This is a genomic window from Cribrihabitans neustonicus (genome assembly GCF_048820895.1).
In the GTDB taxonomy this organism is placed as follows: domain Bacteria; phylum Pseudomonadota; class Alphaproteobacteria; order Rhodobacterales; family Rhodobacteraceae; genus Cribrihabitans_A; species Cribrihabitans_A neustonicus.
Genome location: NZ_JBMERQ010000002.1, coordinates 1 through 56054, shown reverse-complemented (window position 1 = coordinate 56054; position 56054 = coordinate 1). Strand labels below are relative to the sequence as shown.

Annotated in this window: 48 protein-coding genes and 1 tRNA gene (1 of these 49 running past the window's edge); 27 read left to right on the top strand and 22 right to left on the bottom strand. The window is 66.2% G+C overall.

The genetic code is table 11. The features are described 5' to 3' along the window. From ACOHWE_RS05405 to ACOHWE_RS05380, 6 genes are all read left to right on the top strand, one after another. On the top strand, positions 1-402 hold the 3' portion of the coding sequence (locus tag ACOHWE_RS05405) for a DUF3035 domain-containing protein (RefSeq protein WP_420664758.1). 120 nt of this gene lie to the left of the window's left edge; the window shows 402 of its 522 coding nt (coding positions 121-522); its start codon lies beyond the left edge, outside the window; it ends in the stop codon at positions 400-402. A gap of 146 nt (positions 403-548) precedes the next feature. Next, the gene (locus ACOHWE_RS05400) at positions 549-1937 is read left to right on the top strand and encodes a M16 family metallopeptidase (RefSeq protein ID WP_420664757.1); all 1389 of its coding nucleotides are present in this window, start codon (positions 549-551) and stop codon (positions 1935-1937) included. Further along, positions 1934-3262 (top strand): M16 family metallopeptidase, encoded by a 1329-nt coding sequence (locus ACOHWE_RS05395; protein ID WP_420664756.1) that lies wholly within the window; start codon positions 1934-1936, stop codon positions 3260-3262. The genes ACOHWE_RS05400 and ACOHWE_RS05395 overlap by 4 nt, the downstream gene beginning before the upstream one ends. Before the next feature lie 236 nt (positions 3263-3498). Then, positions 3499-5640: a polyribonucleotide nucleotidyltransferase gene (gene pnp / locus ACOHWE_RS05390; RefSeq protein ID WP_420664755.1), complete on the top strand. Its 2142-nt coding sequence runs from the start codon at positions 3499-3501 to the stop codon at positions 5638-5640. A gap of 93 nt (positions 5641-5733) precedes the next feature. Next, positions 5734-6600, top strand: coding sequence for a glycosyltransferase family 2 protein (locus ACOHWE_RS05385; RefSeq protein WP_420664754.1), 867 nt, complete (start codon positions 5734-5736; stop codon positions 6598-6600). Positions 6601-6652: 52 nt separating this feature from the next. Further along, on the top strand, positions 6653-7810 hold the full coding sequence (locus tag ACOHWE_RS05380; RefSeq protein WP_420664753.1) for a rhamnan synthesis F family protein: 1158 nt from the start codon (positions 6653-6655) through the stop codon (positions 7808-7810). A 96-nt stretch (positions 7811-7906) separates the two neighbouring features. On the opposite strand, the gene ACOHWE_RS05375 is transcribed toward ACOHWE_RS05380, so the two are convergent. After that, positions 7907-8557, bottom strand: coding sequence for a peroxiredoxin (locus ACOHWE_RS05375; protein ID WP_420664752.1), 651 nt, complete (start codon positions 8555-8557; stop codon positions 7907-7909). A gap of 256 nt (positions 8558-8813) precedes the next feature. Between ACOHWE_RS05375 and ACOHWE_RS05370 the strand changes: the two genes are divergently transcribed. Further along, entirely contained in the window at positions 8814-10253 is a 1440-nt protein-coding gene (locus ACOHWE_RS05370) for an aldehyde dehydrogenase family protein (protein WP_420664751.1), read from the top strand. Between the two features lie 149 nt (positions 10254-10402). Here ACOHWE_RS05370 and ACOHWE_RS05365 read toward each other — a convergent pair whose 3' ends face one another. Then, positions 10403-11056 (bottom strand): RluA family pseudouridine synthase, encoded by a 654-nt coding sequence (locus ACOHWE_RS05365; RefSeq protein ID WP_420664750.1) that lies wholly within the window; start codon positions 11054-11056, stop codon positions 10403-10405. A gap of 146 nt (positions 11057-11202) precedes the next feature. Between ACOHWE_RS05365 and truB the strand changes: the two genes are divergently transcribed. The 3 genes from truB to rpsO all read left to right on the top strand — a co-directional run bounded on the left by truB (position 11203) and on the right by rpsO (position 13874). Next, positions 11203-12114, top strand: coding sequence for a tRNA pseudouridine(55) synthase TruB (gene truB, locus ACOHWE_RS05360; protein WP_420664749.1), 912 nt, complete (start codon positions 11203-11205; stop codon positions 12112-12114). Positions 12115-12350: 236 nt separating this feature from the next. After that, positions 12351-13346: a calcium-binding protein gene (locus ACOHWE_RS05355; protein WP_420664748.1), complete on the top strand. Its 996-nt coding sequence runs from the start codon at positions 12351-12353 to the stop codon at positions 13344-13346. 258 nt (positions 13347-13604) lie between these two features. Beyond that, positions 13605-13874 carry a 30S ribosomal protein S15 gene (rpsO, locus tag ACOHWE_RS05350; RefSeq protein WP_114510826.1) on the top strand — a complete coding sequence of 90 codons (270 nt, stop codon included), beginning with the start codon at positions 13605-13607 and terminating at the stop codon, positions 13872-13874. 179 nt (positions 13875-14053) lie between these two features. Here the strand turns inward: rpsO and ACOHWE_RS05345 are convergent, their stop codons facing one another. From ACOHWE_RS05345 to deoC, 3 genes are all read right to left on the bottom strand, one after another. Then, positions 14054-14539: a flavodoxin family protein gene (locus tag ACOHWE_RS05345; RefSeq protein ID WP_420664746.1), complete on the bottom strand. Its 486-nt coding sequence runs from the start codon at positions 14537-14539 to the stop codon at positions 14054-14056. Between the two features lie 309 nt (positions 14540-14848). Continuing rightward, the gene (locus tag ACOHWE_RS05340) at positions 14849-17188 is read right to left on the bottom strand and encodes an aldehyde dehydrogenase family protein (RefSeq protein WP_420664745.1); all 2340 of its coding nucleotides are present in this window, start codon (positions 17186-17188) and stop codon (positions 14849-14851) included. An 85-nt stretch (positions 17189-17273) separates the two neighbouring features. Continuing rightward, complete coding sequence (gene deoC, locus ACOHWE_RS05335) at positions 17274-18263, bottom strand: deoxyribose-phosphate aldolase (protein WP_420664744.1); 990 nt, start codon at positions 18261-18263, stop codon at positions 17274-17276. Positions 18264-18512: 249 nt separating this feature from the next. On the opposite strand from deoC, the gene mutL reads away from it, so the two are divergent. Genes mutL through ACOHWE_RS05315 form a run of 4 tightly spaced genes read left to right on the top strand, consistent with a single transcriptional unit; the run spans position 18513 to position 23620 of the window. Continuing rightward, entirely contained in the window at positions 18513-20483 is a 1971-nt protein-coding gene (gene mutL / locus ACOHWE_RS05330) for a DNA mismatch repair endonuclease MutL (protein WP_420664742.1), read from the top strand. Beyond that, positions 20483-21895, top strand: a complete 1413-nt coding sequence (locus tag ACOHWE_RS05325) for a DNA recombination protein RmuC (RefSeq protein ID WP_420664740.1) — start codon at positions 20483-20485, stop codon at positions 21893-21895. The genes mutL and ACOHWE_RS05325 overlap by 1 nt, the downstream gene beginning before the upstream one ends. Positions 21896-21898: 3 nt before the next feature. After that, on the top strand, positions 21899-23263 hold the full coding sequence (locus tag ACOHWE_RS05320; protein ID WP_420664738.1) for an adenylate/guanylate cyclase domain-containing protein: 1365 nt from the start codon (positions 21899-21901) through the stop codon (positions 23261-23263). 33 nt (positions 23264-23296) lie between these two features. Then, positions 23297-23620 carry a DUF3775 domain-containing protein gene (locus ACOHWE_RS05315; RefSeq protein ID WP_420664736.1) on the top strand — a complete coding sequence of 108 codons (324 nt, stop codon included), beginning with the start codon at positions 23297-23299 and terminating at the stop codon, positions 23618-23620. A gap of 653 nt (positions 23621-24273) precedes the next feature. Here the strand turns inward: ACOHWE_RS05315 and ACOHWE_RS05310 are convergent. The 5 genes from ACOHWE_RS05310 to ACOHWE_RS05290 are packed head-to-tail and all read right to left on the bottom strand — an operon-like array spanning position 24274 to position 28036. After that, entirely contained in the window at positions 24274-25416 is a 1143-nt protein-coding gene (locus ACOHWE_RS05310; RefSeq protein ID WP_420664734.1) for a saccharopine dehydrogenase family protein, read from the bottom strand. A 12-nt stretch (positions 25417-25428) separates the two neighbouring features. Continuing rightward, entirely contained in the window at positions 25429-25677 is a 249-nt protein-coding gene (locus ACOHWE_RS05305) for a SemiSWEET family sugar transporter (RefSeq protein WP_420664732.1), read from the bottom strand. Continuing rightward, positions 25677-26729: a saccharopine dehydrogenase gene (locus ACOHWE_RS05300; RefSeq protein WP_420664730.1), complete on the bottom strand. Its 1053-nt coding sequence runs from the start codon at positions 26727-26729 to the stop codon at positions 25677-25679. The genes ACOHWE_RS05305 and ACOHWE_RS05300 overlap by 1 nt, the downstream gene beginning before the upstream one ends. Before the next feature lie 15 nt (positions 26730-26744). Next, a complete protein-coding gene (locus ACOHWE_RS05295) occupies positions 26745-27359 on the bottom strand; it encodes a glutathione S-transferase family protein (RefSeq protein WP_420664728.1) in 615 nt (204 codons plus the stop codon). Between the two features lie 26 nt (positions 27360-27385). Next, on the bottom strand, positions 27386-28036 hold the full coding sequence (locus ACOHWE_RS05290; RefSeq protein ID WP_420664726.1) for a histidine phosphatase family protein: 651 nt from the start codon (positions 28034-28036) through the stop codon (positions 27386-27388). A 169-nt stretch (positions 28037-28205) separates the two neighbouring features. Between ACOHWE_RS05290 and ACOHWE_RS05285 the strand changes: the two genes are divergently transcribed. After that, positions 28206-29417 carry a Zn-dependent hydrolase gene (locus ACOHWE_RS05285; RefSeq protein ID WP_420664724.1) on the top strand — a complete coding sequence of 404 codons (1212 nt, stop codon included), beginning with the start codon at positions 28206-28208 and terminating at the stop codon, positions 29415-29417. A gap of 105 nt (positions 29418-29522) precedes the next feature. On the opposite strand, the gene ACOHWE_RS05280 is transcribed toward ACOHWE_RS05285, so the two are convergent. The 3 genes from ACOHWE_RS05280 to ACOHWE_RS05270 form a co-directional block, all read right to left on the bottom strand. Continuing rightward, positions 29523-29750, bottom strand: coding sequence for a WGR domain-containing protein (locus ACOHWE_RS05280; protein ID WP_420664722.1), 228 nt, complete (start codon positions 29748-29750; stop codon positions 29523-29525). A gap of 70 nt (positions 29751-29820) precedes the next feature. Beyond that, positions 29821-30525 carry a response regulator transcription factor gene (locus tag ACOHWE_RS05275; protein ID WP_420664720.1) on the bottom strand — a complete coding sequence of 235 codons (705 nt, stop codon included), beginning with the start codon at positions 30523-30525 and terminating at the stop codon, positions 29821-29823. Further along, entirely contained in the window at positions 30522-32423 is a 1902-nt protein-coding gene (locus ACOHWE_RS05270; RefSeq protein WP_420664718.1) for a hybrid sensor histidine kinase/response regulator, read from the bottom strand. The genes ACOHWE_RS05275 and ACOHWE_RS05270 overlap by 4 nt, the downstream gene beginning before the upstream one ends. A 257-nt stretch (positions 32424-32680) precedes the next feature. On the opposite strand from ACOHWE_RS05270, the gene ACOHWE_RS05265 reads away from it, so the two are divergent. Next, complete coding sequence (locus ACOHWE_RS05265) at positions 32681-34645, top strand: AMP-binding protein (RefSeq protein ID WP_420665899.1); 1965 nt, start codon at positions 32681-32683, stop codon at positions 34643-34645. A gap of 44 nt (positions 34646-34689) precedes the next feature. Here the strand turns inward: ACOHWE_RS05265 and ACOHWE_RS05260 are convergent, their stop codons facing one another. Then, the gene (locus ACOHWE_RS05260; protein ID WP_420664716.1) at positions 34690-34875 is read right to left on the bottom strand and encodes a hypothetical protein; all 186 of its coding nucleotides are present in this window, start codon (positions 34873-34875) and stop codon (positions 34690-34692) included. A gap of 88 nt (positions 34876-34963) precedes the next feature. On the opposite strand from ACOHWE_RS05260, the gene ACOHWE_RS05255 reads away from it, so the two are divergent. Next, positions 34964-35782 carry an ABC transporter ATP-binding protein gene (locus tag ACOHWE_RS05255; RefSeq protein ID WP_420664714.1) on the top strand — a complete coding sequence of 273 codons (819 nt, stop codon included), beginning with the start codon at positions 34964-34966 and terminating at the stop codon, positions 35780-35782. 86 nt (positions 35783-35868) lie between these two features. Beyond that, on the top strand, positions 35869-36855 hold the full coding sequence (locus tag ACOHWE_RS05250; protein WP_420664712.1) for a branched-chain amino acid ABC transporter permease: 987 nt from the start codon (positions 35869-35871) through the stop codon (positions 36853-36855). A 75-nt stretch (positions 36856-36930) separates the two neighbouring features. Here the strand turns inward: ACOHWE_RS05250 and ACOHWE_RS05245 are convergent, their stop codons facing one another. Next, on the bottom strand, positions 36931-37260 hold the full coding sequence (locus ACOHWE_RS05245; protein WP_420664710.1) for an SHOCT domain-containing protein: 330 nt from the start codon (positions 37258-37260) through the stop codon (positions 36931-36933). A 133-nt stretch (positions 37261-37393) separates the two neighbouring features. On the opposite strand from ACOHWE_RS05245, the gene ACOHWE_RS05240 reads away from it, so the two are divergent. The 5 genes from ACOHWE_RS05240 to ACOHWE_RS05220 all read left to right on the top strand — a co-directional run bounded on the left by ACOHWE_RS05240 (position 37394) and on the right by ACOHWE_RS05220 (position 43885). Next, complete coding sequence (locus tag ACOHWE_RS05240) at positions 37394-38470, top strand: branched-chain amino acid ABC transporter permease (RefSeq protein WP_420664708.1); 1077 nt, start codon at positions 37394-37396, stop codon at positions 38468-38470. Positions 38471-38563: 93 nt separating this feature from the next. Then, complete coding sequence (locus ACOHWE_RS05235) at positions 38564-39859, top strand: ABC transporter substrate-binding protein (RefSeq protein WP_420664706.1); 1296 nt, start codon at positions 38564-38566, stop codon at positions 39857-39859. 117 nt (positions 39860-39976) lie between these two features. Then, positions 39977-40813: an ABC transporter ATP-binding protein gene (locus ACOHWE_RS05230; protein WP_420664704.1), complete on the top strand. Its 837-nt coding sequence runs from the start codon at positions 39977-39979 to the stop codon at positions 40811-40813. A 17-nt stretch (positions 40814-40830) separates the two neighbouring features. Beyond that, complete coding sequence (locus tag ACOHWE_RS05225) at positions 40831-42048, top strand: phenylacetate--CoA ligase family protein (protein ID WP_420664702.1); 1218 nt, start codon at positions 40831-40833, stop codon at positions 42046-42048. A gap of 157 nt (positions 42049-42205) precedes the next feature. Then, entirely contained in the window at positions 42206-43885 is a 1680-nt protein-coding gene (locus tag ACOHWE_RS05220; protein ID WP_420664700.1) for an ABC transporter permease, read from the top strand. 48 nt (positions 43886-43933) lie between these two features. Here the strand turns inward: ACOHWE_RS05220 and ACOHWE_RS05215 are convergent, their stop codons facing one another. The 4 genes from ACOHWE_RS05215 to ACOHWE_RS05200 all read right to left on the bottom strand — a co-directional run bounded on the left by ACOHWE_RS05215 (position 43934) and on the right by ACOHWE_RS05200 (position 46626). Beyond that, entirely contained in the window at positions 43934-44803 is an 870-nt protein-coding gene (locus ACOHWE_RS05215; protein ID WP_420664699.1) for a CobW family GTP-binding protein, read from the bottom strand. A gap of 197 nt (positions 44804-45000) precedes the next feature. Beyond that, positions 45001-46017, bottom strand: a complete 1017-nt coding sequence (locus ACOHWE_RS05210; protein ID WP_420664698.1) for a Fe(3+) ABC transporter substrate-binding protein — start codon at positions 46015-46017, stop codon at positions 45001-45003. A 329-nt stretch (positions 46018-46346) separates the two neighbouring features. After that, complete coding sequence (gene ykgO, locus ACOHWE_RS05205) at positions 46347-46472, bottom strand: type B 50S ribosomal protein L36 (RefSeq protein ID WP_005648635.1); 126 nt, start codon at positions 46470-46472, stop codon at positions 46347-46349. Positions 46473-46551: 79 nt separating this feature from the next. Continuing rightward, positions 46552-46626, bottom strand: a tRNA-Val gene (locus tag ACOHWE_RS05200). 160 nt (positions 46627-46786) lie between these two features. On the opposite strand from ACOHWE_RS05200, the gene ACOHWE_RS05195 reads away from it, so the two are divergent. Continuing rightward, the gene (locus ACOHWE_RS05195) at positions 46787-47647 is read left to right on the top strand and encodes an N-formylglutamate amidohydrolase (protein WP_420664697.1); all 861 of its coding nucleotides are present in this window, start codon (positions 46787-46789) and stop codon (positions 47645-47647) included. A gap of 16 nt (positions 47648-47663) precedes the next feature. Here the strand turns inward: ACOHWE_RS05195 and ACOHWE_RS05190 are convergent, their stop codons facing one another. Together ACOHWE_RS05190 and pyrF are read right to left on the bottom strand one after the other, a co-directional pair. Beyond that, a complete protein-coding gene (locus ACOHWE_RS05190) occupies positions 47664-48917 on the bottom strand; it encodes a DNA polymerase IV (protein WP_420664696.1) in 1254 nt (417 codons plus the stop codon). A gap of 430 nt (positions 48918-49347) precedes the next feature. Then, a complete protein-coding gene (pyrF, locus tag ACOHWE_RS05185) occupies positions 49348-50058 on the bottom strand; it encodes an orotidine-5'-phosphate decarboxylase (protein ID WP_420664694.1) in 711 nt (236 codons plus the stop codon). A 394-nt stretch (positions 50059-50452) separates the two neighbouring features. Between pyrF and clpB the strand changes: the two genes are divergently transcribed. Continuing rightward, entirely contained in the window at positions 50453-53071 is a 2619-nt protein-coding gene (clpB, locus tag ACOHWE_RS05180) for an ATP-dependent chaperone ClpB (protein ID WP_420664693.1), read from the top strand. A gap of 216 nt (positions 53072-53287) precedes the next feature. On the opposite strand, the gene ACOHWE_RS05175 is transcribed toward clpB, so the two are convergent. Further along, complete coding sequence (locus tag ACOHWE_RS05175) at positions 53288-53860, bottom strand: hypothetical protein (protein WP_420664692.1); 573 nt, start codon at positions 53858-53860, stop codon at positions 53288-53290. A 302-nt stretch (positions 53861-54162) separates the two neighbouring features. Here ACOHWE_RS05175 and msrP point away from each other — a divergent pair, with 302 nt between their 5' ends. Both msrP and msrQ read left to right on the top strand, forming a co-directional pair. Further along, positions 54163-55077, top strand: a complete 915-nt coding sequence (gene msrP / locus ACOHWE_RS05170) for a protein-methionine-sulfoxide reductase catalytic subunit MsrP (RefSeq protein WP_420664691.1) — start codon at positions 54163-54165, stop codon at positions 55075-55077. Positions 55078-55092: 15 nt separating this feature from the next. Continuing rightward, a complete protein-coding gene (gene msrQ / locus ACOHWE_RS05165; RefSeq protein WP_420665898.1) occupies positions 55093-55716 on the top strand; it encodes a protein-methionine-sulfoxide reductase heme-binding subunit MsrQ in 624 nt (207 codons plus the stop codon). Positions 55717-56054: the final 338 nt, after the last annotated feature.

Below are 56054 nucleotides of genomic sequence, written 5' to 3'. Positions count from 1 at the left end.
CCCGCGAAGCCCTTGGATGCCCCCGCAAGCTACAGTACCCTGCCGCCGCCGACGCCGGGCGGCAGCAACATCACCGACCGCAACCCGCAGGCCGATGCGGTGGCCGCGCTGGGCGGCAACCCGGCTGCGATGGTGCCTGCGGGCAGCGCGCCCGCCCGCGACAGCGCCCTGGTCACGGCCGCCAGCCGCTACGGGGTGCAGCCCGCCGTGCGCGAGACGCTGGCCACCGAGGACGCCGCATTCCGCAAGCGCAACCGCGTGCTCACTCAGCTGAAACTGTTCCCGGTCGACCGCTACGAGCAGCTCTACCGCCGCCAGTCGCTGGACGCCCAGACCGAGACCGAGCGCTTCCGGCGCGCCGGGATCGAGACTCCGGCGGCCCCCCCGCCCGGCAGCGACTGAGCTTCACATCTGCGCCAGCCCGGCTTGTGCCGCGAGGCCGGCAGGCTAGGCTGACGCCGAACCGTTTCCGCTCTCCGGCCCGCCGGATGGCGGGTTTCTTTTTCCGCCCCGGCCAGTCCGCGGGCAAAGAAACTGGAGGATGCCGCATGATCCGCAGGATCACCCTGGCCGCCGCGACCCTGGCTGCCGTCCTCGCTGCTCCCGTGGCCGTCTTCCCGGCCGCCCCGGCTTTGGCCGCGGAAGGAGGGGAGGCTTCAGCCGGACCGGAGGTTACGGACTTCACCCTCGGCAATGGCATGCAGGTGGTGGTGATCGAAGATCACCGCGTGCCGGTGGTGCAGCACATGGTCTGGTACCGCGCCGGCGCCGCGGATGAGCCGCCGGGCGAGTCCGGCGTTGCCCATTACCTGGAGCACCTGCTGTTCAAGGGGACCGGGAAACTCGCCCCGGGGGAACTGTCGGCCACCGTGCGGGCCAATGGCGGCCAGGACAACGCCTTCACCAGCTACGACTACACCGCCTATTTCCAGCGCGTCGCCGCCGACCGTCTGGAGCTGATGATGCAGATGGAAAGCGACCGCATGGTGAACCTGCAGCTCAGTGAGGAGGATATTGCCACCGAGCGGGAAGTGATCCTAGAGGAGCGCAACCAGCGCACCGACAACGACCCCGCCTCGCTGTTCCGCGAGCAGCTTCGGGCCGTGCAGTACCACAACCACCGTTACGGCCAGCCGATTATCGGCTGGCGCCACGAGATGGAAGAGCTGGACATGGAGGATGCGCTGTCCTTCTACGGCACCTATTATGCGCCCAACAATGCGATCCTGGTGGTGGCTGGCGACGTGGTGCCGGAAGAGGTGCGCGCTCTGGCGGAAAAGTACTACGGCAGCATTCCCGCCAACCCGGACCTGCCGGAGCGCTTCCGCAGCCAGGAGCCGCCGCAGACCGCGGCACGGCGGATGACCTTCAGGGACCCGCGCGTGGCGCAGCCTTACGTGCAGCGCTCTTACCTCGCCCCCGAACGCGACAGCGGCGCGCAGGAGAAGGCCGCCGCGCTTTACCTGCTGGCAGAGCTCCTGGGGGGCGGCAATACCTCCTACCTCGCCAATGCGCTGCAGTTTGACCAGCAGATCGCGGTCTACACCGGCGCGTTCTATTCCGGCGTCTCGCTCGACGACACCACCTTCACCTTTCTGGTGGTGCCCGCCGAGGGGGTGGAAATGCCCGAGGCAGAGGCGGCGCTGGATGACGCCCTTGCACGCTTTTTGAAGGAGGGCGTGGATCTGGCTGAGCTCGACCGCATCAAACTGCAGCTGCGCGCTGCCGAAATCTACGACCGCGACAACGTGAACGGCATCGCCAACCGCTACGGCCAAGCCCTGACTTCTGGCCTGACGGTGGAGGACGTGCAGGCCTGGCCGCAGGTTCTGCAATCGGTGACCGCGGACGAGATCATTGCCGCCGCCCGCGAAGTGCTGCGCCCCGAGGTTTCGGTCACGGGCTGGATGATGCGCGGCGAGGAGGTGACCCAATGACTCTGCTGACCCCGCTGAAATTCATCGCTGCGGCAATTGCCGCCTGTTTTCTCGCGCTGCCCGCTTGGGCCGAGATCGAGATCGAGGAGGTAACCTCACCCGGCGGCGTCACCGCCTGGCTGGTGGAGGATCACTCGATTCCCTTCACCGCGATGGAAATCCGCTTCCGCGGCGGCACCTCGCTCGACGCGCCGGGCAAACAGGGCGCGGTCTACCTGATGGCGGCGCTGCTGGAGGAAGGCGCAGGCAGCCTGCGCGCGCAGGACTATGCCCGCGCGGTAGAATCGCTGGCAGCGGGCTTCGTGTTTGATGCCGACAAGGACATGGTTTCTGTCTCCGCCCGCTTCCTGAGCGAAAACCGCGACGAGGCTGTGCAGCTCCTGCGTCAGACCCTGTTCGAGCCCCGCTTTGACCAGGACGCGCTGGACCGGGTGCGGGCGCAGATTCTTGCGGGGCTGCGCTCGGACGCAAAAGATCCCAACCACATCGCGGGCCAAGCCTTCAACCGGCTTGCCTATGGCGACCACCCCTATGCCCGCGACGGCAAGGGCACGATCGAAAGCGTCTCCAAGCTCGACCGGCAGGACATCTTTGCGGCCCATGACGCGGTCTTTGCCCGCGACCGGCTCTATGTGAGCGCGGTGGGCGACATCACCGCCGAGGAACTCGGCGCCCTGCTCGACGACCTGCTGACCGGCCTGCCCGAGGAAGGCGCGCCGATCCCGGAGCCTGCCGAGGTCAGCATACCCGGCGGCGTCACGGTGGTGGATTTCGACACCCCGCAATCGGTTGCGGTCTTCGGCCAGCAGGGGATCGAGCGCGACCACCCGGATTTCTTCACCGCATACGTGATGAACCAGATCCTCGGCGGCGGCTCCTTCGAGAGCCGCCTGATGAGCGAGGTGCGCGAGAAGCGCGGGCTCACCTACGGTGTGTATACCTACCTGCTGCCGCGGGATCTGGCGGCGGTCTACATGGGCTCGGTCGCCTCTGACAACACCAAGATGGCCGAAGCGGTGGAGGTGATCCGCAACGAATGGCGCCGCATGGCCGGGGAGGGCGTCACCGAAAAGGAGCTGCAGGATGCCAAGACCTACCTGACCGGCGCCTATCCCCTGCGCTTTGACGGCAACGGGCGCATCGCCTCGATCCTGGCTGGAATGCAGATGGACGACCTTCCGATCGACTATGTGAAGACCCGCAATAGCAAGGTGGAGGCGGTGACGCTCGAGGATGTGAACAGCTTTGCCGCGCGCTTCCTCCAGCCCGAGGGCCTGCATTTCGTGGTGACGGGCCGCCCGGAGGGGCTGGCGGCCGCCAACTGACCGGGCCGCCTGCTGTCGCCTGGGCGGCCTGGCCGGGTGCCGCCGCCAGCGGCTGCCGGCCTGTGCTTTCCCTTTCAATCTGATGCGAAGTGATGTATGGGCGGGCCTGTCTGAGACGATGTGCCCGGGGCCCTGGCACGCGAAAGAAAGATAGATGGGGCCGGCGGCAATGGGGCCGCCATATGCAACGGGAGACCCGGGATCCGCCTGGGAGCGCTCCCATTTAGGATGCTGAAATGTTTAACGTTACGAAGAAATCGATGCAGTGGGGCGAAGAGACGCTCACGCTGGAGACCGGCAAGGTCGCCCGTCAGGCGGACGGCTCCGTCATCGCCACTCTTGGCGAAACCTCGGTGATGGCCAACGTCACTTTCGCCAAGGAACAAAAGCCCGGTCAGGACTTCTTCCCCCTGACCGTGCACTACCAGGAAAAATACTACGCTGCGGGCAAGGTGCCCGGCGGCTTCTTCAAGCGCGAAGCGCGCCCGACCGAGAAAGAAACCCTGACCGCGCGCCTGATCGACCGTCCGATCCGCCCGCTGTTCGTCCCCGGTTTCAAGAACGAAGTTCTGGTGATGTGCACCGTGCTGAGCCATGACCTGGTCAACGACCCGGACATCGTGGCGATGATCGCGGCCTCCGCAGCCCTGACCATCTCCGGCGCGCCCTTCATGGGGCCGATCGCCGGTGCCCGTGTCGGCTACACCGACGGCGAATATGTGCTGAACCCGACCGTCGACGACATGCAGGACCTGCGCCTCAATCCCGAGCAGCGCCTGGACCTGGTCGTGGCCGGCACCAAGAACGCCGTGATGATGGTGGAATCGGAAGCTTACGAGCTGTCCGAAGCAGAAATGCTTGGCGCGGTGAACTTCGCGCATGAGCAGATTCAGCCGGTGATCGACCTGATCATCTCGCTGGCCGAAGAATGCGCGAAAGAGCCCTTCGACTTCACCCCGCCGGATTACTCCGAGCTGTATGAGGCCGTGAAGGCCGCCGGTGAGACTGACATGCGCGCCGCCTTCGCGATCACCGACAAGCAGGAGCGCACCGCGGCCGTGGCCTTCGCCCGCGAGACCATCAAGAACGCGCTCACCGAAGAGCAGCTGGAGGACCCGAACCTCGGCTCCGCCCTGAAGAAGCTCGAAGCCAGCATCCTGCGCGGCGACGTGGTGAAGGGCGGCAAGCGGATCGACGGCCGCGACACCGCGACCGTGCGCCCGATCGTGGCCGAAACCGGCCTGCTGCCGCGCACCCACGGCTCGGCGCTATTCACCCGCGGCGAGACCCAGGGTCTGGTCGTGACCACGCTTGGCACCGGCGATGACGAGCAGTTCATCGACGCGCTGCACGGCAACTTCAAATCCAACTTCCTGCTGCATTACAACTTCCCGCCGTACTCGGTTGGCGAAGTGGGCCGCGTCGGCTCCCCGGGCCGCCGCGAGATCGGCCACGGCAAGCTGGCCTGGCGCGCGCTGCAGGCGGTGCTGCCGGCACCGACCGACTTCCCCTACACCATCCGCCTGGTTTCCGAGATCACCGAATCGAACGGCTCCTCCTCGATGGCCTCCGTCTGCGGCGGTTCGCTGTCGATGATGGACGCGGGCGTGCCGCTGAAGGCGCCGGTGGCCGGCGTCGCGATGGGTCTGATCCTGGAAGACGACGGCTCCTACGCGGTGCTGACCGACATCCTGGGTGACGAAGACCACCTCGGCGACATGGACTTCAAAGTGGCGGGTACCGAAAACGGCATCACCTCGCTGCAGATGGACATCAAGGTCGCGGGCATCACCCCGGAGATCATGGAGAAAGCCCTGGCCCAGGCCAAGGACGGCCGTCTGCACATCCTGAACGAGATGGGCAAGGCGCTGTCGAAGACCAACGAGTTCTCGGTCCACGCCCCGCGCATCGAGACCATGCAGATCCCGACCGACAAGATCCGCGAAGTGATCGGCTCGGGCGGCAAGGTGATCCGCGAGATCGTGGAAACCTCCGGCGCCAAGGTCGACATCAACGACGACGGCGTGATCAAGATCGCCTCCTCCGACGGCGAAGCCATCAAGCGCGCCTACGAGATGATCCACTCGATCGTCGCGGAGCCGGAAGAGGGCCAGATCTACACCGGCAAGGTCGTGAAGATCGTCGACTTCGGCGCCTTCGTGAACTTCTTCGGCAAGCGCGACGGCCTGGTGCATGTCTCCCAGATCGAGAACCGCCGCCTGAACCATCCTTCCGACGTGCTGAAGGAAGGCCAGGAAGTGAAGGTCAAGCTGCTCGGCTTCGACGACCGCGGCAAGGTGCGCCTGTCGATGAAGGTCGTGGACCAGGAGACCGGCGAGGAGATCTCCGCCGAGAAGAAGGAGCAGGCCGAGGGCTGAGCCTCGCCTGACCGGACACAGACAGCCCGGGGCGCGTGCATTCCGCGCGCCCCGGGTTCTTCAATTTCTGCCGGACCGCCGCTGGAGCCTTTGATGACGCACCGTGTCACAATCATTACGGTGACCTATAATTCCGCCGCCGTGGTGCAGGGCCTGTTGCGCTCGATCCCCTCCGGCGTGCCCTGCATCCTTGTCGATAACGCTTCGGCAGATGTGGAGGCGGTTCGGGTGCTGGCGCGCGAACATGGTGCCGGCTTCATCGCAAATGCGGAAAACGCCGGGTTCGGGCGGGCCTGCAACCAAGGCGCCGCACAGGCGGACACCGAGTTTTTGTTCTTCGTGAACCCAGATGCGGAGCTGTTCGAAGATACCCTCGATGAGCTGCTCTCCGCTGCCGGCGCACATCCGGAAGCATCGGCCTTCAACACCCGGGTTCTCAAGGGTGACGGCTCGCTGTTTTTCAAGCGCCGCAGCAAGCTAATTCCCAGAAGCCTGTGGCTCGCCCGCGATGCCGCGCAGCGGGATGGCGAAGTGCCGGTGCTGTCGGGCGGCGCTCTGATGGTGCGGCGGGACGCCTTCGAGCGGGTTGGCGGTTTCGACCCCAACATTTTCCTGTTTCACGAGGACGACGATCTCAGCCTGCGCCTGAAGCGGGACTGCGGCCCGCTGCGCTATGTGCACGGCGCGCGGGTGCGCCACCTGCTCGGGCATGCGACCGAGCGGTCGGCCCGGACCGCCGCGCTCAAGGCCTGGTACATGGGCCAGTCGCGGGTCTACGCCGCCCGCAAGCATGGCCAGCGGCTGGGCTACCTCCGCGCGCTGGCCGAAGCCGTGGTGCAACTGATCTCGCCGCTTAGCCTTCTGTCCGCGCGCAAGCGGGCAAAGGCCTGGTACTACCTGCGTGCAGTGTTCAGCAGCCCAGGGCGGCAGACCGCTGACCGCCCGCCGCCCTGGCAGTGATACCTGCCTGCGGTTTTGGGCTGGCTTCGCATTCTGTAGACAAGGTTTACCCATGAAAATGCTTCCTCTCTGGAAAATTGCCCGGGAACTCAGACGCGTGCTGGAGCAACTTCCCCGGTTGCCGGGTCAGATCAGCTCGTACTTTCTTGGAGCAAGATACTATGACAGGTTTCACGCGCCCCAGGTGAAGGTCATCGAGGGAAATCTGCCCGGTGGCTCCCGGGTCGCGATTTACCTGGTCTTTCCGCGGGACGGGCTGTTGCCAAGCCACAAACACGCCCTCGAATACCTCAGGGAAAATGGGTATGCGCCGCTGGTGGTGTCAAATCTTCCTGTGTCGGGCGCGGATGCCGAATATCTCAAGGAGAATGCTTGGCGTGTCATCGAACGGCCCAATGTCGGGTATGATTTTGGAGGGTACCGGGATGGTGTCCTCTCATTGGCTGAGAAGTTGAGCGGGCTGGAGCGTCTGGTCCTGCTGAACGACTCCAGCTGGTTTCCTTTGCCGGGATCCAGGAACTGGTTGAAGGAAGCAGAAGGTCTGGGAGTAGACTATGCCGCGGCGGCCACCAGTTTGGGTATCGTGCGGGTTAAACCTTCGCAGTACCAGTCAATTCAATGGACTTTTGATCCCACTCAGAGAAACTTTCACTACGGCTCCTATGCCGTCTCCCTAGGGCCCGCCCTGCTGCGCGACAAACGCTTCCAGCGCTACTGGACCAATTACCCCCTGACGAAAGAAAAGAATAAGGTCGTCCGCCGCGGGGAAATCGGACTCACCCGCTTTGTCGTGAAAAACGGGTTCTCGCATGCCGCGACCTACGACATCCTGAGGCTGCCTGACGACTTGCGCAGCTTATCGGATGAAGAGGTGAACTGGCACGCACGGAACTTGACCCTGCTGGATGACCGCGCGTGCAGGGAGACTGCTTCCAAGGCGATCGAAGAATTGGATGCCGAACGCTCTCAGGAAGACCGGGAGCACCTGATCAAGCTGATCATGGCCGTGGTTGCCCGGATCGGCGTGTCCTACACCTTGCCGCATTATCTCTACGAAAAGCACGGTTTCACTTTTCTCAAGAAGTCTCTCGCCTCGATCAGCAAGCAGGATTCCGACATTACGTATGAGCTCGCAAAGCGCTTGGGCGGCGAAGGCGCGTTCATCCGCGAGGAAATAGAGGAAATCCGCAGGCGCTGCGGATACAGCTAGCCTCTAGCCGGTAAGCCCCGGATCCTCAGATCCCAGACTACCTACGACAGTCTGGAAGGCTGGCTGCTCCAAGGTTTGGAGCAGCCCATAATCCGTTTATTCCGGCGCCTTGGTCTTGCGCAGGTAGGGGAAGATGGTCTCGAACTCGCCGAACTTCGCTTTGGCCTCGTCGTTCGACACGCTCGGCGGGATGATCACGTCCTCGCCCGGGCGCCAGTCGGCTGGGGTGGCCACGCCCTTTGCAGACATCTGCAGCCCGTCCAGCGCCCGCAGCACTTCGGCAAAGTTGCGCCCCACCGTCATCGGGTAGGTCATGTTGAGCTTCAGCTGCTTGTCCGGTCCGATGATGAACACCGAGCGCACGGTGGCGCTGTCGGCGGGCGTGCGCCCGTCCGGCAGGTAGGCTTCCGCGGGCAGCATGTCGAAGGCCTTGGAGACCGCGAGCCCGTCATCGGCGATGATCGGGAAGCCGGGCTCTGCCTTGCCGTAGGATTCGATGTCCTTCTTCCACTTGCGGTGGTCCTCGGCGCTGTCCACCGAGACGCCGATCACCTTAGTGTTGCGCTTGTCCCATTCATCCTTCAGCTGCGCCACCGCCGAAAACTCGGTCGTGCAGACCGGGGTGAAATCCTTGGGGTGGGAAAACAGAATCGCCCAGCTGTCGCCAATCCAGTCGTGGAAGCTGATGGTGCCCTGATCGGTTTCCGCAGTGAAATCGGGAACCACGTCGTTGATCCGCAAACCCATGGCTGTGTCCTCCTTGTCAGATTGCGTAGAGCCGCCTTGGCCGCTGCTCAGGTGCTCGGGCGCTACGTTACAACTCCGGCGCCGGGATGCCACGTAAAATTGCGCCCGGCCCCCTGCCTGCGGCACCCGTTCGCCGGTTTCTGAAATTTGATCAAATTCTAGCACGCTACCTCTTGCTCGTCATCCGGGCCGGTGACACAGTACCCGCGAAACCGGCCTGGAGGCCGGCGAGCACATCTCAATCGGGAGAACCGGCATGATCGAGAAACGCGACTTTTACATCAACGGCCAGTGGGTCTCTCCGGCCGAAGCCCGCGACCACCAGGTCATCAACCCCTCTACCGAGGAGCCCTGTGCGGTGATCTCGCTGGGCGGCGAAGCAGACACCAACGCCGCGGTCGCCGCCGCCAAGGCGGCGCTGCCGGGCTGGATGGCGACACCGCCTGCCGAACGCATTGCCCTGGTCGAGAAGCTGATTGCCATCTACGAGCGCCGCTCCGAGGATCTGGCCCAGGCGATGTCGATGGAAATGGGCGCGCCGATCGACATGGCACGCACCTCCCAGGCGGGCGCGGGCAGCTGGCACCTGCAGAACTTCATCAAGGCCGCCAAGGACTTCCAGTTCGAGGCGCCGCTCGGCGATCACGCCCCGAACGACCGCATCATCCACGAGGCGGTGGGCGTTGCGGCGCTGATCACGCCGTGGAACTGGCCGATGAACCAGATCACCCTGAAGGTCGGCGCCGCCGCGGTGGCGGGCTGCACCATGGTGCTGAAACCGTCCGAGGAAAGCCCGCTCAACGCGATGATCTTTGCCGAGATGATGGACGAGGCGGGCTTCCCCAAGGGCGTCTTCAACCTGGTGAACGGCGACGGCCCCGGCGTCGGCACGCAGCTGTCCGGGCACCCGGATGTCGACATGGTCTCGTTCACCGGCTCCACCCGGGCGGGCACCGCGATTTCGCGCAACGCGGCGGAGACGCTGAAGAAAGTGCACCTGGAGCTGGGCGGCAAGGGCGCCAACGTGATCTTCGAGGATGCCGACGAAAAGGCCGTGAAGCGCGGCGTGCTGCACATGATGCAGAACACCGGCCAGAGCTGCAACGCGCCGAGCCGGATGCTGGTGCAGAAGTCCATCTATGACCGTGTGGTGAATGAAGCTGCGGAGATTGCCGCCAAGGTCGAGGTCGGCCCCGCCGACAAGCCTGGCCGCCACATCGGCCCGGTGGTGAATGAGCTGCAGTGGAACAAGATCCAGGACCTGATCCAGAAAGGCATCGACGAGGGCGCCCGTCTGGTCGCGGGCGGCACCGGGCGGCCCGACGGTCTCAACAAGGGGTTCTTCGTCAAGCCCACGGTGTTTGCCGATGTGAACAACCAGATGACCATCGCGCGCGAGGAGATTTTCGGCCCGGTGATGGCGATTCTGCCGTTCGAGAGCGAAGAAGAAGCCATCGAGATCGCCAACGACACACCCTACGGCCTCACCAACTACGTGCAGACTCAGGACGGCGCCCGTGCCAACCGCATGGCCCGCGCGCTGCGCTCGGGCATGGTGGAGATGAACGGCAAATCGCGTTCGGCAGGCTCGCCCTTCGGCGGCATGAAGCAGTCCGGCAACGGCCGCGAAGGCGGCAAGTGGGGCATCGAGGACTTCCTCGAAGTGAAGGCCGTCGGCGGCTGGGCAGCGGAGTAGGGCTCTGCTTCCGGCGCCGCTGGTGCCCCCGCTTTGAACAGATGGAAAGCCGCCTTCGGGGCGGCTTTTCCTTTTTCGCGTCACGATGTGAAAGGGGGTGGCGGAGGTCTTTGCCGGGGGCGCCGGTTCTGCAGCAGCAGGTGGCGGCCTCAGAACCCGGGCTTGGCGCGGAACTTGAGCGTGCCGCCGCCGCCGGGGTGCTGAATGCGCAGCTCTTCGGAGTGCAGCATCAGCCGGGGATGCGCCCGCGCGGCACCTTCCGCATAAAGCGCATCGCCCAGGATAGGATGGCCAAGAGCCAGCATGTGCACCCGCAGCTGGTGCGAGCGGCCTGTCTTCGGCATCAGCCGCACCCGCGTGGCGTCTTCCTCGTATTTCAGCACCCGCCAGTCCGTGACCGCAGGCTTGCCGGTTTCGTGGCATACCATCTGCCGGGGCCGGTTGGGCCAATCGACGATCAGCGGCAGATCCACCGTGCCGCTGCGCGGCTCCAGCCGCCCGGCCACCCGCGCCACATAGGTCTTTTTGGTGCTGCGCTTCTCGAACTGCATCGACAGGGACCGCTGCGCGTGCGGGGTAAGCGCGAAGACCATGACGCCCGAAGTGTCCCGGTCAAGCCGGTGCACCAGCAGCGCCTCGGGGAAGGCAGCCTGCACGCGGGTCAGCAGGCAATCGGCCAGATGCTCGCCGCGCCCAGGCACCGACAGCAGCCCCGCGGGCTTGTTCACCGCCAGGATCTCTGCATCGTGATGCAGGATCTCCAGGGGCTCCTGCGGGGGATCGTAATCGCTTGATACCGTCATGGCCGCCTAGCTAGCGGCTGCGCCCCGCGGGGGCAAGTTCGCGCCGCCCGCGCCGGGCTTCCCGGCCTCCCGCCCGATTTGCTAAATTGACAGCATGCCGGCGATCCGGTAACCGGCCCGCCTCACGGGATAGATGGGAACAAGGCATGGCACGCAAACGCAAGGGGCGCGATATTTCCGGCTGGCTGGTCGTGGACAAGCCCGCGGGGATGACTTCTACCGCCGTGGTGAACAAGGTGCGCTGGGCGCTGGAGGCGAAAAAGGCAGGCCATGCCGGCACGCTCGACCCGGAGGCAACCGGTGTGCTGGCGGTGGCCCTGGGCGAGGCGACCAAGACGGTTCCCTATATCACCGACGCACTCAAGGCCTATACCTTCACCGTGCGGCTGGGCCAGTCCACCAACACCGACGACGCCGAGGGCGAGGTGATCGCCGAAAGCGAATCCCGCCCCACCGATGCGCAGATCAAGGAAGCGCTGCTGCCCTTCCTGGGCGAGATTATGCAGGTGCCGCCCAAGTTCTCGGCTGTGAAGATCGACGGGCAGCGTGCCTACAAGCTCGCCCGCGATGGCGAAGACGTGGAGATCGCTGCGCGCCCGCTTTGGGTCGAGGAGCTGATCCTGCTGGACCGCCCCGACGAAGACCACGTGGTGCTGGAAATGACCTGCGGCAAGGGCGGATACGTGCGCTCGATCGCCCGCGATCTGGGCGAAGCGCTGGGCTGCCACGGCCACGTGAAGGAGCTGCGCCGGATCTGGTCCGGGCCTTTCGATGCTGAAGATGGGATCTCTCTTGCGGAGATCGAGAGGCTGGCCCGCACCCCCGAGCTCGACAGCCGCCTGCGGCCGCTGGAGGAAGGGCTGGCCGATCTGCCGGAGGTCAAATGCACGCCCGAAGGCGCGGCCAAGCTGCGCAATGGCAATCCGGGCATGGTGCTGCCGGGCGGCAGCGTCGAATACGGCGACGAAGCCTGGGCGTCGCTCGACGGCCGCGCGGTGGCGGTGGGCGTCTGGAAAGCCGGAACGCTGCACCCGGCCCGGGTCTTCAATCAGGATTAATCCCTCCCGGGGCTTGGGTTCCGGAACGGCAGAGGTGTTTTGGTCAGCATCTCTGCCGCAATGTTTCGCCCGCGAAACATTGCGGCAGGATCTTTGACCTTTTGCCCGGGGCCGTCCTGCGGCGTGGCCCGGGCAAGGGTGTGTTAATCAATGTTCCGCTTTTGTTTTGCCTGGCCGCCTGCGTTATGCGACGCTGGGGCGTTTTTTAGTGTCTTCTTTGGCGACGGAGAAGGAAAATGTTCTGGTTGGTGAGTATGCTGGGGCTGGCCGCCCTCAGCAGTATTATTCTTGTCGGTGACGAGGCGGCTGACAACGACGGCAACAGAGACCTGGACGGGGCGGAGCCCGGGACCGGTCTTGAAGACCTGCTCGCCGAAGACGGCGATGCGGATACGGAAGCTGTGCCGGAAGTGCAGGGCGGCGACGGGCCTGACGTCATGGTCGGCACCCGCCGCGCCGATGTGATGAGCGGCGGCAGCGGCGCGGATGAAATCAACGGCTATGACGGCGCCGATTGGCTTGGCGGCGGCGAAGGAGCGGACACGCTTTATGGCGCTGCCGGTGATGACACCCTGGCCGGAGGTGCGGGGGCGGATCTGCTTCATGGCGGGGATGGGATCGACCTGTTGCGGGGCGGCGAGGCTGGCGACAGGCTCTATGGCCACTTCGGCGGCGACCTGCTCTCCGGCGGCGCCGGGGCGGACCTGCTGCACGGCGGCCAGGGCGCGGATGTGCTGGAGGGCGGTGCCGGGGCGGATTCCCTTCATGGCAACGATGGCGATGACACCTTGCGCGGCGGCGCGGGCGAGGATGCGCTGTTTGGCGGCTATGGCGACGATCTGGTTTCGGGCGCTGGCGACGCGGGCGCGCGGGACTACGTGAACGGTGGCGGCGGCGCGGACACGCTGCTCGCAGGCGAGGGCGATGTTCTGACCGGCGGCGCGGGCGCGGACCTCTTCGTGGGCGGGGCTTGGACCGGCAGCGAAGAAGCCGTGCAGCTGATCGACTATGACGCCGCGGAGGATCAGCTGGTGCTGGTGTGGGACGCGGAAGACAGCGATCCGGAGGTCGAGGTGCAGGACGATCCGGAGGCCCCGGACAACCGGCTGATCCTGGTCAATGGCGCCGTGGCGCTGCGGATCTCGGGCGAACCGTCCCTTTCGGCCGCTGATGTGGCGGTGATGGACAGCGAGTCAGCGGCGCAATCGGGGCTGCTGCCGGCGGCATCATAGGGATTCGGGCAGGCGGCGGGTGCAGACGGTCCGAGGCAGCCCGGTCCAACCGGTGCCGCCAGCGGCGGTTAACTGCTTCCCGGCAGCCAATTGGCGGAACTCCTGTTGCGCGGAAGCGCATAGCAGGAAGTCTTTGCCTTTCCCGCGGAATCATCCTATACGCCCGCATCTGCTGCCTTCGCGGCAGGTTTCTCCAAGGGCCTGTGCTGGACGACATCCCGGCCTGCGCCATCCACTTCAGCATCGAAGGAGACCCCGATGTCGATCACCGCAGAAGAAAAGAACCGCCTGATCAAGGAATTCGCGACCAAGGACGGCGACACCGGCTCGCCGGAAGTCCAGGTGGCCATCCTGACCTCGCGCATCACCACCCTGACCGAGCACTTCAAGACCCACAAGAAGGACAACCACGGCCGCCGTGGCCTTCTGAAGATGGTCGCTCAGCGCCGCAAGCTGCTGGACTACACCAAAGCCAAGGATGAGGCCCGTTACCAGGACCTGATCAAGCGCCTGGGCATCCGCCGCTAAGCTGCGCCGTCACAGGTATTCCGAAACGTCCGTTCCGATTGGAGCGGGCGTTTTTTTGTGCGCCTTGCAATGGCCGCGCGGCGCTTGCCCGGGGCGGGCCGGGCAAGGCTCTTGCAAAAGCCTTGGCGCGAGGCCGCGGTGCCGCGCCGAGGCGCGGAGGCCCGGCAGGCTGCGGCGGCTCAGAACGCGCCCATCGCCAGCCCGGCGCCCATCGCCTGGCCCAGTTCGCGGCAGGCCTTCAGCTCTGTCTCAGGAATGGTCTTGGGGGCGAGAATCGCCTCGGGCGTTTGCGCATGGGTGCAGATGATCAGCGGCGGCTGCACCTCCTTGAGCCGCCAGCCCTGCGCGATCCGCGCGGTCTGGCGTGCGGCATTGGCGCCATCGGAGCCCGCGCAGACCATCTGCGCATAGGCGCGGCCCTCGATCCGGCCCAGCACAGGGTAGTAGCTGCGGTCGTAGAAATCCTTCATCACGCCCGCGATGGCGGCGAGGTTTTCCGGCGCGCAGAAGATGTAGCCGCTGGCGCGCATGAGGTCCTCGGGGCCTGCTTCGGCCGCGGTTTTAAGGGTGACCGTGATCTCGTCGCGCGCGGCATCGGCGGCGGCTTCGGCCATCTGGCGGCTGCCGCCGGTGAGGGAATGATAGACAATCAGAAGCTCCGCCATCCGCGCCTGCCTTATATTACTCGTGCTTGGTTAGCATCTTTGCAGGTGCTGCGGGAGTAAAGCCGCGTATGGCCGCCGCGCGCGGGGGCGATCCGAACAGGCTTGATTGGCATTTTATCCCAGCCAAGTCCGTACGCCCTATCGACGGAGCGCCAAGCCTCGGCCAAATCGCCACCGCGTGGGGGCGCGGCGGCGATGCGCGGCGGCCTCTCGGCCTTGTTCCGCGCAAGCAGCCTGTCGGGACGGAACCAGACCCAAAAAGAAAAAGCCGCCCCCTTCGGGACGGCTTTGCCGGTCATTTGGCCAGGCCTATTCGCCGTAGGGCACCCAGATGTTTTTCACCTCGGTGGCCTCCTGCAGAAAGCGCTTGGTATGGTCCTGCATCCAGTCCGGCGCGGTGCCGTTGTTGACCCAGGTCCGCTTCAGGTTGCCGGCCGAGGCCTTTTCGATCTCCGCCGACAGATCTGTGGAGGAGAAGCTCCAGACCGCGTCCACGTTCAGGTGCGACGCCAGCGGGCCTGCAAGCTCGGCGTGGCTGCCGGTGAGGATGTTGACCACGCCCGCGGGCACGTCCGAGGTCTCCAGCACCTGGTAGAAGTCGGTAGCCGCCAGCGGGAACGGCTCGGAGGCGGCCAGCACCACCCGGTTGCCCATCGCGATCGCGGGCGCCAGCACCGAGACCAAGCCCAGCAGCGGCGCCTCGTCCGGGCAGAGCGCGCCGATCACGCCGACCGGCTCCTTCATTGCCAGCGCCACGGCGCGGATCGGCACGCCATGGGCCTGGCCGTCGTATTTATCGGCCCAGGCGGCGGCGGTGAACAGGCGCTGAATCGCGGTCTCGACCTCTTTGGCGCCGGTCTTCTTGCCGGTCATCGCATCCACACGGGTGGCGAACTCGTCGGCGCGGGCCGAGAGGTTCTCGCCGATGTAATAGAGGATCTGCGCGCGCAGGTGGCCGGAGGTCTTGGACCAGGCCTTCGCGCCTGCCGCGGCCTCGACCGCGTTGCGCACGTCCTTGCGGTTGGCAATGCCGACATGGCCGAGCAGCGCGCCGCCCTTGCCGAGAATGGCCTGGCTGTAGCCGCCATCGGGGCGCGCCTGCTTGCCGCCGATGTACATCTTTGCGGTGCGGTCAAGCGTGCCTTCCGGCGCGGCGCCATCGCCGCTTGCCGGTTCGATCCGGGCCAGCGGTTTCGCTTTGGCCCTGGGGCGGGTGTAGGCGGAAAGCCCTTCCCAGCCGCCTTCGCGCCCGAAGCCGCTTTCGCGCACGCCGCCGAAGCCGGCCGCGGCGTCGAACATGTTGGTGCCGTTGATCCAGACCACGCCGGCCGCCAGCTTGGGGGCGATGTCGAGCGCGAGGTTCACGTTCTCGCTCCAGACCGTCGCCGCCAGCCCGTAGCGGGTGTTGTTGGCGAGTTCCACCGCCTCGCCCGGGGTGCGGAAGGTGGTGGAGACCAGGACCGGGCCGAAGATCTCCTCCTGCATCAGCGGATCGGAGGGCGCGAGCCCCTCGATCAGGGTCGGCGGGTAGAAGCAGCCGCCCTCGGGCATCTTCACCTTGGCCTGGTGCATCGTGCCTGCGCGGTTGGACGCGACGAGGCTCTGGATGGTGTCGAGCTGGACCGGGTCGACGATGGCGCCGATGTCGATGCATTTGTCGAGCGGGTTGCCGACACGCAGATTGTCCATGCGGGCGCGCAGCTTGGCGTGGAAGCGTTCGGCGACGCTTTCCTGCACCAGCAGGCGCGAGCCCGCGCAGCAGACCTGGCCCTGGTTGAACCAGATCGCATCGACCAGCCCTTCGACCGCGCTGTCGAGGTCGGCGTCGTCAAAGACGATGTAGGGCGACTTGCCGCCCAGCTCCAGCGTCAGCGCCTTGCCGGAGCCCGCGGTGGCCTCGCGGATGCGGCGGCCGACGGCGGTGGAGCCGGTGAAGGCGACCTTGTCCACCTCGGCCGCCACGATCATCTCGCCCACGGCGCCGTCGCCGGTGACGATGTTGACGACGCCCTTGGGCAGCCCCGCCTGGCGGCAGATGTCGGCAAACAGAAGCGCGGTGAGCGAGGTGTATTCCGCCGGTTTCAGCACCACGGTGTTGCCCATCGCGATCGCGGGCGCGATCTTCCACGCGAGCATCAGCAGCGGGAAGTTCCACGGGATGATCTGGCCGCAGACACCCAGCGCCTCGGCGTCGGGCAGCTCGGCTTCCATCAGCTGGGCCATGCCGGCGTGGTAGTAGAAATGCCGCTGGGCAAGCGGGATGTCGATGTCGCGGCTCTCGCGGATCGGCTTGCCGTTGTCGAGCGTTTCCAGCACCGCAAACAGGCGGGCGTGTTTCTGCAGGAGCCGGGCAATCGCGTAGAGGTAGGGGGCGCGGCCGGGCCCGCCGAGCGCTTCCCACTTGCCTTGCGCCTTGCGCGCGGCCTCGACGGCGCTGTCGACATCGGACTGGCTGGCCTGGGTCAGGGTCGCCAGCACCTCGCCATTGGCCGGGTTGCGGCTTTCGAAGCCGTCGCCGGGGGCGGTGAATTCGCCGTTGATGAAATGGCCGAACCGGCTGCCCTGATCGACCAGCCAGGCCAGCGCCTCGGCGGCGCTTTCGGGTGCGGGTCCGTAGTCCATGGTTTCGAAAATCTCTCTGACGGTCATTGTAGAACCTCTCGTTCTGTCGCCGTTTTCCACCGGAAAACGGGCCGGAATCCGCGCCGGATTCCGGGGCGGCGCCGAACCGGCGTTATGCCATCGCGTGGCGGTGGGCGGCGGAATAGGCGCCGGTAAGGTGATGCTCGAGCTGGCGCTCGATATCGCCGAGGAGCGACGACGCGCCAAAACGGAACAGGTCGGGCTGCAGCCAGCGGTCACCAAGCTCGTCCTTGATCAGGCTGAGGTAGACCAGGGCGTCCTTGGCCTTGGAAATGCCGCCCGCGGGCTTGTAGCCGACGCGGTAGCCGGTACGCTCGTAATAGTCGCGGATGGCGCGGATCATCACCAGCGATACCGGCAGGGTGGCGTTCACGCTTTCCTTGCCGGTGGAGGTCTTGATGAAATCGGCGCCCGCCATCATGCAGACCAGCGAGGCGCGCGCGACGTTGCGCAGGGAGCCCAGCTCGCCGGTGGCGAGGATCGCCTTCACATGGGCGCTGCCGCAGGCCTCGCGGAAGGCCTTCATCTCGTCGTAAAGCGCCTGCCAGTTGCCCGACAGCACGTGGCGGCGGGAGATCACGATGTCGATCTCCTCGGCCCCAGCCTTCACGCTTTCGCCGATCTCGGCGACGCGCAGGTGGAAGGGCGAGAGGCCTGCCGGGAAACCGGTGGAGACCGCGGCCACCGGGATGCCGGTGCCCTTGAGTGCGGCCACCGCGGTTTCGATCATGTCGTGGTAGACGCAGACCGCGCCGGTGGTGAGGCCTTCCATGCCGAGCTCTGCCAGCAGTTTCGCATCGACCGGCTGGCGCGCCTTGGCACACAGCCTGCGCACCCGGGCCTCGGTGTCGTCGCCCGACAGCGTGGTGAGGTCGATCAGGCTGATCGCCTTCAAGAGCCAGGCGGCCTGGTAGTCCTTTTTCACGCTGCGGCGGCCGGGCAGGGTGGCGCAGCGGCGTTCGATGGCGGAAGTGTTGGCCTGCACGGCAGCGACCCAGTCCAGGTCCAGCTCCATGCCAGGGTTGCGCGGCTCGACCGGATGCGGCGGCAGCGCGCTATGTTCAGCGATATGGCGTTCCATTGGGGGGGTCCTCAGCAGAGTTCTGCGCGAAATTCGCACGGGTGCGGCATATTGGCAAGCGAGGCGGCCGTGCGGCGGCGGTGTTTTTTGACCGAATGGACAAATTTCCCCGAAGTCACCTGCGCTTGAGCACCGGCCAAAGTTCGCGCGGATGCGGCAGGACAGGCGGCGCCGGCAACCGCGGCGCGATCCTGCGGCGGCGCAGCGTTCACGCTGGCAGAATCCGCCTTCTCTGCTAGATTCGGGGGCATGAGCAGTGCAGATCCCGATATTCGCGAAACCCCGCCCGCGGGCGGCCGTCCCGTCATCCGGCAGCTCGATGACAGCGCCATCAACCGCATTGCCGCGGGCGAGGTGGTGGAACGGCCGGCCTCGGCGGTGAAGGAGCTGGTGGAAAACGCCATCGATGCGGGCGCCACCCGGATCACGGTGGAAATCGCCGACGGCGGCAAGACGCTGATCCGGGTGACCGACGATGGCTGCGGCATGACGCCGGAGGACCTGCCGCTGGCGCTCAGCCGCCATGCCACCTCGAAGATCGACGGCTCGGACCTTCTGAACATCCACACCTTCGGCTTCCGCGGCGAGGCGCTGCCCTCGCTCGGCGCCGTCGGCCGGCTGACCATCACCAGCCGCGCCAAGGGGCATGAGGCGGCGCAGGTGCGGGTTTCGGGCGGAAAGATCGAGCCGGTGAAGCCCGCGGGCCTGCGCGCGGGCACCATCGTCGAGCTGCGCGATTTGTTCTTTGCCACGCCCGCGCGGCTCAAGTTCATGCGCTCGGACCGGGCCGAAGCCCAGGCGATCTCCGACACGGTGAAGCGGCTGGCGATGGCGGAGCCTTCGGTGGGCTTCACCCTGCGCGATGTCTCGGGCGGGGGCGAGGGGCGGGTGACCTTCCGCGCCGATCCGCTCTCGGGCGATCTGTTTGACGCGCTGCACGGGCGGCTGGCGGCGGTGCTGGGGCGGGAGTTTGCCGAGAACGCGCTGAAGATCGACGCAAGCCGCGACGGCATCCGGCTTTACGGCTACGCGGCGCTGCCGACCTATTCGCGCGGCGCGGCGGTGGCGCAGTTCCTGTTTGTGAATACGCGGCCGGTGAAGGACAAGATGCTGACCGGGGCCTTGCGCGCCGCCTATTTCGATTTCCTCAGCCGAGACCGGCACCCGGCGGCGGCGCTGTTTGTCGATTGCGACCCGCAGCTGGTCGACGTGAACGTGCATCCGGCCAAGTCGGAGGTGCGCTTCCGCGATCCGGGCGTCGCACGCGGGCTGATCGTTTCGGCCCTGCGCCACGGGCTGGCGGAGGCCGGGCACCGCGCGTCCTCCACCGTAGCGGGGGCCACCCTGGGGGCGATGCGGCCGGAGCAGACGGAGGGCCAGTCTGGTGCGCAGACGGCGCCGCGGATCTACCAGATGGACCGGCCCTCGATGGGGGCGCGCACGGCGGCTTATGCGGCGCAGCGCCCGGGCTATGCGGAGGGGTATGCGGCGCCCGCGCAAGGCTCCTCCTTCGGCTATGAGCCTGCGGCGGCGGGGTTTGCCGAGCTGGCCACTGCCTACAGCGGCCGCACCGTGGAAGCGCCGGAGGCCCCGGGGCCAGCGCCGGATGCGCCCGAGGCCGCCGCGCCCGGGGCCGAGCAATTGCCGCTGGGTGCGGCGCGCGGCCAGGTGCATGAAAACTACATCATCGCCCAGACCCGCGACGGCATGGTGATTGTCGACCAGCACGCCGCCCACGAGCGGCTGGTCTATGAGAAGCTGAAGCGGCAGATGGCGGAAAACGGCGTCGCGGCGCAGGCGCTTCTGATCCCGGAAATCGTCGAGCTGAGCGAGGGCGACTGCGCGCGGCTGCTCGAGGTCGCCGAGGATCTCGCCCGCTTCGGGCTGGGCATCGAGGCTTTTGGCGGCAACGCGGTGGCGGTGCGGGAGACCCCGGCGCTCTTGGGCGAGGTCAACGCCGAAGCGATGGTCCGGGACATTCTGGATGAGCTGGACGATCAGGGCGAAAGCCAGCTGGTGCAGGCGCGCCTGGAGGCGATTCTGAGCCGGGTGGCCTGCCATGGCTCGATCCGCTCGGGGCGGCGGATGCGCGGCGAGGAGATGAATGCGCTGCTGCGCGAGATGGAGGCCACGCCGCATTCCGGCCAGTGCAACCATGGCCGCCCGACCTATGTGGAACTCAAACTGGCCGACATCGAGCGGCTGTTCGGACGGAGCTGATGGAAGGCATGGACGTGGCGGTGGCCACCATGGATGCGCTGGGGCTGATGCTGCTGGCGGCGGGACTGCTGACAATTGCGCTGCTTGCGCTTGCCCTGCGCCGGGCGGGCAGCGCGCGGCGGGCGCTTGAGGCGGCCAATGCCGATCTGCGCAGCCACAACGCGGCGCTGCAGGCCGAGGCCGCGCGGCTGCCCGAGCTCGCCGACGAACTGGCCACCCTGCGCCGCACCAGCGACAACGAGCGCACCGCGCGCTACCACGCCGAGGCCCAGGTGCAGGCACTGAAGGCCGAGCACGCCGCGCGGCTGGAGGAGCTGCGGCAAGTGAACGCGCAGATGGAGCACAAGTTTGCCGCGCTTGCCTCGGGCGTGCTGAAGCAGAACTCGGAAAGCTTCCTCAACCTCGTGAGCGAGCGGTTCCAGGCCCACAGCAAGAGCGCCGATGCCGATCTGGCCAAGCGCCAGGCGGCGATCGAGGGGCTGGTGAAGCCGCTCGATCAGAAGCTGGGCCAGTTCGGCGAGCGCATCAAGGAGATCGAGCAGGCCCGCAACGAGGCCTATGGCGCGATCCGGGCGCAGGTGAAGCACCTGGCCGAGGGGCAGGCCATGCTCGGCGGCGAGACCCGCAAGCTGGTGCAGGCCTTGCGCGCGCCCAAGACCCGCGGCCGCTGGGGCGAGATGCAGCTGAGGCAGGTGTTCGAGATGGCCGGCATGGCCGAACACGTGGACTACGAGCTGGAGAAGAGCGTCGGCACGGACGACGGCCTGCGCCGCCCCGATGCGGTGGTGCGCATCCCCGGCGGCAAAAGCATCGTGGTCGACGCCAAGACGCCGCTGGAAGCCTATCTCGACGCGCTGGAGGCGGAGACGCCGGAGCAGCAGCAGGCGGCGCTGACCCGTCACGCGGGGCATGTGCGCAGCCATGTGAAGCAGCTGTCGTCGAAGTCCTATCAGAGCGCGCTGGCGGAGACGCCGGATTTTGTGGTGATGTTCATCCCCGGCGAGACCTTCGTCTCGGCGGCGGTCGAGGCGGACCCGGGGCTGATCGAATATGCCTTTGAGAACAAGGTGCTGATCGCGACGCCGACAACGCTGATGGCGCTGGTGAAGTCGATCGCCTACGGCTGGCAGCAGGAGAAGATGGCCGAGAACGCGGTCGCCGTGCAGAAGACCGCAAAGGAGCTCTACGACCGGCTCAGCACCTTCTCCAGGAACCTCGCGGCAGTGGGCAAGTCGCTCTCTTCTTCGGTCAGCCATTACAACAAGGCGGTAGGCTCGCTGGAGGCGCGGGTGCTGCCTTCGGCCCGCAAGTTCGAGACGATGGGCGTGGTCGCCAATGGCGCTGCGCTGGAGGACCCTGGCCAAGTGGAAACCGAACCGCGCCAGATGGCGCTCCTGGCGCCGGAGGAGTAGCGCGTGCGCGCGCCCCGGCTTGCCCCGCGGCGCCCGGTGCCGCCGGCGCTGCTGCGGCAGGCGGAACTGGAAGCTGAGCGGATCGTGGCGCTCCTGCGGGTAGCGGTGGCGCTGGGGCTTCTGGTGAGCCTGATGCTGGCGCTGGACCAGGTGCCTGCCTATGAGGAGGCCTATGTGAAGCGGCAGGTCGGGCTCGCCTCCGTGACGATGCTCTCTTACCTCGGCCTGGGCGTGGCCACCTACGGGGCGGTGGTGCGGGGGCTGTTCCGGCCCTGGATGATTTGGCTTGCCGCCACCGCCGACTGCGCCTTCATGCTGATCAACAGCTACCTGTCTCTGGTCAATGGCGGCGTGCCGGGGGCGATGGTCTTTGCCATGCCCTCGGTCTGGATGGTGCCGGTGGTGCTGGCCTTCGGGGTGCTGCGCTTTAACCCGGCGCTGCTCGCCTACATGGCGGGGCTGATGGCGGCCGGGCTGGTGTGGCTGGCGTTGTGGCGGCCCGAGCAGGAGCTGCCGGATGCCGCGCTGCGGCTGCAGATGACGCTCACCACGCCGCCGAACATGATCCGGGTGGTAATGGTGATGCTGGCCGGGCTGGTGCTGGTGGTGGCGGCGGACCGGATGCGGATGCTCCTGCACCGCTCGCTCGAGGAGGCGCGGCAGAAGGCCAACCTCACCCGCTACCTGCCGCGGCAGCTCGCCGACCGGCTGGCGGGCGGCGGCCTGGAGGCGCTGCGCGAGGGGCGGCAGCAGCAGATGGCGGTGCTGTTCATCGATCTGCGCGGCTTCACCCGCTGGTGCGAGGGCCGCGCGCCCCAGGAGGTGAGCGCGCTGATCACCGGCTTCCGGACCCGGGTGCAGCGGGTGGCGGACCGCACCGGCGGGCTGATCGACAAGTATATCGGCGATGCCGCGATGATCCTGTTCGAGGGCGAAGGCGCCGCGGCGCGGGCGCTCGACTGCGCCGAAGGGCTGCTGCAGGAAATTGCGGACTGGCGCCGCGAGCGCGGGGACGCGGCGCTGGCCGCGGGCGTGGGCGTGCATTGGGGCGAGGTCTATGCCGGGGTGGCGGGCACGCCGGAGCGGCTGGAATACTCGGTCTTCGGCGACACGGTGAACATCGCCGCCCGGCTGGAGGAACTCTGCAAGGAGCGCGGCATGGCGGCGGTGGCTTCGGCTGCGCTGATTGAGGCCGCCGGAGCCTGCGGGGCGGAGGCCGGGGCGCCCGCGCGCACGGGCTGGACCAAGCTGCCGCCGGAGCCCTTGCGCGGGCGGCGCGAAGGGCTTGCGCTCTTCGGGAGGGCGGCGGAGGAAAAGGGCGCTGATTTGCCCCGGATCAAAGACTTAGGTGATTGCCCCACTGTTTGATATGCTGGAGCCGCGTAAAGAAGGAGTGGTGCGATGCTGGAGATCTCGGTCCGCAAAGTGGCGCAGGTGGCGATGATGGCGCGCGAGCTGCGCCGCGCCGAGGGCGAGCTGCGCGCCTTCATCGACCGGATGGGAGAGGACCAGCAGGCGGAGCTGGTCGCCATCATGTGGATCGGCCGCGGCAGCTTCGAGCCGGAGGAGCTGGCCGAAGCGGTGGAGACCGCCAAGCAGGAGGCCACAACCCCGACCGCCGACTACCTGATCGGCACCCCGCATCTGGCCGACAACCTGGAAGCCGGGCTGGAGGCGCTGGGCGTCGATGTGCAGGACGTCGAGGACGACGTGATCGGCCGCTGAGCCTTGCGTTGGTGTTGAGCGCTTACGGCCGGGCGGCGGCCTCTCGGCCTTGTTCCGCGCTTGGGGGACGAGCCGCACCGGACGAAGATCAGCGTGGGGAGGTGGCGGGGCGCCATAGCCGACGCGGTTTCCTTTCAATACTCCAGGCCGTGGATTGCCGCCGCGCAGGGGCGTGACCTTCGACGGGCAATTGCCTTGTTCCGCGCCTCGGGAAACATCCGGCTCAAGAGGAATGAATCGGGAGCGGAAGTAACTGGGCGTCAAACCCGGCGTGGTTTCACACAAATGCTCCAAGCCGTGGATTGCCGGCGCGCGCGGGGGGCGATCCGAACGGTTCTGGCTGGCAGTTTATCCCCGCCAAGTCCGTAGACCCTCTCGAAGGACCGCCCAGCCTCAGCCAAATCGCCGCCGCGTGGGGGCGCGCCGGCGATGCGCGGCGGCCTGCGGCCTTGTCCCGCGCCTTGGGACAATCGGAAACGGGCAAGAAAGTTGGGTGCGGAAGGCGGTGCGGCAGGAACCGCGGGCCCATAGAAGGGGGCTAGGGATCCGTCTCTCCAGCGCGCGTGTCATTACTTCCGTTGTGCCTGGAACGGTAAAGGGCGCCGCGGTGGCGGCGCCCCTGAAGGCTGGGGAAGCGGGGCGCTGCTGCGGCCTCAACCCGTGTGATCCACCACCGCGAGATGCTGGGCCAGCTTGCCGATCTTGGCCATCCAGTCCGAAACCAGCGCCGGATCGCTGGGCGCGGCGTGGACGCCGTGCGCGATCTTGCCGTTCATCGCCGCCTCGATCGCGAAAGACACCGGGAAGGAGACCAGCCGTGCCATTGCCGATCCGCGGTCGTCGCCCCAGGCGTCCATCACGTAGGACTTGTGCCAGACCGCTTTGCCGTCCTTCTCCGCCTTCAGGCCGACGCAGAGCACCACCCGGTCCGGCTCGCCTTCGTCATAGGCGTTTTCCGCCCAGAACTGGTCCGACATCTCCTTGAGCCGTGCGTCGCCCGCCGGGCCTGCCAGGGTCTCGACCTCCTTGAACACATCCGCCCAGGCCTCGGACCAGCCGTTGAGGCGCAGGGTGCCGCGGACGAATTCCTTCACCTTCCAGTCCTTGCCGAAGTGGTACTGCGCCATGAACGGCAGCGAGTCGCGGTTCGGGTAGACCTCAAAGCTTTCGGGCTGGGGCAGCGGCGCCTCGTAGCTGGAGACCGCATCCCACGGCCGGTCGACGTCCAGCGGCTGGAAATTGCGGATCGAACGGGACGGCGAGCGCAGCGCCTTCAGCACGCCAAGCGGCGACCAGCTGAACTTGTAGCGGAAGGGGTTCGGGGTCTTCGGGATGCCGCCGCAGTAGGAGATGAAGCTGATCTCGTTTTCGGCGTCGAAGGCTTCGGAGGCCTTGTATGCATCCACCAGCGCATGCGCCATCAGGTGGTCGATGCCGGGGTCGAGGCCGACCTCGTTGATGAGGCAGACGCCCGCATCCTTCGCCTTCTGGTCCAGCGCGCGCATCTCCGGCGCGATGTAGGAGGAAGAGACGAAATGCGCGCCGCGCTCGATCGCCAGCTCCGCCAGCGGCACGTGCCAGTCTCCGGGAAGCATCGAGACGATCACATCCTTGGGGCTCAGCATCTGGCCGAGGTTGGCGATGCTGAAGGTATGGATGTTGGTCGTGAGATCGCCCACCGCCTCGCGTGCCTTTTCCGGCGTGCGGTTCCAGACCGCGACATCGTGGCCCGCCTCCAGCAGGCGCCGCAGGCCGGGGATGGCGGAGAGGCCGGTGCCGCACCAGTGAATTGTCATGAGTGGTCTCCCTTATCCGAATTTCAGTTTGGCCGCGACAATCGCCAGAACGGCGGTCACGGCGCAGGCGTTTGCCAGAATCAGCGGCCAGTCGCCGACCATCAGCCCGTAGGCAAGCCACAGGGTAACCGCAGCGAGGAACATGAGGTTCGAGGGGAGCGACAGGCCGGCGGTGTCACGGCTTGCCCAAGCCTTCCAGGCCTGGGGGATCCAGCAGATGGTGCCGAGGATGGCGGCCAGATAGCCGACATAGGGCGCCATCATTCGGGCAGATGCTCGCGGAAGGCGGCCTTGGCCCGCCCCCAGACGCCGCTGTCCAGATCGGTGAGCGTGAGCAGCGAGGGCAGCAGCTGGGCGGCATAGTCCTCGGAGCTTTCCACCGGCAGCATCGACGGCAGGTTGTCGATCGCCATCACGTCGAGCACCGGGTCTTCGGCCACGCGCAGGGCGGGATGCTCCCAGCTGGTGGCGCGGTCATAGACCGGCACCGGATTGTAATCGCTGTCGGGATCGCAGGCGACATCGCCGATCACGCTGAGCGCGCGGGGCATGGCGAGCGTTTCACGGGGAACAAAGACCGGCGTGCCGGGGCGCGCGAAGATGCAGTTGAGAAAGATCCCGTGCTCCAGGATCTCCGGAAAGGGGCCGCCGTGGGCGGTCTCTGCCTTGTCCCACCGGGTGGTCTTGACGCCCATCGCCTCGCAAAGGTCTGCCGCACCGGTGCCGACCCGGCCAAGCGCGCCGATCACGATGGCGGAGGGGCGGGCCTTGTCAAGCGCATCCAGCTCGGCGCTCAGCTCGGTCAGGAGCGCGTCCTTGCCGGGGTAGATGCCGACGGGGCCGCAGATTTCCCCGCGCTGCTGGGCCGCCCAGCACTTGAGCGAGACGGCAGCCCCGGCATAGCCCGCCCAGTAGCCGAAGGCAGCGACCCGGCGGCCGTCCTCATCGACGAGATACTCGAGATCATAAAGCGTGCCGCCGCCCGCCCTGAAACGCTCGAGCAGCGCCCTGCCGGAGCGCTGGCCCTTGAAGGCATGGCCGAACATGATGTGGCGGTGGGTAAGCGGCGTGCCGTCCTCGGGCAGCTCTTTCAGGCCGAAGATGATGGCATCCGCGGGCGCTTGCGGCCAGCTGTTCGCCGGCGCGATCTCGCAGCCTGCATCGATGTAGCCCTGAAGCGGGATCGCCCGAACCGGGCTTTCCTCCACCGTGACCTGGATGCCGCCTGCCAGCAGCGCCTTTGCGCCAGCCGGCGTCAGGCCCGCACGTTCTTCATTGGGGCGCTGTTCGGCCCGTACCCAAAGATGCGTCATCGACTTCCACTTCCCTCAAATCATTTCCCTGGCCCGCAGACGCTGCACCGAGGCGCGGCCTTGCATCGCCGTCATAAATTCCGCGATGCGGGGATAATCTTCAAGTTTTACCCCGTCGCCGTCCAGCCAGGTGCAGGCCACATAGAGATAGCAGTCCGCAAGGCTGAGGGTTTCGCCCAGCACGAACGGCCCGCGCAGCCCATATTGGCTGATGTAATCGCAGGAGGCCGCCATGGTCTGCGGCACCATCTTCTGCATGTCCTTCCAGCTCGCGCGCTCCTTTGCCCAGCGGGCGCCGCGCAGGCGGTGGGCGTGGTTCACGTGCATGGTGGAGGCGATATAGTACATCACCTCCCGCATCCGCGCCGCCAGCAGCGGGTCGGCGGGGCGCAGCCCGGCGTCCGGCGCGAGGTCGGCGATATAGTCCAGAAGCGCGCCGGTTTCAGTCAGGATGCCGCCGTCGACCGCCAGCGCGGGCACCCGGCCCTTGGGGTTGATCTGGGCATAGGCGGGGCTGGCCTGTTCCTTGGCGGCGAAGTCGATCTTCACCGCCTCGTACTCCAGCCCGGCTTCCTCCAGCGCGAGCGCTACGGCGACGGAGATGGTGCCGGGGGCGTAGTAGAGCTGCATGTGGTGTCCTCCCTGCGGGTGTGGCGTCAGAGGTGGGTCTGGGCGAAGTGGCGGTCCGGGGCTTCCAGGTGCGGCACCGCGTTGAACAGCACCGGGCTCATCTGCCCTCCGATCGGGAACAGCCGGTGCATCGAGGTGTTGAGCACCGCCAGCGCCAGCCGCGCCATGCCGCCGGTGTCCAGCCCCATCGCCTGCCGCATCGCCATCGCAATCAGCCCGCCCGAAGTGACGACCAGCGCCGGGCCGTCTCCTTCGGCGATCTCGGCCAGCGCGGATTGGGTGCGGGTCTCGAAGGCGTCCCAGGTCTCGTAGGGGTCGCGGATGCGGCCTTCGGACCAGGCCGCGAAGACCTGCGGCAGATGCGAGACGAAGCCTTCGCGCTCTTCCGGGATCGCCAGGCCGTGCTGGTCCTGCATCGCCTGGGCGAGGGTGAAATACTCCATCTCGTTCAGCCGGGCATCCTGTACTGCGTCCGCATAGCCCATCGAGGCCGCGGTCTCCACGTGGCGGGTGAGGGTGCCGCAGTAGACCCGGGTATAGGTGCTGCCGCTGCCGCGCAGATGATCGCCGAGCCAGGCCGCCTGCTGGTGGCCGAGGTCGCTGAGCCGGTCGTAGCTTGCCTCGTCGCGCGCCTGGGTGTTGGCCTGGCCGTGGCGGATCAGCGTGATGTGGGTCATGCGGGCAGCGTCCTTTCTGTTCCGGCGCCAAGTCTTAGGGGAGGTTCCGGGCCGAGGAAAGGGAGCATTGCCTGCAGAGCGTGCCGCAGGCGCAGACAGGGCTGGGAATCCGCTTGAAGCTGCGCGCGCGCCCGGCGCAGAGTGGCGCGGCCAGAACGGAGGTTTCGCCATGTCTCTCACCCCTTTCCTTAATCCCAAACGGTTCTTGAAGGATCTGCACCAGCTGCGCAGCTTTGGCGCTGCGGGCGTGGGCAAGGGGGTGGTGCGGCAGGCCTACTCGGAGGCCGACATCGCAGCGCGCGAGTGGCTCGCCGGGCGGATGCAGGAGGCCGGGCTGGAGGTGCATCTCGACCCGCTGGGCAATCTTTTCGGGCTGGGCGGGGAACGCTCGCTGCTCCTTGGCTCGCACAGCGACAGCCAGCCGGAGGGCGGCTGGCTCGACGGCGCGCTGGGGGTGATTGCCGGGCTGGAGGTCGCGCGGGCGGCGAAGGAGGCGGGCGGGCCGCCGGTCTCCTGCGTGAGCTTCCAGGACGAGGAGGGGCGCTTTGGCGTGCTGACCGGATCGGAGGTCTGGACCGGCAAGCTGCCGATGGCGGAGGCGGACGGGTTTGCCGACAGCGGGGGCCTTACCTTGGCCGATGCGCGGGGCGCGATGCCGGGGCGGGCGCAGGATTTCCTGCCTCCGGAACGCTTCAGCGGGTTTCTGGAGATGCATATCGAGCAGGGCCCTGCGCTCGATGAAAGCGGCGACCGGATCGGCGTGGTCACCGATATCGTCGGTATCCGCGACATGCGGATCAGCTTCGAGGGCCGCCAGAATCACGCGGGCACCACGCCGATGCATCTGCGCCGCGATGCGTTCCAGGCGCTCTCGGCCTTCAACGCGGCGCTGAACCAGCGCTTTGCGGAGCTGGTGACGCCATCGACGGTCTGGACCATCGGCCACGTGGCGCTGCACCCGAACGCGGCCTCGGTGGTGCCGGGGCGGGTGGCGTTCTCGATGCAATGGCGTGATGGCGATGCCGCGCGGCTTGCACGGATGGAGGCGGCGATCGCGGAGACGGCGCAGGAGATCGCGGCGCAATATGGCGTCACCGCGGAGCTGGGGCCGGTTTTGGGGATCGAACCGGCGGCGATGGATGCGCGTTATCAGGCGGAACTGAGTGCCGCGGCAGAGGCGCGGGCGCCGGGGAAGTGGCGCAGGATGCCCTCGGGTGCACTGCATGATGCGGCGAACCTGGCGCGGGTGATGCCGGCGGGAATGCTGTTCGTGCCCTCGATCGGCGGTATCAGCCACGCCTTTGACGAGGATACGGATGAGGACGATCTGGTGCTGGGACTGGAGGTGCTGGACCGGGCGGCGCGGGCGCTGGCCGGGTAAGCCGCTGAATGCCTTCGGGGGCGGGGGGGGGGCTCCCGCCCGTGCCGGGACATTCGAAGAATGCCCCATCCCCGTTGGGCCGGGCGCCGCTGGCGCGGCGCGGGATCAGGCGCGGCCGTAGCCGCGCCGCAGCATCCGGTCGCGGTGTCTGTCGGCGGCCAGGGATGCCTCGCGCAGGTTGCCGTAGATGTTGATGACGGACTGGCCATTGCCGCCCGCAAGCCCCCATTCGCGCACCACCGAGACCTCGGAAAACAGGTTCATCGCCAGCTCGATCCGGTAGAACCGCGGCGGGTGCGAGGAGGCTTGGCTGTAGAGCAGACAGGTGGCCATGGGACCGAGTCTAGGCCGGGTGATTCGTCCGGGCAAGTTTTTCCGCGCCTTGCGGCCCGAAGCGCGCGGCTCAGAGCCACTCCACGTCGCCGAGGAAGATGTAGCCCGCGCCGTAGATCGTCTTGATAAGCCGCGGGTTCTTCGGGTCCTCGCGCAGCTTGGTGCGCAGGCGCGAGATGCGCACGTCCATCGCCCGGTCGAAACTGTCGCCCGCGGCGCCGCCGAGTGTCTCCTGCATCTGGGCGCGGGAGATCAGCCGCTTGGGGCTTTCCAGAAACAGCCGCAGCACCTCGGCCTCGGCCTGGGAGAAGGGGGTCTCTGCGCCTGCCTCGTCCTCCAGCACAAAGCGGCCGAAATGCGCGGTCCAGCCGGAAAACCGCGCCGTCTCGCCCGAAGGCGCCGCCGTGCGCGGACCGCCGCGCAGGCGGGCGCGGATGCGGGCGACGACCTCGGTGGGATCAAAGGGCTTGGTGATGTAGTCGTCGGCGCCGAGCTCCAGCCCGGTGACCCGGTCCTGCACCTGCGCGCGGCCCGAGATGATGATTACCGCGGCGCCCTGCTCCAGCGCCAGCCGGTGCACCAGCGCCAGACCGTCGGTGTCGGGCAGCGACAGGTCGACGAGGCAGACATCCGGCGTCACCCGTTTCAGCGAGGCCTCAAACTCGCGGGCGCGGGAAAAGCTCTGGGTGCGGAAGCCCGCATCCTCCAGGGTGTCAGTGAGAATGCGGCGGATTTCGGGCTCGTCGTCGAGGATGGTGATCAGGGGCGCGGTCATGCGGCGGGCTCCGGGGTGATCAGCTGCGAGAGCTGGCGGACGGTGAAGGGTTTGCGCAGCACGGGGCCGTGTTTCAGGGCGGCCTGGTGCAGCGGGTCATGGGGCGGCAGCGAGGTCATCAGCACGCAGGGAGGGCCCGAGTCCTGCAGCCGCCCGGCCAGATCAATGCCGGTGGCCTCGCCCTCCAGCTTGATGTCGGAGAGCACCAAGGCGATGCCGGGGATGTCGGCGGTGAGCGCTGAGGCTTCGTCGACGCTGGTTGCCTCCACCACCGAAAAGCCGAGCGAAATCAGCATGTCGCGGAAGGTGGCCCGCAGCTCCTCGCTGTCCTCGGCCAGAAGCGCGATGCCGCCTTGCGGGTCCGGGGCGGGGCGGAAGGGCAGGCGCAGGGTGACGGAGGCGCCGGAGGGCGTGTTGCCGATGCGCATGTCGCCGCCTGCGGATTTCGCCATGTCGTAGACAGTGGGCAGGCCGAGGCCCGAGCCTTCGCTGCCCTTGGTGGTGAAGAAGGGGTTGAGCGCCTTTTCCAAGGCCTCCGGCGAGAATCCGGGGCCGGTGTCGCTGACCGTGATCTCCACCCAGGTCTGGCCGATGGCATGCGCGCTCACGGTGATTTGGCCGCTTGTGCCGCAGGCATCGCGGGCATTGAGCACGAGGTTCAGCAGCGCATCCTGCAGCTTTCCCGCATCGAGAAGAAGGGTGACATCGGGCATGTTGTCGAGCACGGAGAGCCCGACACCCTGCGGCAGGGTGGGGGAGGCGAGGATCTTCAGCTCGGCAAGCAGCGTATGCATGTCTGTCGCCTGCGGGCGAAGGCCGCGCTGGCTGGTCATGCCTGCAATCCGGTCCAGCAGGCGGCCGCCGCGGCGGGCGGCCGAGAGCGTGCCCTGCACCAGCTCCGCCGCGTCCTCAGGCAGCGCCATCTTCTCCAGCTTGCCCTGCATCCCGAGGATGATGGTCAGGAGGTTGGAGAAATCATGCGCCAGCCCGCTGGTCATCTGCGCCGCCATCTCCCGCCGCCGGGCTTGCTGCAGGGCAACGCGGGCCTGGGTTTCCTCGGTCACGTCCATCGACAGGATGTAGACGCCGCCCTGCCGGTCCGGGGTGAAGGCGGAGCGGATGCGGCGGCTGCTGTGGTTCTCGGTGAACTCGAACACCGGGTTGCCGCCCTTGTAGGCGGCCGTCAGATGCGGTTCGATCCGTGCATAGGCCGCCTCGCCCAGGGCTTCGGAAATGTGAAGGCCGAGAATGTCGGAGGGACGGCCGGGAAAGACGCTGCTGAGGCGGCGGTTGGTGAAGGTGTAATAGCCGTCGCTGTCCACATGGGCGATATGGGCGGGCATCATCTCGGTGGTGAGGCGGGTGCGGCCCTCGATCTCGGTGAGCTGGCGCTTGGCTTCCTCGAGCTGGGTGATGGTGGCGGCAAGCTTGCGGTTGGCGGCGGAGAGTTCCTCGGTATGGGCGATGAGCCGTTCGGACATCTCCTCGGAACGGGCGCGCAGGAGCTGCTCGATGCGCTTGGTGCGGGTGATATCGGTGTAGACGGTGACCCAGCCGCCCTCAGGCAGCGGTGCGCCCTCGATCGAGATCACCTGGCCGTTGGCGCGGCTGCGCTCCAGGTAATGCGGCACGAAGGCGCGGGCGGTTTCCACCCGTGTGCGGACGAATTCGTCGATGTCATCGACGGGTCCGTAGTCGCCGCTTTCGGCGATGAAGCGGATGGTGTCCTCGAAATGCGCGCCGGGGGTGACCAGGGCGTCGGGCAGGCCGAACATTTCCTGAAACCGGCGGTTGCAGACTGCAAGCCGCAGGTCGTTGTCATAGATTGACAGCGCCTGGGCGATCAGGTTCAGCCCGGCGGTTGTCATGCTGGCCCGTTGTTTGCTGGCTCTGTCCATGCGTCTCCCCCTGTCATGGCTAGCACCGCCCCTGCGCCGGGGCAAACCGCCATAGGGCCGCAGCGGCCGCACCCCGCCTGCCCGTGTAACCAACTCTGATAGCGGGCAAAACCCGCTGTTACAATTCGTAAGATTTGGGAAAACTTCAGGAAAAAGTTGACGGGCTAGCATATGAGCGTCCCTAATCGCGGCCAGAATCGCGTTTAGCGGTCAGTCCGGCGGCACAGCCGGAAAGGGAGGAAAGAAATTTGGCTCAGATGCAGATGGGCGCCGACGGGATGCAATCCCTGCCGGCGCTGCTTGAACGCAATGCGGCGCAGTTTGGTGATGCCCCGGCCTACCGGGAGAAGGAATTCGGCATCTGGCAATGCTGGTCCTGGTCCGAGGCGGCGGCGGAGATCGAGGCACTGGCGCTGGGTCTGATCAACCTTGGTGTGAAGGAAGGCGACTTCGTCGCCATCATCGGCCGCAACCGGCCCTATCTCTACTGGTCGATGGTGGCCGCGCAGGCCGCGGGCGCAATCCCAGTGCCGCTCTATCAGGACGCGGTGGCCGAGGAGATGGCCTATGTGCTGGGCCACTGCGGCGCGCGCTTCGTGATCGTGGGCGACCAGGAGCAGGCCGACAAGGTGATCGAGATCCAGGATCAGCTGCACCAGTTCGAGCACATGATCTACCTCGACCCGCGCGGCATGCGGAAATACGACCACCACCAGCTGCACCAGTTTGCCCATGTGCAGGAGCAGGGCCGCGCCGCCCGCGAGGAGTGGCTGCCCGACCTCCAGGCCCGCAAGGCGAAGCTGAATTACGACAGCACCTGCGTGATGCTCTACACCTCGGGCACCACCGGCAAGCCGAAGGGCGTGGTGCTGTCCAACCGCAACGTGATCGAAAGCGCCAAGAACGCCTCCGAGTTCGACAAGCTGACCCGCAACGAGAATATCCTTTCCTACCTGCCGATGGCCTGGGTGGGCGATTTCATCTTCTCGATCGGGCAGGCCTACTGGTGCGGCTTCTGCGTGAACTGCCCGGAAAGCGCCGACACCATGATGACCGACCTGCGCGAGATCGGCCCAACCTATTTCTTCGCCCCGCCGCGGGTGTTCGAGACCCAGCTGACCAACGTGATGATCCGGATGGAGGACGCAAGCGCCCTGAAGCGCAAGATGTTCCACCACTACCTGGAACATGCCAAGAAGGTCGGCGGCAAGATCCTCGACGGCAAGCCGGTGAGCTTCGGCGACCGGCTGAAATACGCGATCGGCAACCTGCTGGTCTACGGGCCGCTGAAGGACACGCTGGGCTTCGGCAAGGTGCGCGTGGGCTATACCGCGGGCGAGGCGATCGGGCCGGAGATCTTCGATTTCTACCGCAGCTTGGGCATCAACCTGAAACAGCTCTACGGCCAGACCGAGGCGACAGTGTTCATCACCGTGCAGCCAGACGGCGAGGTGCGCGCTGACACCGTGGGCGTGCCGGCCCCGGATGTGGAGATCAAGATCGGCGACAACGGCGAGATCTACTACCGCTCGCCCGGCACCTTCGTGGAATACTACAAGAACCCGGAATCCACCGCCTCCACCAAGGATGCCGAGGGCTGGGTGGCCACGGGTGATGCGGGCTTCTTCGAGGAGGGTTCCGGCCATCTGCGCATCATCGACCGCGCCAAGGACGTGGGCAAGATGGCGGACGGCTCGATGTTTGCGCCGAAGTACGTGGAGAACAAGCTGAAGTTCTACCCGGACATTCTGGAAGCGGTGCTGTTCGGCAACGGCAAGGACCGCTGCGTCGCCTTCATCAACATCGACCTGACCGCGGTCGGCAACTGGGCCGAGCGCAACAACATCGCCTATGCCTCCTACCAGGAGCTGGCGGGCCATCCGCGGGTGCTGGAGACCATCCGCGCGCATGTCTCGGCAGTGAACAAGTCGGTGGCCGAGGACGAGATGCTGTCGGGCTGCCAGGTGCACCGCTTTGTGGTGCTGCACAAGGAGCTGGATGCCGATGACGGCGAGATGACCCGGACCCGCAAGGTGCGCCGCCGCATCGTGGAGGAGAAATTCGCCGACATCATCGCAGCGCTTTACGATGGCTCAGACAAGATCTCGACCACCACGGAAGTCACCTACGAGGACGGCCGCAAGGGCTCGATCAGCGCGACGCTGACCATCGTTGACGCCGAGGTCGTGCCCACGGCGCCGCAGAAGGTGGCCGCGGAATGAGTATCACGCACCGGACGGCCCGGAACGCGGTGAAGGGGCGGGCCTCAGATCAGGTCCGGGCTCGCCTCCGGATGGAAGGCGGTGTGGATCGCCTGACGGATCTTGAAGATTGCACTCAACCCGTGGGTGCGGGCGCTGATCGCGCTGAGGCTTTCGGATTGGGTCAGTCCCATTTCCTTGCATTCGATGGCCATCTTCAGAAGGCAGGCGTGCTCGAATTCGCCAAACATGGCAGGGATCTCCTTGCTGCTCTTATTATTCAAGTGTCGCACGAAATGATTAAATTTTCCACGCGGCCGCGCTCCGGAGGTGGAACTTATGCTTGATCAGGCCGAGAGCTATGTGACCGAGGACGGCCGCACCATCGGCGGCGTGGTAATGGAGATGAAGAACATCACGCTGCGCTTCGGCGGGGTGGTGGCGATCAAGGACATCTCCTTCGACATCCGCGAAGGCGAGATCCGCGCCATCATCGGCCCGAACGGCGCCGGCAAGTCCTCGATGCTGAACGTGATTTCGGGTTTCTACATCCCGCAGGAAGGCGAGGTTCTGTTCCGCGGCAAGAAACGGCCGCAGATGAAACCCTACGAGGTGGCGCGCCAGGGCATCGCCCGCACCTTCCAGAATATCGCGCTGTTCGACGGCATGAGCGTGCTCGACAATGTGATGACCGGGCGGCTCAACTACATGAAATCCGGGCTGATTGCCCAGGCCCTGTGGAAGGGTAAGGCGGAGAAGGAAGAGGTCGAGAACCGCGAGGTGGTCGAGAAGATCATCGACTTCCTGGAGATCCAGCACATCCGCAAGACCCCGGTGGCGCGGCTGCCCTACGGCTTGAAGAAACGCGTCGAACTGGCCCGCGCGCTGGCCGCCGAGCCGAAACTCCTGCTGCTCGACGAGCCGATGGCCGGCATGAACGTCGAGGAGAAGGAGGACATGTCGCGCTTCATCCTCGACGTGAACGACGAATTCGGCACCACCATTGCGCTGATCGAGCACGACATGGGCGTGGTGATGGATCTGTCCGACCGGGTCGTGGTGATGGACTACGGCAAGAAGATCGGCGACGGCACACCGGACGAAGTACGCAACAACCAGGCGGTGATCGACGCCTACCTGGGGGTGGCGCATGACTGAGCAATCAGTGCTGGTAAAAACGGCGGCAAAAATTCTGGAAAATTTTTGGCAGATTTCTTCGAGGGAATTTGCGGGAGGAGAGCGCAATGCCTGAACAACTCGTCTTTGCGATGGAGGTCACGCTCAACGGCCTGATGGCGGGCGTGCTCTATGCGCTGGTCGCGCTGGGCTTCGTGCTGATTTACAAGGCCTCCGGCATCTTCAACTACGCACAAGGGGTGATGGCGTTGTTTGCGGCGATGACCCTGGTCGGGATTATGCAGGGGCAGGTGCCGTTCTCGCATGTGATCAACGCGATCTTTGGCGGCCATATCACCCATTTCGGCTGGACCGTGCCCTCTTTCGTGGCGATTGCATTGACGGTCGGCGTGATGGTGCTGCTGGCCTGGCTGGTGCAGGTGCTGGTGATGAAGCACCTGGTGGGGCAGGAGCCGATCATTCTGTTCATGGCCACCATCGGGCTTGCCTATTTCCTCGAAGGCGTGGCTGACCTGATGTGGGGCTCGGAGATCAAGACCCTGGACGTGGGGCTGCCGCAAGGCATCAACCTGTGGATAGATGAAACCACATTCAACATCTTCGGCTACGGGTTCTTCATCGACAATCTGGACGTCGTGGCAACCGTCATCGCGGCGCTGCTGGTGGCGGGGCTGGTCTGCTTTGCCCAGTACACCAAGCAGGGCCGGGCAATGCGTGCGGTGGCTGATGATCACCAGGCGGCGCTGTCGGTCGGCATCTCGCTGAACTTCATTTGGGTGTTGGTCTGGTCCGTCGCCGGTTTCGTGGCGCTGGTCGCGGGCATCGTCTGGGGCACCAAATCCGGCGTGCAGTTCTCGCTGTCGCTGATCGCGCTGAAGGCGCTGCCGGTGCTGATGCTGGGCGGCTTCACCTCGATCCCCGGCGCCATTGTCGGCGGGCTGATCATCGGCGTGGGCGAGAAGCTGTTCGAATTCGCCATCGGCCCTATGGTGGGCGGCGCGACCGAGAACTGGTTTGCCTATGTGCTGGCGCTGCTCTTCCTGGTGTTCCGCCCGCAGGGCCTGTTCGGCGAGAAGATCATTGAACGCGTCTGAGGCACATAACGCCCGGGCCTTGCCCGCCCCCCAGCGGGGGCGGAGCGCGGCCGGCCGGGAGCTCCTGGCAGCGGCTCAGCCCTCGAGCCCGCGGAAAGCTCTGACCACGATGGCGGCCAGCACGGTCACCGCAAGCGTGAGCGCGATGGTCAGATCGCCGATCAGCTGCCCCGCTAGCACGGTCAGCACCCCGGCACCCAGAAGCCCCATCGCGAGCATGCCCCAGAGACCGGAGGCCGGGGGTGGCGCCGGGCGCCGCCGGACGGCTGCCGGCTGGGACAGCACTTTTGCCTCCTCGACCGAGTTCAGCAGCCTGGCCTTGGCTGCGGCAAATGCCTCGGGAGATATCTCTCCCCGTTTCCGGGCAGCATCCAGCTGCCGGATTTCCTCGAAAATCGCGGTCATGTCTTCCACTCACTCTACCCGCGCTCAATCTAGCACAGGGAATGGGGCGAAATGTGGCGGGGCGGCGAAATCTGAAGCAATGGTTAACGCTGGGGCCAGCCCCTTGCAGCATAACAAAGGGAGCATCTGACATATGTTCTACCGTGAAGCCGGGGATTTCAAAGTCTCCTATGTCGAGGACAGCCAGACGTTTCCGATCAAATTCGACCGGTACCGCTACTACGCGGTGCTGGCGGTGGCATTCGGGATCATCCCCTTCGTCATCAACGACTACTGGGCCAATGCGATCCTGCTGCCGTTCCTGATCTATTCGATTGCTGCCATCGGCCTGAACATTCTGGTGGGCTATTGCGGGCAGGTGTCTCTGGGCACCGGCGGCTTCATGGCGGTGGGCGCCTACGCCTCCTACAAGCTGATGACCGCCTTCCCGGAAGTCAGCATGTTCATCCATGTGGTGCTGGCAGGCGGCATTACCGCCGGGGTCTGTGTGCTGTTCGGCCTGCCCTCCCTGCGGATCAAGGGGTTCTACCTTGCGGTGGCGACGCTGGCGGCGCAGTTCTTCCTGGTCTGGCTGTTCAACCGGGTGCCGTGGTTCTACAACTACTCGGCCTCCGGCCAGATCAACGCGCCCGAGCGCGATGTCTTCGGCATTGTCATCACCGGCCCCAGCGCACCGGCCTGGGCGACCTACCTGTTCTGCCTGATCTTCCTCACCATCTGCGCGCTCATCGCCCGCAACCTGACCCGCGGCATGCAGGGCCGCAGCTGGATGGCGATCCGCGACATGGACATCGCCGCCGAGATCATCGGCGTGAACCCCTTGAAGGCGAAGCTCTCGGCCTTTGCGGTCTCGGGCTTCTTCATCGGCATCTCCGGCGCGCTGTTCTTCTCGGTTTACCTGGGCGCAGTGGAAGTGGGCGAGGCTTTCGGCATCAACAAGTCGTTCCTGGTGCTCTTCATGGTGATCATCGGCGGCCTGGGCTCGATCTTCGGCTCCTTTGCGGGCGCGGCCTTCCTGGTTCTGCTGCCGGTGGTGCTGAAGGTGGTGGGCGTCGACCTTCTGGGGTGGCCCACCGATATCGTGGCGCATTTCCAGCTGGTGATCGTTGGGGCGCTGATCGTCTTCTTCTTGATCGTGGAGCCGCACGGGCTGGCGCAGCTGTGGCGCGTCGCCAAGGAGAAGCTGAGGCTGTGGCCCTTCCCGCACTGAGGCGGGGACGGCTCCAAGACCTGCGGGGAGACGGGCAACTCCGCCCCCGCTGCGAATATAACATCGGATAGGACCAAGGGAGGAATTAAGCCGATGAAGAAGACACTCACTACATGGGCTCTGGGCGCCGCGATGGCTGCTGGAGCGGTGGCAACCCCGGCAATGGCGGATCTGGTATTCCCGGATCTCAGCTACCGCACCGGGCCCTATGCGGCCGGCGGTATCCCGTTCTCGGACGGCTACAACGACTATTTCACCCTGCTGAACGAGCGCGACGGCGGCATCGGCGGTGTAAAAGCCAAGGTGATCGAATGCGAGACCGGCTATAACACTGAAAAAGGCGTGGAATGCTACGAATCCACCAAGGGCCAGGGCGCCCTGGTGTATCAGCCGCTGTCCACCGGCATCACCTACCAGCTGATCCCCAAAGTGACCGCGGACAACATTCCGCTGCACACCATGGGCTATGGCCGCACCTCGGCTGCTAACGGCGAAGTGTTCAGCCATGTGTTCAACTACCCGGCCAACTACTGGAACGGCGCTTCGGGTGTGGTGAACTACCTGCTGGACGAAAACGGCGGCGATCTCAGCGGCAAGAAGATCGCGCTGGTCTACCACAACTCCGCCTACGGCAAGGAGCCGATCCGCACCCTGGAGGAGCTGTCCGAGAAGCACGGCTTCGAGCTGGTCGCGCTGCCGGTCGACCACCCCGGCCAGGAGCAGAAATCGCAGTGGCTGCAAATCCGCCGTGAGCGTCCCGACTATGTCGTGATGTGGGGCTGGGGCGTGATGAACCAGGTGGCGATCCAGGAAGCCGCCAACATCCGCTTCCCGATGGAGAACTTCATCGGCGTGTGGTGGTCCGGCGCGGAGCATGACGTGATGCCCGCCGGCGCCCAGGCCGACGGTTACAAGGCGGTGACCTTCCACAACGTCGGCCGCGACTTCCCGGTCTTCGACGACATCCAGAAGTATGTGGTGGATGCCGGCAAGGCTGCGGGCGCGGGTGATCAGGTCGGCAATGTTCTTTACAACCGCGGCATGTACGCGGCGATGCTGGCCGCCGAGGCCGCGAAGACCGCACAGGAAATCCACGGCACCAAGGATATCACCCCGGCGATGATGCGCGACGGCATGGAAGCGCTGGAAATCACCGAGGAGAAAATGGCCGCGCTCGGCATGCCGAATTTCGGCCCCGCGTTCCAGGTCTCCTGCGAGAACCACGGCGGCCCGGGCCTTGTCGGCGTGACCCAATGGGATGCGGAAACGCAGACCTGGTCGCTGATCTCGGACTTCAAGCCGTCCGATACCGAGGTGATCGGCAAGCTGATCGAAGAGGACTCTGCCGCCTACGCCGCCGAGAACAACATCGAGCCCAATTGCCAGTAAGCACAGGGTCCGGTGCCGCCTTCAGGGGCGGCACCGCAGAAGAACCGGCGCGGCGGCCCGCTGCCGCGCCAGCCGGAACCGCCCCGGGCAACCGGGACCGCATGAGGACAAGCTTTGATGCTCGACGCAGCAACCGAAACCGAGGTGCAGGCCGAAACCCTGCTGGAGGTCAACAATATCGAGGTGATCTACAATCACGTGATCCTCGTGTTGAAAGGCGTCAGCCTGAAGGTGCCCAAGGGCGGCATCACCGCGCTTCTGGGCGGCAACGGCGCCGGCAAGACCACGACGCTGAAGGCGGTGTCCAACCTGCTGCATTCCGAGCGCGGCGAGGTGACCAAGGGCACGATCAAATACCGCGGCCAGAACGTGCACGAAAGCGATCCGGCCGATCTGGTGCGCAAGGGCGTGATCCAGGTGATGGAAGGCCGCCACTGCTTCGAGCACCTGACGGTAGAGGAAAACCTGCTGACCGGCGCCTATACCCGACGCGATGGCGGCGCCAACGTGCAGGCCGATCTGGAGATGGTCTACAGCTACTTCCCGCGCCTGAAGGAGCGCCGCAAATCGCAGGCCGGCTATACCTCGGGAGGCGAGCAGCAGATGGTGGCGATGGGCCGCGCGCTGATGTCGCGGCCGGAGACGATCCTGCTCGACGAGCCCTCGATGGGCCTGGCGCCGCAGCTGGTGGAGCAGATCTTCGAGATTGTGAAGTCGATCAATGAAAACGAGGGCGTGACCTTCCTCCTGGCCGAGCAGAACACCAACGTGGCGCTGCGCTATGCCCACTACGGCTACATCCTGGAATCGGGCCGGGTGGTGATGGACGGCCCCGCGGCCGAGCTGCGCGAGAACCCGGATGTGAAGGAATTCTACCTCGGCATGTCCGACGAGGGCCGCAAGAGCTTCCGCGACGTGCGGTCCTACCGCCGCCGCAAACGGTGGCTGAGCTGATGCGGGATGGAGATGTGATGACCTATTTTGACAAACTCGAAACCCGCAGCGCGGACGAGCGCGCCGCCGATCTGGCCCGCGCCCTGCCGGAACAGATCGCCCGGGCCAAGTCGGCGCCCGGCTATGGCGGCCTGCTGGATGATGTGGACCCGGCCGCGGTGACCTCGGCCGGGGCGCTGGCGGATCTGCCGGTGCTGCGCAAGTCCGAGCTCGGCCGGGCGCAGGCGGCCCACCCGCCCTTTGGCGGCTTCACCGTGAAACCCGCCACGGGCTTTGCCCATATCTTCCAGTCGCCCGGCCCGATCTACGAGCCCGGCGGGGTGGATCGCGACTGGTGGCGCATGGGCCGTTTCCTTCACGCGGCCGGGATCGGTGCGGGCGATGTGGTGCAGAACTGCTTTGGCTACCATCTGACCCCTGCCGGCATGATATTTGAAAACGGCGCCCGCGCGGTCGGTGCGGCCGTGCTGCCCGCGGGCACCGGCCAGACCGAGCTGCAGGTGACGGCGGCGCGCGACGTGGGGGCCACGGCCTATGCCGGCACGCCGGATTACCTCAAGGTGATCCTCGACAAGGCCGACGCCATGGGGATCACATTGGGCTTCACCAAGGCGGCGGTCGGGGGCGGCGCGCTGTTCCCGAGCCTGCGCCAGGAATATGCCGACCGCGGCATCACCTGCCTGCAGAGCTACGCCACCGCCGATCTCGGCAACATCGCGTATGAGTCCCAGGCGATGGAGGGGATGATCGTCGACGAGCATGTGATCGTGGAGATCGTCACCCCCGGCACCGGCACTCCGGTGGCGCCCGGTGAAGTGGGGGAGGTCGTGGTGACAACACTGAACCCGGACTATCCGCTGATCCGCTTCGCCACCGGCGATCTGTCGGCGGTGCTGCCCGGAGTTTCCCCCTGCGGCCGTACAAACCTGCGCATCAAGGGCTGGATGGGCCGCGCTGATCAGACGACCAAGATCAAGGGCATGTTCGTGCGCCCCGAGCAGGTTGCCGCGCTGGTGGCCAAGCATGACGAGATCGTCAAGGCCCGCGTCATCGCCCGCCGCGAAGGCGAAATGGACGCGATGACCGTGCAGATCGAGGCCGAGGGCGGCGACGAGAGCGCCTATGCCCGCTCAGTTGCCGAAGTGCTGAAGCTGAAGGGCACGGTCGAGGTCGTGGCCCCCGGCGCGCTGCCGAAGGACGGCCTGGTGATCGAAGATCAGCGCAGCTACGACTGAGCCCCTTAGGTTGCGAGCAACAGACAGACGGGCGCCGCCTTGCCGCGGCGCCCGATTGCCGTTGCTGCTGGGGCTGCAAAGCTGCGTTCCGCATTCCTGCTGGAATTCCTGAGCGGTTTGGTCGTAATAGGGAGGGCCTCAGCCGGAAGCGGACGTGATGAGTACAGCCGACGATCTTGTAGAATATGCCCCCGAGGGCCGCCGCCGCGGCGGCCGCAGCGGTGGCGGCCTGTTTGCCGTAGTGTCCTGGTGCGTTGCGCTGGCATGCGTGCTGCCGATGCTGGCAGTGGCGCTGGCCGCGGCGCTCGGGGGCACCGGCACAATCGGCCATCTCGCTGCGACGGTGCTGCCGGGCTATACCGCAACCACGCTGGGGCTGGCCGCTCTGGTCGCCGCGGGCACTTTCGCGGTGGGCACCGGGGCGGCCTGGCTGGTCACCATGACTCGTTTTCCGGGTGTGCGGCTCCTGGAGGTGGCGCTGGTTCTGCCGCTCGCCTTCCCGGCCTATGTGCTGGCCTATGCCTATACCCATATCCTGGATCACCCCGGAATCGTGCAATCCACGCTAAGAACGGTGACCGGCTGGGGCCCGCGCGACTACTGGTTCCCGGAAATCCGCTCGCTTGGCGGGGCGGCGCTGATGCTGGTGCTGGTGCTTTATCCGTATGTATACCTGCTCGCCCGCGCCGCTTTCCTGCAGCAAAGCGCGGGCGCCTTCCTGGCCGCGCGCGCCCTTGGCAAGAACGCCTGGCAGGCCTTTGCCATGGTGAGCCTGCCGATGGCGCGGCCTGCGATCGCCTCAGGCGTGCTGTTGGCGGTGATGGAGACCATCGCGGATTTCGGCACCGTCAGCTATTTCGGGGTGCAGACCTTTGCCACCGGCATCTACACCAGCTGGTTCTCCCTCGCCGACCGCGGCGGGGCGGCCCAGCTGGCGCTCTGCCTTCTGGGGTTTGCGCTGGCGCTGGCGGTGCTGGAGCGCAGCAGCCGCGGGCGGGCGAAATACCACCATGCGGGCAAGCAGCACACGCCGATGCCGCCAGCGCAGCTGGGCGGCGCCAGGGCAGTGCTGGCCGCGTTTTTCTGCGCACTGCCGGTGCTTCTGGGCTTTGTGCTGCCGGTGGTGATCCTGTTTTCCATGAGCTTTGACTCCGAACAGAACCTGTTCAGCCGCCGCTACATCGGCTTCACGCTCAACTCGCTGACGCTCGCCTCGGCGGCGGCGGTGCTGACGGTCGCGGCGGCGGTCTGTCTCGGCTTCTATCAGCGGCTGCGTCCCGGCCGGCTTGCCTCCGCCGCAGCCTATATGGCCCGGCTCGGCTACGCGGTGCCGGGCGGGGTGATTGCGGTCGGGCTGATCGTGCCTTTCGCGGCCTTCGACAACGCGCTCGACGCCTGGATGCGCGAAAGCTTCGGCATCCGCACCGGGCTGCTGGTGACCGGCTCCATCTGGCTCCTGGTTGCCGCCTATATGGTACGCTTCCTCGCCGCGGCGCTCGGGGCCTACGAGGGCGGGCAGGCGACGATGCACGCCAATATCGACGCTGCTGCGCGCTCGCTGGGGCAGAGCCCGATGGGCATGCTGCGCCGGGTGCACCTTCCGGTGCTGACGCCGAGTCTGCTGACTGCGCTGCTGATCGTTTTTGTCGACGTGATGAAGGAGCTGCCCGCGACGCTGATCATGCGGCCCTTCAATTTCGACACGCTGGCGGTGCAGGCGCACAGGCTGGCGGCGGACGAGCGGCTGGAGGGCGCCGCGGTACCCTCGCTGGTGATCATGGCGGTGGGCCTGCTGCCGGTGATCCTGATCTGCCGCCAGGTGGGACGGCGCGGCTAGGGGCCGGAAAAACGCAATTCTTCCGGCGCCCGCGGCGGGACTTGCCGCTCAGGACGCCCACCAGGCTTCGATTTCATTCCGGCTGATCCGCGCCGCCAGGCCAAGACCGACCAGCACGGTCTCCTCCGCCTCGCAGCGCTTTGCCTCCACATGGCGGCCAACCACATGCAACTCGTAAGCGCCCCCCGAGGTCAGCACAAAGCCTTTCATCCGGTAAAGACCTTCGGGCCGCGCCGCCAGCTTGTCGCCAAGCGCGCGCCGGTCCAGCACTTCGCGGCTGCGGTGCTGCCAGGTGGTGTAGCCGGGATGCGCGGCGGCCGGCCGGCCCTTGGGCAGAGGCGTCACGCCAAACAGCAGCCCTGCCACGGGAGCCTCAGACAGCAGCCCGGGCGCACGCGCGCCGCAGCGGTCCAGCAGCGCGGATGTCTCTGCATCAATCTCTGCGCGTTTGGTGACAAGCACCAGGTCACCACTGCGCAGCTGCTGCTCCACTTGGGGCGCTGTCAGCGGGTCGTCCAGCAGGGCCGCGAGATTTTCAGCATCCGCCAGCGTCACGATTCCGCCATAGCTCAGCCGTCCGTCCTCCAGCACTGTGTTGGCAATCGCCACCGGATCGGCGATGCCGCTGGCTTCGATCACCACGTGGTCCGGCTGGTCAGTACCGCTCAAGAGCCCGTGCAGCGCCAGTGCCAGGTCCTCACCGCGCGAGCAGCAGACGCAGCCGTTGGCGAGCGGCACCTGCCCGCCGCCAGCGCCGGAGATCAGCGCATCGTCGATGTTGATGGCGCCGAAGTCGTTGACGATCACCGCCAGCTTCAGCCCGTGATCCTCGGCCAGCAGCCGGTTCACCAGCGTGGTCTTGCCCGCGCCTAGATAGCCGCTGAGGATGGTCACAGGCAGTCGGGGCTGACGGGTCATGCGGGCCTCCAATATTCAGCCAGCCTCGCCTGCAGGAGGCAGGCGGGACGGATTGCTTGGTTTCGAGCGAGGTATAGGGAGGCGGCGCCGGCCGGTCCAGAGAAAGCGGTTCCCGCTGGCGGGCTGCGGGGTGCCGGAACGCAGCAAGGCGCGGAGAGATCCGCGCCTTGCCGTTGCTACCACGCAGACCGGGGAGGTTACTTCCAGCCCACGGTGTCGAAGATCTTCTGCGCTTCCGGCAGGTTCTGCGCCACCTCCGAGAGGTTTACGTCATCCGGCTTGAAGTGGCCGAGGGTTGCGATCGAGGACGCGAGGCCCACGCCGGGCACCGCCGGGTATTCGTCGTTTCCGGCGGAGAAGTACTCCTGCGCCGACTCGCTGGACAGATATTCGAGGAACTTGATGGCGTTTTCCTTGTTCGGCGCATGCGCCGCGACGCCGCCGCCGGAGAGGTTCATGTGCGCGCCTTCGGAGTTTTGCGACGGGAACACCCAGCCGATCATGCCGCGGCTCTCGGAGAGGCCCTTCACATCCTTGCGGATGGCGCGGGCGAAATAATAGGTGTTGGAGACGGCGATGTTGCACTCCCCCGAAACCAGGCCGCGCAGCTGGTCGGTGTCGCCGCCCTGCGGCTCCCGCGCCATGTTGGCAACCACGCCCTCGGCCCATTCCTGCGCCTTCTCAGCGCCGTGGTGGGTCACGATCGAGGCCAGCAGAGTCTGGTTGTAGACATTGGTGGACGAGCGGATGCAGATCTGACCCTCATAGGCGGGGTCGGCGAGGTCCAGGTAGGTGAGGGGCGGGTTTTCGACTTCTTCCTTGTTGTAGAAGATGATCCGCGCGCGCTGGCTGAAGCCGAACCACTGGTTATCGGCGTCCTGGAGGTAGCCGGGCACCCGGGCTTCCAGGGTTTCGCTGTCGATGGGCTGCAGCACGCCCGCATCCTTGGCGCGGGTCAGGCGCGACGTGTCGACGGTGATCAGCACGTCGGCGGGGGAGTTGGCGCCTTCGGCCTTCATGCGGGCGATCAGCTCGTCGGCATTGCCTTCAATGCGGTTGACGGTGATTCCGGTTGCCTCTTCGAACTCGCCGTAAAGCTGTTCGTCAGTGTCGTAATGGCGGGAGGAATAGATGTTCAGCTCGCCCTCTGCAGCAGCGGCGGTTGCGATGGAGGCGGCCAGGGCGCTCGCCAGGACGGGGGTGGCTTTCAGCATTTCATGTCCTCTTTTTTCTGTGCGGTATATTCCGACTGATTTAGTCGATTAACTTATTCTGCAGCGGATGCAAAGGGTTTCCGACAAAAACGCTCGGAAAGTTCGGCGGTATGCGCTGGAGCATGCGTTCGGCGGACCCGGGCATGGCCGCGGTGCGGAAATGAAAGAGCGGCGGCGGGGGGTTTTTGCTGTGCGCGGCTGGACTGATCCGCGCCTCGCCGGGCGCGGAAATGATCCGGAGCATCCTGCTTCAGCCCGGCGTCCCAATTTCAAACGAAAAAAACCGCATCCGGAGATGCGGTTTTTCTAATCTTCGCTAACTTTGGATCTCAGCCCTGGCGCGCTTTGAACTTGCGCTGGGTCTTGTTGATCACGTAGACGCGGCCCTTGCGACGCACAACGCGGCAGTCACGGTGCCGGTTCTTGAGCGAGCGGAGCGAGTTCTTGACCTTCATGGCCTCTCTCCTTTTCTGCGGCGCGAACCAGCGCCTTGGGTTAGCGGGTGCCCTGGCCATGGCCAAGGCGGTGAATTCATGGTGGGCGGTACAAGGATCGAACTTGTGACCCCTTCGATGTCAACGAAGTGCTCTACCGCTGAGCTAACCGCCCATGAACCTGCGCTTGATCCGGCCCCTCACAAGTGAAAGGGGCGCGGGGTGCCGCGCCGGTGAAGGGGTCTATAAATAGAGTCGCCGGAGGGTGCAAGAGCTTTTGACCGCGGAAATTTCCGCTCTATGCTGTTTTCTGTAACCGAGGCGACGGAGCAAGGATGCCGGACATAGCGTTTTCCGTGATTTCACCGCAGAAACTCACATCGGCCGTGGTATTTGCCTCTCCGCACAGCGGGACCGATTACTCCGACAGCTTTCTGGCCCAGGCGATTCTGGGCGGCACCGCGATCCGCAGCTCGGAAGATGCCTTTGTGGATCAGCTGTTTGCCGCAGCGCCCTGCTTTGGCGCGCCGCTGCTGACGGCGGTGAAGCCACGCGCCTACCTGGATCTCAACCGCTCGCCCGAAGAACTGGACCCGGCGCTGATCGAAGGCGTGACACGCAAAGGGCAGAACCCGCGGGTGGCCTCCGGATTGGGAGTGATTCCGCGCGTGGTCTCGGGCGGGCGCGCAATCTACCGGGGCAAGCTGCCGCTTTCCGAAGCAAAATTCCGCCTCAGTCACTACTGGCATCCCTATCACGACGCGCTGAAGGGGCTTCTGAAGCAGGCGCACCGGCGGTTCGGGCAGGCAATTCTGGTAGATTGCCACTCGATGCCGCATGAGGCGATCGAAAGCATGGCGCCGCGCGGCAAATCCCGGCCGGAGGTGGTGCTGGGCGACCGTTTCGGAGCTGCTGCCGATACCGGCATCGTTGACCGGATCGAGGCAGCCTTCACTTCTGCCGGCCTCGCGGTCGCGCGCAACGCGCCTTTCGCCGGGGCCTATATCACCCAGACTTACGGACGCCCCTCGCAGCGCCAGCACGCGGTGCAGATCGAGATCGACCGGGCACTCTACATGGATGAGACGGCGCTGCAGCCCAATGCGAATTTCTCCCCCTTGCAGAGCCTTCTGCGCGGGGTGATTGCCGAGATTGCGGTGATCGGCCAGGAGGAGATGCCGCTGGCGGCGGAATAACACGCTTGGGGTCAGGTCAGCGCAGGGCGCGCCCTTTTATGATGGCCGTCTTGCCGAAGCGTTTGCGAATCGCGTCAGCCGCACGTTCCGCCTCGGCGCGGCGGCCGGCCTGGGGGTCGAGCAGGTCGCCAGTCATGTCGGCCTGGGATTCGGGCACCAGCTCGGAGATCCCGCAGCCCAGAAGCCGGAACGGACCCTCGTTCACAGCGTGGTCCAGCAGGCCGCGGGCGGTGCGGTAGATCTTGTCGGCCATCTGGGTGGGGCTGCGCAGCGACAGGCGGCGGGTCAGCGCCGAATGGTTCGCGCGCTTCAGCTTCAGCGTCACCACGCGGCCTGCCATTTGCTTGGCTTTGGCGCGGTCGGAGACCTTCTCCGCCAGCCGCCACAGGTGGCCGTCGAGCACGGCGAGGCTGGCGGTGTCCTCGAAGAAGGTGGTCTCGTTTGAAATCGACTTCACCGGCGCGTGGGCGGAAACCCGGCGGCGGTCCTCGCCGCGGGCAAGATGCCAGAGCCGGTCGCCCATGGAGCCGAAGCGGGAGTGCAGCGCCTCGCGGTCCCAGCGCAACAGGTCCGCGAAAGTGCGGATGCCCGCCTTCTCAAGGCTCGCCTGCGCCGCCGGGCCGATGCCCCAGATCAGCCGCACCGGCTTGTCGCGCAGGAAATCATCCGTCTCCGCCTTGCCGATCACCGAGAAGCCGCGCGGCTTGTCGAGGTCGGAGGCGACCTTGGCGAGGAACTTATTGTGGGAAAGCCCGATGGAGCCGGTGATGCCCAGCTCGTCCTTCATCCGCTTGATCAGCCGCGCGAGCATCATCGCGGGCGGCGCGCCGTGCAGTTTCTCTGTGCCGGTCAGGTCCATGAAGGCCTCGTCCAGCGACAGGGGCTCCACCGCGGGGGTGAGCTCTTCCATCATCGCGCGGACCGCCCGGCTCACCTCGGCGTAGGCCTCCATCCGCGGTTTGATCACCACCGCGTCGGGGCAGAGCTTCAGCGCCTGGAACATCGGCATCGCCGAGCGCACGCCACGGATGCGCGCGACATAGCAGGCGGTGGAGACCACGCCGCGGGTGCCGCCGCCGATGATCACCGGCTTGCTGGCGAGTTCCGGATTGTCGCGTTTCTCCACGCTTGCGTAGAAGGCGTCGCAGTCCATGTGGGCGATGGTAAGCGAGAACAGCTCGTCATGCGCGGTCACCCGCGGGCTGCCGCAGACGGGGCAGCGGCGGGCGGCGGGGACCGGGGTCAGGCAATCGCGGCAGAGGGCGGGCATGGGCGTCAGGGTTCGTGCGGCCGGATGGAGGCGGGAGCGGCCCAGTCTAGCCTCTGGCGCGGGCCTTGTCTTGCGGTTTTAGGCAGACGCGGAGGGGGAAAAGAAGATCCCCCGCAACCAGGGCGGGGGCAGGTGACGAACCTCAGGAAGAGGGGCCGTCAGGGGAGTGTCTCGCCCTCAGGGTCGCCGGTTGCGTGGCTGGGGGCAAATTTCCAAGGACCTTCCGGCCGCGGTGGCGCAGTTCTCTGTGGCTTTCCGGCCACGGGGCGATTTGGCGCAGGCTGCAGGCGCGAGCGCTGTTTCCCCTTGGCGCTGAGGATGTTGAGGAAAGACAAGCCGCAAGGGGCGCCCCAAGCGGCGCGCTCTCATGGGCCACGGTCAAGAGTTTTTTCCTTGCCTGCTTTTTGTGCAGGCCCGCGCGGGTTCTGGTTTAGAGTGCGGCAAGGTCCTGCAAGATCGCCTGCACCGCATCGCGCGGGTTCGCCGCCTGCCAGACCGGGCGGCCCACCACGATGTGGTCGGCGCCATCGGCAATCGCCTGCGCCGGGGCGGCGACGCGCTTCTGGTCGCCGAGCGCTGCACCTGCCGGACGCACTCCGGGAGTGACAATGAGCTTGCCCGCAGCCTCCGGCAGGGCGCGGATCAGGGCGGCTTCCTGCGGGCTGGCGATGACGCCATCGGCGCCCGCGGCGAGCGCGAGGCCTGCGCGCTCCTGCACCAGGTCCTGCACCGCGCCCGGTTTGATCAGGGCCGCGTCGAGATCGGCGCGGTCGAGCGAGGTGAGGATGGTGACCGCGAGGATCTTGAGGTCGCTCCCGGCCGCCCCTTCCTTGGCGGCGCGCACCACATGCGGGTCGCCATGCACGGTCAGGAAGTCGAGCTCGAACTGCGCAAGCCCCCGCACCGCGGCCTCTACCGTGGCGCCGATGTCGAACAGCTTCATGTCGAGGAAAATTCTTTTGCCCTGCTCCTGCTTCAGCTCGTTCGCCAGCGCCAGCCCGCCGCCGGTCAGCATGCCGAGGCCGATCTTGTAGAAGGAGACCGCATCGCCGAGCTGGCTGGCGAGCTTCAGCCCGGAGATCGCGTCGGGCAGGTCGATGGCAACGATCAGGCGGTCATCGGCGGGCAAGGGGGTGCTCATTCGGGTTCTCCTTCAACGGCTGGCGGCTCTGGCGCAAAACGCCCGTGTCATACGCCCGGGGCAGCGCTGCGGCAAGCCTTGGTGCATGTGCGTGGGGCGGGCGGCTCCCGCGCCTGAATCTGCCCCCCCCCGAGGAGGGGGCAGATTACAGCCTTGGGCCGGGCGCCGCGCCCCGCGGGCGCAGCGCGGGAGCGTTCCGCTGCGGCCGGGGGCGTGCGGGATCGGCGGGGGCGGGGAGAAAATTGACGCAGATCAGAGATATGCTCATCTTTTCCGTGCACGGTGGTCTTGAAGCGGTGCGGCCGCTTCCCACATCTAGTCCCGAGGCCCGGACCGGGGCGTGCCGCCAAGCGGGCGCCGCAACACCCACGGGCGCTTGAAAAAGGAGAGCAAGATGGACTTGAATAAGTTCACGGAGCGTGCACGCGGATTTGTGCAGGCGGCGCAGACGATTGCGATGCGCGAAGGGCACCAGCGGCTGGTGCCTGAACATATTTTGAAAGCACTGATGGACGACGACCAGGGGCTGGCGAGCAACCTGATCGCCCGCGCGGGCGGCGCGCCCAAGCGCGTGGCCGAGGCGGTTGACGCGGCTATGGCGAAGCAGCCCAAGGTGAGCGGCGATGCTGCCCAGATCTATCTGGACGGGCAGACCGCCAAGGTGCTGGATGAGGCTGCCAAAATCGCCGAGAAGGCGGGCGACAGCTTTGTGCCGGTGGAGCGCCTGCTGATGGCGCTGTGCATGGTGAAATCCAAGGCCAGGGAGGCCCTGGAGGCGGGCGATGTCTCGGCCCAGAAGCTCAACGAGGCGATCAACGACATCCGCAAGGGGCGGACCGCCGATTCGGCCACGGCCGAGGAGGGCTATGACGCGCTCAAGAAGTACGCCCGCGACCTGACTGAGGCGGCCAAAGAAGGCAAGATCGACCCGATCATCGGCCGCGACGAGGAGATCCGCCGCTCGATGCAGGTGCTGAGCCGCCGGACCAAGAACAACCCGGTTCTGATCGGTGAGCCGGGCGTGGGTAAGACAGCCATCGCCGAGGGCATGGCGCTGCGCATCATCAACGGTGATGTGCCGGAATCCCTGCGCGACAAGAAGCTACTGGCGCTCGACATGGGGGCACTGATTGCCGGTGCCAAATACCGCGGCGAATTCGAAGAGCGCCTGAAGGCGGTGCTGAATGAAATCACCGCCGCCGCGGGCGAGATCATCCTGTTCATCGACGAGATGCACACGCTGGTCGGCGCCGGCAAGGCCGATGGCGCTATGGATGCCGCCAACCTCATCAAGCCGGCTTTGGCGCGCGGTGAACTGCACTGTATTGGTGCTACCACGCTGGATGAATACCGCAAATATGTGGAGAAGGACGCCGCCCTTGCCCGCCGCTTCCAGCCGGTGATGGTGCAGGAGCCGACGGTGGAGGATACCGTCTCGATCCTGCGCGGCATCAAGGAAAAGTATGAGCTGCACCACGGCGTGCGTATTGCCGATGCTGCGCTTGTGGCGGCGGCGACCCTGTCGAACCGCTACATCACCGACCGGTTCCTGCCCGATAAGGCGATCGACCTGGTGGATGAGGCGGCTGCGCGCCTGCGGATGCAGGTGGATTCGAAGCCCGAGGAGCTGGATGCGCTCGACCGGCAGATTCTGCAGCTGCAGATCGAGGAAGAGGCGCTGAAGCTCGAGGAGGACGCGGCCTCGCGCGACCGGCTTGAGAAGCTGCAGAAGGAGCTTGCAGGCCTGCAGGAGCAGTCCGCGGAAATGACTGCGCAATGGCAGGCGGAGCGCGACAAGCTGGCCTCGGCGCGTGACCTGAAGGAGCAGCTCGACCGCGCCCGTGCCGATCTGGATATTGCCAAGCGGGAGGGCAACCTCGCCAAGGCGGGGGAGCTGTCCTATGGCGTGATCCCGGGGCTGGAGAAGCAGCTCGCCGAGGCCGAAAAGCAGGAAGAGCAGGGCCTGATGGTCGAGGAGGCCGTGCGCCCCGAACAGATCGCCGCCGTGGTGGAGCGCTGGACCGGCATTCCGACCTCCAAGATGCTGGAGGGCGAGCGCGAGAAGCTTCTGCGGATGGAAGACGAGCTGCACAGGCGGGTGATCGGCCAGAACACGGCGGTGAAGGCCGTTGCCAACGCGGTGCGCCGGGCGCGCGCGGGTCTCAATGACGAAAACCGCCCGCTCGGCTCCTTCCTGTTCCTCGGCCCCACCGGCGTCGGCAAGACCGAGCTGACCAAGGCGGTTGCGAACTTCCTGTTCGACGACGAGCACGCGATGGTGCGCATCGACATGTCGGAATACATGGAGAAGCATTCTGTCGCCCGGCTGATCGGCGCGCCTCCGGGCTATGTTGGTTACGACGAGGGCGGGGCGCTGACCGAGGCCGTGCGCCGCCGCCCTTACCAGGTGGTGCTGTTCGACGAGGTCGAGAAGGCGCATCCAGACGTGTTCAACGTGCTCCTGCAGGTGCTGGATGACGGCATGCTGACCGATGGCCAGGGCCGCACGGTGGACTTCAAGCAGACGCTGATCGTGCTGACCTCCAACCTTGGCGCGCAGGCGCTGAGCCAGCTGCCCGACGGCGCTGATGCGTCGGAGGCCAAGCGCGATGTGATGGATGCGGTTCGCGCCCACTTCCGGCCCGAGTTCCTGAACCGCCTGGACGAGACCATCATCTTCGACCGGCTGAACCGGAAGGACATGGACGGCATCGTCGAGATCCAGATCGCCCGGCTGATGAAGCGGCTGCAGGGCCGCAAGATCGAGCTGGCGCTGGACGAGGCCGCCAAGACCTGGCTGGCCGACGAAGGCTACGACCCGGTGTTCGGCGCCCGGCCGCTGAAGCGGGTGATCCAGCGCTCGCTGCAGAACCCGCTCGCCGAAGCCTTGCTCGCAGGCGAGATCATGGACGGCGACACGGTCCCGGTCTCGGCCGGCAGTGAAGGGCTGATCATTGGCGACCGGCTCGGCACGAGTGACAGGCCGCGGCCCGATGATGCAGTGGTGCATTGAAGGCTCGCGGCTGAGCGGAAGCAATGAGAAAGGCCCGCCGGAAATGGCGGGCCTTCTTTACTAAGGACCCGGACGGCGGGCCCAAGAGCGCTCTCGTCAGCCGATGCTTTGATGAGGCGCCGAAGATAAAAGATATATGTGCAGCAATCCGCGCGCGATATTGCGCCAGGGAGAAACCGCTGAATAACAGCGACCCCTACATTCCGCGGCCGTGCTTCAACTTCCGGCTTGCGCGGATTCCTTCGCCATCTTGCGTTCGTACTTGCGGCGCAGCACCTCCATCTGCGGCTCCCAGTCATAGCGCGGATCGGCGCGCGTGGGGGACCAATAGAGCTCGCCGCCATAGCGCCAGGGGTCGAGCACGATGCCCTCGTAGATGCCGTCGCCCTTGGCGGCAATAACGGCGGTGCTGTGGTCGATGCGAAACTCGTTGCGCGGCTCGGCGATGGCGCGCAGCATGGTAAGTGTGCGGAAGTTCTCCTGGTTGAGCCGCTTCTGCATGTCCTCGGCATAATGCACGCAGAGCCCGCGCTCCTTCACGCCTGTATTCACCATGGTGTTGTGCAGGATTGGTGTGGTGGTGACGCCGTAGTCCTCGGCGAGCCGGCTGGAATGGCTGTAGGCAATCGCCGCGGCCCGGCGCGCTTCCGCCGGATCGACACCGGGGTCCAGCGCTTCGATCGCGGCAGCGAGGCGGGAGACCTCGGCCGGCGTGGAGGGCGGCTTGCCCGCGCAGGCGGAGAGAAGAAAGGTAAGGGCCAGGATCAGGGGCGCGGTTAAGGCTTTCATGCAGTATCCTCTGTGACGGCTGCAGGGCAGGCGGTTTGCCCGACCATAAGCCAGGCGCCGCCGGGGTACAGGGGCAAATTTGCGGGGAGCCGACGCAGGCAGCTGTTTGCGGTTCGTGCTGGAGCCGGGGGATCACCATTCGCAAACCGCCTCGGCCGTCTGCTGGCCGGTTTGGTTTCTCCCCAGGCCGCGCCCGCGGCCGATGTTGCAGTCCCATCGCGGCTTCGTGAGAGGATATGGTTTGGCGAACAAGCCCGCGGGGCTTACCTCTGAGCCGAAGCCGCAGGCATGGGGAGCACAGCATGGCGCATCGCTGGAAGAACGACCTGACCGGGGCGGATGTCACGCCGGAAACCGTGTTCTGGAACCGGCGCCGCATCCTTGCCGGGCTGGCGGGCAGCGGGCTGGCTCCGGCGCTGGGCGGCAGCGCGCAGGCGCAGGCCGCCAAGGAGCCGCTCGAGCCCAACACCTGGGAAGAGGTCACCAGCTATTGCAACTTCTATGAATTCGGCACCGGCAAGGGCGACCCTGCGGCCTATGCCCACCGGATGACCACCTCGCCTTGGAGCGTGGAAATCGGCGGGCTGGTGGAGCGCCCCGGCCGCTATTCCATTGGGGAGATCCTCGGCGCGATGACGCTGGAGGAGCGCATCTACCGCTTCCGCTGTGTTGAAGCCTGGTCGATGGTGATCCCCTGGCAGGGGTTCGAGCTGGCCGATTTGCTGAACATGGCCGGGGTGCAGGAGGGAGCCAGGTATGTCGCCTTTGAGACCCTCTACCGCCCCGAGGAGATGCCCGGCACCGCCTACCGGGTGCTGGATTGGCCCTACCGCGAGGGGCTGAGGCTGGATGAGGCGATGCATCCGCTCACCATCATGGCGGCCGGTATTTTCGGAAAACCGCTGCCGAACCAGAACGGCGCGCCGCTGCGGCTGGTGGTGCCGTGGAAATACGGCTTCAAGTCGATCAAGTCTGTGGTGCGCATTACCCTCACCGAGGATCAGCCGCCCGCCAGCTGGAACATGTCGAACCCGCGCGAATACGGCTTCTACAGCAATGTGAACCCCGAGGTCTCGCATCCGCGCTGGAGCCAGGCCAGCGAGCGCCGCATCGGCGGCGGTCTGTTCGCGCGCCGTCAGCCGACGCTGATGTTCAACGGCTACGCCGATGAGGTGGCGCCTCTCTATGCGGGCATGGACCTGCGCGAGAACTTCTGAGCCATGGCGGTGGTGATGGACAGGCTCAACACCCTGCTGCGCCGCCTGCCGGTGTGGTGCGTATATACAGTGGGCATGCTGCCCGCGCCCTGGCTGTTCTACCTTGGCCTCACCGGAGGGCTGGGGGTGGAGCCGATCGAGGTGCTGGAGCACGAGTACGGCGAGCTGGCGCTGCAGCTCCTGATCCTGACGCTGGCGGTCTCTCCTATGCGCGCGCACCTGGGGCTGAACCTGATGAAGTTCCGCCGCGCGTTTGGATTGCTGAGCTTCTTCTATGCCGCCTGTCACTTGCTGGTGTGGCTGCTGCTCGACGTGCAGATCCCGGCGCAGATCCTCGCGGATATCGCCAAGCGCCCTTATGTGACCGTGGGGATGGGGGCCTTGCTGCTGCTGCTGCCCCTGGCGCTCACCTCCAGCAACGCCGCGGTGCGCCGGCTTGGGCCCGCATGGCGCAAGCTGCACCGGCTGACCTATCCGGCAGCCCTCCTGGCGGCGCTGCACTATGTGCTGCTGGCGAAGGGATTCCGCATCGAGCCGCTGCTCTATCTGGGCGTTCTCTGCTTTCTCCTGGCGCTGCGCCTGCCTGGATGGGGATTGGGGCGCTCCCGCAAGCCCGGGCGGGCGGCTCGGCAGGGCTAAGTAACTGTTTTAATTTAGGTTCCAAGAAAAGTTCGAGAAAGCGCAGATTTCTTCAAAAAAGCTCTTGCGACTCTCTGCGTCTATCCGTAGAACCCCCTTCACCGGCGGCGCTGAGGCGCCACGGGGACACACCGGACGGGACGGCGGCCACGCCAGCCAGGGACGGGAAACGCGGCGGAGAGGCGCCGGGGCAGCCTGGGGAGACGGGCGGACGGCTGGAGAGACAGCGGCATCTTGAGGATGAGCGAGGCGGGCGCGCCGGGAGATTGGCGCTTCGGTCTGGTTTTTGGCCTCCGGGGTTTCGGCCCTGACGATAAGTTGGATGTCTGCTCTTTGAC

Bases quoted from the DNA above. Each gene is read 5' to 3' on its own strand.
- ACOHWE_RS05355 (WP_420664748.1), top strand. From the start codon at position 12,351: ATGTTCTGGTTGGTGAGTATGCTGGGGCTGGCCGCCCTCAGCAGTATT.
- ACOHWE_RS05240 (WP_420664708.1), top strand. From the start codon at position 37,394: ATGTTCTACCGTGAAGCCGGGGATTTCAAAGTCTCCTATGTCGAGGAC.
- ACOHWE_RS05195 (WP_420664697.1), top strand. From the start codon at position 46,787: ATGCCGGACATAGCGTTTTCCGTGATTTCACCGCAGAAACTCACATCG.
- truB (WP_420664749.1), top strand. From the start codon at position 11,203: ATGGCACGCAAACGCAAGGGGCGCGATATTTCCGGCTGGCTGGTCGTG.
- ACOHWE_RS05365 (WP_420664750.1), bottom strand. From the start codon at position 11,056: ATGACGGTATCAAGCGATTACGATCCCCCGCAGGAGCCCCTGGAGATC.
- ACOHWE_RS05280 (WP_420664722.1), bottom strand. From the start codon at position 29,750: ATGGCCACCTGTCTGCTCTACAGCCAAGCCTCCTCGCACCCGCCGCGG.
- ACOHWE_RS05215 (WP_420664699.1), bottom strand. From the start codon at position 44,803: ATGACCCGTCAGCCCCGACTGCCTGTGACCATCCTCAGCGGCTATCTA.
- ACOHWE_RS05285 (WP_420664724.1), top strand. From the start codon at position 28,206: ATGTCTCTCACCCCTTTCCTTAATCCCAAACGGTTCTTGAAGGATCTG.
- ACOHWE_RS05265 (WP_420665899.1), top strand. From the start codon at position 32,681: ATGCAGATGGGCGCCGACGGGATGCAATCCCTGCCGGCGCTGCTTGAA.
- pnp (WP_420664755.1), top strand. From the start codon at position 3,499: ATGTTTAACGTTACGAAGAAATCGATGCAGTGGGGCGAAGAGACGCTC.
- ACOHWE_RS05245 (WP_420664710.1), bottom strand. From the start codon at position 37,260: ATGACCGCGATTTTCGAGGAAATCCGGCAGCTGGATGCTGCCCGGAAA.
- msrP (WP_420664691.1), top strand. From the start codon at position 54,163: ATGGCGCATCGCTGGAAGAACGACCTGACCGGGGCGGATGTCACGCCG.
- ACOHWE_RS05225 (WP_420664702.1), top strand. From the start codon at position 40,831: ATGACCTATTTTGACAAACTCGAAACCCGCAGCGCGGACGAGCGCGCC.
- ACOHWE_RS05375 (WP_420664752.1), bottom strand. From the start codon at position 8,557: ATGGGTTTGCGGATCAACGACGTGGTTCCCGATTTCACTGCGGAAACC.
- ACOHWE_RS05210 (WP_420664698.1), bottom strand. From the start codon at position 46,017: ATGCTGAAAGCCACCCCCGTCCTGGCGAGCGCCCTGGCCGCCTCCATC.
- mutL (WP_420664742.1), top strand. From the start codon at position 18,513: ATGAGCAGTGCAGATCCCGATATTCGCGAAACCCCGCCCGCGGGCGGC.
- clpB (WP_420664693.1), top strand. From the start codon at position 50,453: ATGGACTTGAATAAGTTCACGGAGCGTGCACGCGGATTTGTGCAGGCG.
- ACOHWE_RS05400 (WP_420664757.1), top strand. From the start codon at position 549: ATGATCCGCAGGATCACCCTGGCCGCCGCGACCCTGGCTGCCGTCCTC.
- ACOHWE_RS05250 (WP_420664712.1), top strand. From the start codon at position 35,869: ATGCCTGAACAACTCGTCTTTGCGATGGAGGTCACGCTCAACGGCCTG.
- ACOHWE_RS05230 (WP_420664704.1), top strand. From the start codon at position 39,977: ATGCTCGACGCAGCAACCGAAACCGAGGTGCAGGCCGAAACCCTGCTG.
- ACOHWE_RS05220 (WP_420664700.1), top strand. From the start codon at position 42,206: ATGAGTACAGCCGACGATCTTGTAGAATATGCCCCCGAGGGCCGCCGC.
- ACOHWE_RS05295 (WP_420664728.1), bottom strand. From the start codon at position 27,359: ATGCAGCTCTACTACGCCCCCGGCACCATCTCCGTCGCCGTAGCGCTC.
- deoC (WP_420664744.1), bottom strand. From the start codon at position 18,263: ATGGAACGCCATATCGCTGAACATAGCGCGCTGCCGCCGCATCCGGTC.
- ykgO (WP_005648635.1), bottom strand. From the start codon at position 46,472: ATGAAGGTCAAGAACTCGCTCCGCTCGCTCAAGAACCGGCACCGTGAC.
- ACOHWE_RS05310 (WP_420664734.1), bottom strand. From the start codon at position 25,416: ATGACAATTCACTGGTGCGGCACCGGCCTCTCCGCCATCCCCGGCCTG.
- ACOHWE_RS05380 (WP_420664753.1), top strand. From the start codon at position 6,653: ATGAAAATGCTTCCTCTCTGGAAAATTGCCCGGGAACTCAGACGCGTG.
- ACOHWE_RS05255 (WP_420664714.1), top strand. From the start codon at position 34,964: ATGCTTGATCAGGCCGAGAGCTATGTGACCGAGGACGGCCGCACCATC.
- ACOHWE_RS05370 (WP_420664751.1), top strand. From the start codon at position 8,814: ATGATCGAGAAACGCGACTTTTACATCAACGGCCAGTGGGTCTCTCCG.
- ACOHWE_RS05290 (WP_420664726.1), bottom strand. From the start codon at position 28,036: ATGACCCACATCACGCTGATCCGCCACGGCCAGGCCAACACCCAGGCG.
- ACOHWE_RS05385 (WP_420664754.1), top strand. From the start codon at position 5,734: ATGACGCACCGTGTCACAATCATTACGGTGACCTATAATTCCGCCGCC.
- ACOHWE_RS05275 (WP_420664720.1), bottom strand. From the start codon at position 30,525: ATGACCGCGCCCCTGATCACCATCCTCGACGACGAGCCCGAAATCCGC.
- ACOHWE_RS05260 (WP_420664716.1), bottom strand. From the start codon at position 34,875: ATGTTTGGCGAATTCGAGCACGCCTGCCTTCTGAAGATGGCCATCGAA.
- msrQ (WP_420665898.1), top strand. From the start codon at position 55,093: ATGGACAGGCTCAACACCCTGCTGCGCCGCCTGCCGGTGTGGTGCGTA.
- ACOHWE_RS05315 (WP_420664736.1), top strand. From the start codon at position 23,297: ATGCTGGAGATCTCGGTCCGCAAAGTGGCGCAGGTGGCGATGATGGCG.
- ACOHWE_RS05345 (WP_420664746.1), bottom strand. From the start codon at position 14,539: ATGGCGGAGCTTCTGATTGTCTATCATTCCCTCACCGGCGGCAGCCGC.
- rpsO (WP_114510826.1), top strand. From the start codon at position 13,605: ATGTCGATCACCGCAGAAGAAAAGAACCGCCTGATCAAGGAATTCGCG.
- ACOHWE_RS05270 (WP_420664718.1), bottom strand. From the start codon at position 32,423: ATGGACAGAGCCAGCAAACAACGGGCCAGCATGACAACCGCCGGGCTG.
- ACOHWE_RS05395 (WP_420664756.1), top strand. From the start codon at position 1,934: ATGACTCTGCTGACCCCGCTGAAATTCATCGCTGCGGCAATTGCCGCC.
- ACOHWE_RS05175 (WP_420664692.1), bottom strand. From the start codon at position 53,860: ATGAAAGCCTTAACCGCGCCCCTGATCCTGGCCCTTACCTTTCTTCTC.
- pyrF (WP_420664694.1), bottom strand. From the start codon at position 50,058: ATGAGCACCCCCTTGCCCGCCGATGACCGCCTGATCGTTGCCATCGAC.
- ACOHWE_RS05305 (WP_420664732.1), bottom strand. From the start codon at position 25,677: ATGGCGCCCTATGTCGGCTATCTGGCCGCCATCCTCGGCACCATCTGC.
- ACOHWE_RS05300 (WP_420664730.1), bottom strand. From the start codon at position 26,729: ATGACGCATCTTTGGGTACGGGCCGAACAGCGCCCCAATGAAGAACGT.
- ACOHWE_RS05235 (WP_420664706.1), top strand. From the start codon at position 38,564: ATGAAGAAGACACTCACTACATGGGCTCTGGGCGCCGCGATGGCTGCT.
- ACOHWE_RS05190 (WP_420664696.1), bottom strand. From the start codon at position 48,917: ATGCCCGCCCTCTGCCGCGATTGCCTGACCCCGGTCCCCGCCGCCCGC.
- ACOHWE_RS05340 (WP_420664745.1), bottom strand. From the start codon at position 17,188: ATGACCGTCAGAGAGATTTTCGAAACCATGGACTACGGACCCGCACCC.
- ACOHWE_RS05325 (WP_420664740.1), top strand. From the start codon at position 20,483: ATGGAAGGCATGGACGTGGCGGTGGCCACCATGGATGCGCTGGGGCTG.